Origin of the sequence: Fibrella arboris, assembly GCF_041321095.1 — a bacterium.
Classification (GTDB): Bacteria; Bacteroidota; Bacteroidia; order Cytophagales; family Spirosomataceae; genus Fibrella; species Fibrella arboris.
In genome coordinates this window covers 173,015-230,685 of record NZ_JBGGWE010000009.1, presented here as the reverse complement: position 1 = coordinate 230,685, position 57,671 = coordinate 173,015, and the positions used below count along the sequence as shown (strand labels likewise).

Here is a 57,671-nt window from a genome sequence, read left to right as displayed (position 1 = left end):
CGGAAACGTTTTCACCGATTATGCGATGGCAACCTCGGTTAGGGTAGTGTGCCGAATGGGGAGCCGGGCAAGCCCATTCATCATGACTAGTTTGCAGGCCAGCAGAAAGACGATGAGCTGAATGCAAACGCGCACAAGGCGGGGGTGTTTTTTCATACAACCATTTGGGTTAACGTGTGAGAACCAAGCAACAGAATCACGACCAGATGGGCCATGACCCCGATCAGAAAGTGGCTGCCGTGTTTCTTCAACGTAACCCAACGACCAAGCCCAGGCGTGGGCAAGACGGTCGTTTTGGTGGGTACGTTGCGGCGCGAGCCAGGTACGCGTGTGTGTTGACGAACGTCGACGCCAAGTGTGATGGACAGTGTTACTAAGGTTTTCATGTTGTTTATTATTAATTGTTTGAAACACTCCGCAGGTCCCTCCCACGGGAAACCAACGTTACTACAGAAAATTCGGCTTGTCAAGCGTCTGGCAAACTTTTTGTATGATAAAATAGAATTAGACATTATTTTATTACTGTCTTTGGAGAAAATATAATTGTCTGGCCAAAGATAATTTTGGGTACTGACAAGATCGGAACTGGCCGGGACGTTCCCTCTTTCTGTCCGGGACATTCTCTATTTTGTACTGGACAAAACTTAGAATAGCTTTACATCTGGTTCTAATCTGTCCTCACTGTGCCGATAAATGTCCAAGAAAAAAAGCTCCGCCGATCTCGACTTATCACACCAACAACTCGCCCAACTGACTGACCTACTCCTGCTGCTTCACGAGCGATACGGATCCGATAACCGGTTTGCCGACATGGTGCAGAAACTGGATGAATTGGGACCAGAATGGACAGCCACCGGCATCAAATGGAAGAATGTCAAGTCATTGCGCCGTGAGCTTGAAGCCTTGTTTACCTACCTTACCGAGCACAACATAACCCTGGTTACTCCCCTTGGGGCGAAGACATACCCCACCCAAGCCCAGATTGCGGAGCGGGTTCTGAAACGGCAGATAATTGCACAAGAAGGGGGCAAGCCAGAGTCATTTGCGTTTCAGAACCGGAAGAGCCTAAAGGATTTCCTAAATGCTCTTATCCGGCAGTTTGTAAAACACGACGTGCAGGGAAACCCAGTTGTCAAGGAGGGGCGCTATGAGTTGAAGCCGAAAGATGAAACGACCCTGAACGAAACCCGCCGGTACACCGCCTATTTCTGGCATCTCATCGACCACGATGAAGACACTAAAGACCTGACAGGGCGCGTAGTACAGGGGCACCTGGTGATCTTAGGCGACTGGCAGAAGGCTACGTTCAGCTATGTACAGCCGAGTCATAAACCGGGACCCGAACGGTGGAGATACTACCAGAGCAAAGTCCAGAAAAACGATAAATACAACGAGAAAATCACTAACCTGCCCACCAACTATTATCTGTATTTCACCGAGACAAATGCCAAAGGCGACCCCCACGACCATCCTAGCCGATTAATGGTTGTGTTGGCTGTTGACCCTGCTCACGACGACCGAAACGTACTGTACGGTACCTTTGCCGGAGCCGACCCCAAATATGGGCACCCTATTCATGGCCGGGCCTTTCTGATTGGCGACACATACCTACGTTCTGGCAGCGAAGCCACTAAAGGAGCCAACGCACTCAAGCAGCAACGGGCCGATCTGGAGAATTTCGCCCACACGCAGGTGGCCTACCAAACCCGAACGACCCTGGGGATTGGGAGCTCGTTTGCCGACCCCACGAAGATTCATGGTTTGGCGGCTTGGAAACGCCACAGCCACCTGTTCAGGAAACCACTGCATGGCTATTTCTTTCAGTCGGTTATCGATCAGGAACGAAATATAATCAAACGGAATCTGGTCCATTTTATCCTCACCGTCGATCTGTCGCAGCCAACCGGGGCCAAGGCCCCTGCCATTATTACTTACGACAATACCGCACTGAAGGCCGAAAAAACCACCGCCCGGCAGGTTGAAATTAATGAGGCGGTTGTCGTTGATGCGTTAGGGCAGGCAGGCGGCACCGTCTCCTTGGAGGATGACTGGCCACCTGCCAACGACAGCCTCCTTACTAGCGATGAAGAAGCCGATGTAGCGGCCGATGAAGGTCCCGTTGAGCAGGGCTATGTAGCGATCGAATCGTATACTAACCCTGACTTTATAGCCTATCGGGGTTTGTTCAATTTCAGTTCCGATACGCAACGGTTCAAACTCGATATGCAGTTCAAACGTAGTACGACTCCAGATTGCTCCTGGTACGTCGGTACGATATCTGGGTTAAACCGGAATCGTACCCAGCTGTTGTCGGGACGTTTCGCGTTACGGCATGACCCATTAGACCGTGAATGGTTAGCGGCAGACAAACTCGGTACGTTGTTGCTCCAGAAAGAACCCACTTTGGGGGCTTATCTGTTGGAAGTTGATCAGCAGGTGCCTTCCGAAACACTGCCGCTCTATACCGAACTGGGTTGGCCGCACCTGCCCAGGATAAATAAGGAGGCCAAGGAACTCCGTTTCGACGAAAAACTGGCTGGCCAGTATGGTTGCTATGCCGTTGTGCGCTTACCAACCAATCCCCTCCGAATTGAACTGGAGGAATACGCGATAGCCTGCTATCCGATTCGGATTTATGAAGATGGTCGGTTTACGATCAAATGTGCCGGTCAGATTGAGTTGAGGGGACGGGCGTTTAGCTACGTACCCAATCGGCTATACCTTTATGTCGATGCCCGCCCCGATGAGCCTCAACCCCTGCACCTCGACGCGGCCTTCCACGTACAATCCAAAACACCGATAATGCTGGCGTTTGGCATCTCGAACCGCTTTGCCGACCCAGACGTGAAGCCGGAAGCGCGTATGGAAGCACTGGTAAAACTGCAAGGCACTACCTACCACGAATGCCCCTACCGGGAATATGATCCGTTGAATAATGATGATTATCAATTGCTTGAAAATCAGGCTTCTAATCTTGGGAAGAGCCTGAGTGGACGTGTGAATCGACTGATTAGACCCAACTCAAATTTATTGCCTAACATGCCGATTCCGGCGAATACGCGGACGGAGCCTTTTCGAAGGCTGCATATTCGGGCCGCTCTTTATGAAATTAAGTACGGCGTAGTAAACGATAAGAATCTGCTGAATGTAAAAAGCCTGTTGACCGATGCTTATCTGCACGGTCTTGGGGCTGGTGAGGGCGACGTAACGTACCTGAAAGAGCAAGCAAAGAACGTAGGTGATTCCATGGAGCGTTGGAAAGCTGTGAAAGATGATGAGAGGGATGGGAGAGATAAACTAATTGAAGAGTTTCACCGCCTCTGGCCGACGCTCTCAGACGAGGCTCTGTTCAAGTCAGTCTGATAAGACATCGCTTATTACAGCAGGCGGGAGAGGTCAATCTCGAAATTGGTCCGGTTTATTACGCTGTGCTCCAGGTACGTCAGCAATGCCATTGATGCTCTTTACAAAGCGACCCGTCCCGAGAGGCAGCATATGACAAGGTAAGACACCAGCAGTTTATTAATACCGCTGCAACTCGTCTGACTGGAAGATGTGCTGGCCAGTGCGTTGCTGCTGCATGGCTGCCAGCATGGCGTTGGCTACTTTTTCGGCGTCGATGGCTTTATATTTGGCGGGGATCAGCGGGGCAACCAGACGCATGACACCGCTACCGATGCGTTCGCCCAATCGTTTCTCGCCCCGATCGCCCAAAAGCAGCGACGGCCGGAAGATCAGTAGGGTAGGGTAATTCAGGGCCGTGAGGTCGCGCTCTACATCGCCTTTTACCTGGTTGTAGAAAATTGACGAGGACGAACTGGCACCCATCGCCGTGACGATGGCGAACTGTGACGCACCGTTCTCCAGCCCTAGCCGGGCAATGTCGAGCGGGTACTGATAGTCAACTTTGCGAAAAGCGTCTTTCGAGCCCGCTTTTTTGATGGTGGTACCGAGGCAACAGAAAATATCATCGGCCCGGACCAGCAAGCCATTAGGATGATCGAAGTCGAATGGAACCTCCTGTAGTCGGGGATGCTGCCAGGTTAGTGGCTTACGGGTAAGGACCTGAACGCGGTCGTAGGCTGTTGACTCAACAAGGCGGTGCGTCAGGATGTCGCCGATCAGGCCAGTTGCTCCTACTACTAACGCCGTTTTTAGACCGAAACTATTCATTTGTGTTTGATGAAAGCATTTGTAGAATCATTCGGCGCATTTTCGCTAATTTCCCCTCCGGGCCAACCCAGCCATTGGCGTCACCGAAAACGAAAATATACCAGCAATCATGTCTCAGCAACCAATCTATAAAGGGCTTCTGTTTATCCTGTTACTGTTGTCGGTTACCATGCTGGCTGCCTGGCGCGGAACGGCAGACGATCCGTTGGAGTGGGTACTGACCCGGATCAGAGCCTACGAGCAGCAGTACCCGCACGAAAAAGTGTACCTGCACACTGACCGTACAACGTACCTGGCTGGCGAAACAATATGGTTGAAGAGCTATCTATTCTACGGGGCCAGCCGGGGAGCCGACTCCAGCAGTGGCACCATGCTGGTCGATCTGGTGAGCCCCAACGGGAAGAAGATTATGCTCGATACCCGTTTCCCGTCAACAGAAGGGTATGGCGAAGGCTACCTGACCCTGCCCGATTCCCTGCCGATGGGCCGATATATCCTGCGGGCCTACACCGGATGGATGCGTAATTTTTCGGAAGAATGGTACTTCAACAAAGCCATCAATGTTGTGCGTACCGTCGCGCCAAACGGTGCATCGGCAGACATGGGCGGTTTGTCTGTTGAGCAAACGCCACCCGATGTGCAGTTTCTGCCGGAAGGTGGTCAGCTCGTAGCGGGCATAGCCAGTCGGGTGGCGTTCAAAGCCGTTAACGCAGCAGGCGTAGGGGTCGATGTGACGGGCTTTGTGCTCAACAGCCGGAAAGATACGGTGGTGGGATTTCGGAGTCAGCACCTGGGCATGGGTACGTTCCCGCTGGTGCCTGAAGCGGGGGAAACGTACCTGGCTTTTGCGCAGATACCTGGCACATCGGGATACACATCCTACACGATGCCTGCTCCCATGAGCACAGGCTACACGCTTCAGGTCGACAACCTGAGCAACAAAGACAATATCCGGGTGTTTGTGGGGAATACGATGCCTGCCACGGCTGCGCCGGCATCGGGCACAGCCGTGGCCAGACTCACGGTCCTGACACAGGTAAACGGGCAACCTGTTCTGGCGCTGAGAGGGCCTGCCAGCCGGAAGCAGTTCATGGTATCGGTCCCCCGCGATAAGTGCCCGGAAGGAATTGTACAGATAACCCTGCTCGACCCGGCGGGTAAACCTGTTTGCGAACGACTGGTTTATTCAGACCGTCAGGACTTGCTCAATCTGTCGGTTACAGCGAATACACCGGTTAGCGGACCCCGAAAACGCGTTGACCTGACGGTGACGGCTACCGACGCGGGCGGCAAGCCTGTCGTGGCCGACCTGTCACTGGCTGTGACCGACCTGGCCCAGCAACCGCAACCGAAGCCATTCGCCCAGTCGCTGCCCTCGTATCTGCTGCTCACGTCCGATCTGACCGGGTACGTTGAACAGCCGGGTTATTATGTCGACCCGCAGCAAACTGACCGGCTGGCCAGGCTCGACTTGCTGCTGATGACCCAGGGTTGGCGGCGCATCAGCTGGGAGGCCGTACTGGTGGATTCACTGCCCCCTGCCCGCTACCTGTTCGACCCCGGCCTGACCCTGTCGGGAACCGTATTTCGGGGAACATCACGTGAGCCAGCCCCCAGTGTGCCATTAACGATTATGGTGCAGCGGAAAGACTCAACGCAGGATTTATATAGCCTGAGCTCGGATGAAAAGGGCCGATTCTTTCTGAATAATGCTAACCTGATCGATACCACTACGGTGCTGGTACAGGCCCTAAAGGCCAACGGTGGCCGCAACTTCTCGATCACGATCGATAAACTGTTTACCCCACAGATCCGGGTTGTGCGCCCCCCGTTGATGCCCACGGATTTGGCTTATGCTGCATTAGCCGAATTTTTGAAGCGACAAGGCGAATACGCGGCTATTGAGGCCCAGATCAGACGTAACCGGGAAGTTCAGTTGCAGACAGTAGTGGTGAAGGCCAGACGGGTCGACCCCTATGCTACGCAGCGGGGTATATTCAGCAATGCCGATGTAAGCCTTAAGGTAGATGAGATGAACGCGGCCGGTGCCCTGACGATATTCGATATTCTGCGCAGTCGGGTGGCCGGTGTGCAGGTATCGGGTGGAGGACTGAGCCCAACGGTACAAATTCGGGGGGCGGCCAATTTCTCGGGCGTCATTGAGCCTTTGTTTATGATTGATGGCATGCCCGTCGACAAATCGGCTATCTCCAGCATCATGCCCAGTGATGTAGCCTATATCGATGTCATCAAAGGGGCGAGTGCGGCGCTGCTTGGTTCGCGCGGCGCCGGGGGCGGCATCAACGTCATCATGAAACGGGGCGGTGAAACAAATGATTACGTCAATAAAGTGGTGCCGGGCGTGCGGGTTGAAAAAGTAGTTGGGTTTGCGCCGAAGCGGACTTTCTATGCCCCACGGTATGACAAGCCCACGCCCGAAGAGAAAGTACGTCCCGATTACCGGGCTACCCTGTTCTGGGCACCTCGCCTCCGAACCGATGCGGCGGGTAAGGCCACGGTGTCTTTCTACACGTCGGATGCCCAGTCGACCCTGCAACTGGTGCTGGAAGGTGCAACCGCCGCCGGGCAGCCAGGCCATGCAGCGTCTACGATAAAGGTAGAATAAGGTGTAAGCAGGACTTTCGTTTCTGCCCGCCCACAGATTAAAGTCTGGTTTATGACCAATGGCTCCATCGGTTCGATTGGTTGAATTGACGTATTTTTGTTGTGTATTGACCTTGCTAAAAAGTGCTCCACCGTATGCGTTCTGATTTTCGCCGTTACCTCCGTTCAAGCTATCCGATCGCTATCATGCTCGTTGCGCTCACGGCGCTTCGAGTTGCCGAGGATGACCCACTGAGTCGTATTCTGGAAAGTTTCAACCGGTACACCGGGCAGTTTCCTTACGAGAAAGTGTACCTGCATACAGACCGGGTGGCGTACCTGCCCGGCGAAACGATCTGGATGAAGAGCTACCTGTTCTACGGTGAGAATCACGGGGCCGATTCCACCAGCGGTTCTGTCTGGATTGATCTGGTTAGTTCCAACGGCCGGAAAATCCTGCTCGACACGCGCATCCGCTCAAAAGGGGGCTATGGGGATGGTTATCTGACGCTCCCCGACACCCTCTCGACGGGGCGATACACGCTGCGGGCCTACACTAGCTGGATGCGCAACTTTTCGGAGGAATGGTATTTTAACCAGGTGATTGAAGTGGTGAAACCCAGCGCCCCACCTGCGCCTCAGCTGGGAACCGCTTCAACGAAAACCGACGTGCAATTTTTGCCTGAAAGCGGCCACTGGGTGGTGGGGCTCCCCGGCCGGATGGCGTTCAAGGCCATTAATTCGGCTGGTATCGGTATCGATGTAGCGGGGTACGTGCTCAACGCCCGAAAAGACACCGTGGCGGGCTTTGCAAGTCAGCATCTGGGGATGGGGGCTTTCCCCCTGACCCCCGAGGCCGGGCAGACCTACACGGCCTATGTTCGTATGAAAGATGGCGACACCTATTCGGCCTTTCCGTTGCCAGCGCCGCAAAACACCGGCTACATTCTACAGGTCGATAACCTGACCAACAAAGAAAACATCCGGGTGTTCGTGATGCATAACTTACCCGTTTCGGGCGAGGCAACAGCCGCCGCTGGCGCAACCAGTCCCGGCGCGGCGGCAGGGCCGGCCACTGCACAACCCATGCTCTCTATTGTGGCCCAGGTAAACGGGGCCGTGGTATATGCTGCCAAAGCGCCTACGAACCGCCCCCGCTTCCTGGTGGCTATTCCCCGGAATAAATGCCCGCAGGGAATTGTGCAGATCACGCTGTTTGATGAGAAAGGAAAGCCCGTGAGCGAGCGGCTGGCCTATTCAGACCATAACGAAGTGCTTAAACTGACGGTGAAACCAACCCGCACCAGCGTGGGCGTTCGGCAGCGTGTAGACCTGACCGTGACGGCTACCAATGCCGAAGGGGCTCCCGTAGCGGCCAATTTGTCGCTGGCTGTAACAGATACGCGTCAGCAGCCTGCTTTTCGGCCAAATGGTCGGTCGCTGGTGTCGTTTTTGTTGCTTACGTCCGAGCTGGCGGGGTACGTTGAACAACCGGGCTATTACTTCGATCAGTCGAAAACCGACCGACTCGTCAAGCTCGACCTGTTGATGATGACCCAGGGCTGGCGTCGGTTTACGTGGGAAAAAATTCTGGCGAATACGTATCCGCCTACCCGCTTCCTGGTCGATACGAGCCTTACGCTCACGGGCACGGTGTATCAGGGCACGTCGAGGGTTCCGGCGCCCGGCACGGAACTGTTGGTGATGCGCAGCCGCAAAGATAGCAGCCGGGAAACAGGCATGGTCACGGCCGACCAGGAGGGGCGCTTCTTCCTGCACGGCATGACCCTGATCGACACCAACACCGTGTTTATTCAGGCCTCGCGCGGAACGAGCCACAATTTCAACGTGGTGCTCGACAAGCTATACTCGCCGCAGGTACGTCTGGTACGGCCGCCGTTGTCGCCCCTGGCTATCGATTACGAACAACTGGCCGAACTACTGAAACGACAAAAAGCCTACCTCGACATTGAACGGCAGATCAGCCTCAACAACGAGATTCAACTACAGACGGTGACGGTGAAGGGCAAGAAAGCCGACCCCTATGCCCAGCAGCGATCGATGTACGGTACGCCCGATAATACGCTGGTGGTTGACGATATGATGGCGGCGGGGCAAACGTCGGTGTTTGATTTGCTGCGGCGTATTGCGGGTGTGCAGGTGACTGGCGGCGGCCCTACGCCCTCGGTTACGGTTCGGAACAGTGCGCCCATGTTTATGCTCGACGGGATGCGCTCTGATATTCAGGCAATTGCCAATATTCCGCCCCAGACTGTTGCCAACATCGACGTGCTGAAAGGTGCAGGGGCGTCGGTACTTGGTGCCAGCAGTGTGATCAACGTCATTACCAAGCGGGGTGGCGCGGCCAAACAGGACTATTCCAAAATGCCGGCGGCTCCCGGTGTGCTGATCGAGAAGGTGGTGGGGTATGCCCCCCAACGCCAATTCTACGCTCCCCGCTTCGACGCTGCCACCCCCGATGAGCGCGTTCGCCCCGACTACCGGGCCACGCTGTTCTGGGCGCCTACCATTCGCACAGACGCCACCGGAAAAGCCACCACGTCGTTCTTCGCTTCCGACGCCAAAACCACCCTCCGTTTTGTCGTAGAAGGCGCCACCAAAACCGGCCAGCCCGGATACGTCGACGGTACGATGAAGGTAGAGTAGGGTAGTAATTTAGAGCGATCAGGAAAGACCTTATCGCTCTATTCATAAAAAGGGCGTATGCATCCCTACCGGTTGGCGTTCCAAACCAGAGTTGTGCAGCCACTGGGGCTGGTGGCATGGCGTTCGGTACCGAACCCTTACCTTTGCGGCCATACACCAACCCTGCCTGGCGGGGTAAACTCTCTGTACTGTTTTGCTGCTCGCTCTGCCTATCTGCCTTCTGCTTGCTACCGGTTTTGTGGTGGTGGGCGTGTATTCCGAACGGAAAGTGTCGGCCTTTATCCAGGACCGGCTTGGGCCAATGGAGGTGGGCAAATGGGGCCTGCTTCAGCTTTTCGCCGACTTGCTGAAACTACTTCAGAAAGAGGATATTGTGCCCCGCGCGGCCGACCGGCGGCTGTTTTTGCTGGCTCCGGCGGTCATCTTTGCGTCGGTATTTGCGGCCTATGCGGTGCTGCCGCTCACGCCCGATTTGCAGGGGTCCGGCGCGGCAGTAGGCGTGTTTTACCTCATGGCTGTGCTGTCGTTTGAGGTCGTCGGTATTCTGATGGCGGGTTGGGCGTCGAACAATAAATACTCGCTCTTCGGGGCTATCCGGTCGGTGGCGCAGATCGTTTCCTATGAAATTCCGCTGGGCCTCACCATCCTCTGCGCCGTCATGATCGGGCAAACGCTGAACCTGCAGGAACTTAGTTTTCAGCAGGGCATTTATACGGCGCAAACCAATTACCTGTTCGGCATTCGGGCGCTGGGGATCGACGTGACCGACTGGGGTGGGGTTTTTTCGTGGAACATCCTGCGCAATCCGTTCCTGCTCATCGCCTACGTTATTTTCTTCATCTGCACACTGGCCGAATCCAACCGCGCGCCGTTCGATTTGCCGGAAGGGGAGTCAGAGATCGTATCCGGTTTTCAGACAGAATACTCGGGCATGCGTTGGGCATTGCTGTTTCTGTCGGAATACGCCATGATGCTGCTGGTCTCCTTCCTGGGGGCTATTCTCTTTCTCGGCAGCTGGAACACCCCCCTGCCTAACCTTGGCCCCCTTCGCCTGGCCGACTGGACAAGCGGCGAACCCGGCACCGCCTGGGGCAACATCACCGGTGCGTTCTGGCTTATTAGCAAAGCATTACTGGCCGTTTTGGGCCAAATGTGGGTACGTTGGACGCTTCCCCGAATTCGCCTCGACCAGATGATGTACCTCTGCTGGAAAGTGCTAACCCCCATTAGCCTGGCCCTGTTCCTGATCTCCGCTATCTGGCGACTACTCATGATTTGAGTTTACTGTTTTCAGTCTTCTGTTTACCGTTTTCTGTTGCGCTGCTACATCACGGTACTTGCTGAGTAGCAGCGCAACAGAAAACGGTAAACAGTAAACAGAAGACTGAAAACAGTAAACAGTAAACTTAACCCCCCGTCCACATCTGGACGAGGCTTGTCCGATAGCGGACAGGAATTGGGGGTGAAAAGGCCAAAATTGGCTGATAATCAAGGTTTCATGTACTTTGGCACGTCAATTGGCTTAGGATAGGCAGTTAGCTAGTTTGACGGTTACCGACCGTCGCCAAGTACTTAACCGCATTGACTCATGGATCGCGCCTTACCCAAACGCTTCTGGACCCAACAACGCCTTATTTTATCGGCCGGAGGTATTCTGATCGTTGGCCTTATTGCTTACGTAACCTTCTTTGCCGACAAACGCTCGAAACTCAACGTAGAACGCGAAAAAATCACTGTCTCGCCTGTCTCGGTTGGTCCTTTTGAAGAGTTTATTGTGGTAACGGGCGTTGTTCAACCCCTGAAAACCATCCGATTAGATGCCATCGAAGGGGGGTACGTAACCCAGAAACTGGTCGATGGCGGAGTACAGGTGGCCAAAGGGCAGGTGCTGTTGAAACTGGAAAACCAGGGGCTGAAACTGAGCTTCCTGCAATCAGAAACGGAAGCGAACCGACTGGTGAATGACCTGCAAAATACCCGGCAACGGCTGCGCGTTGAACGCTTTGCCCTGCGGAAAAACCTGGCCGACATCGATGCGCAGCTCGACCAGGCGAAAGATACCTATGACCGGCAGGGCAAGCTGTTCAAAGATAAAGTGGTATCGGAAGAAGATTACCTGAAAGCCAAACGCGCTTATGACCGACTGGCGAAACAGCGCGAGATCGAAGCCGAATCGCAGAAATACCAGGAAGAGAACTCGAAACTACAGATCCAGCAACTGGAAGGCACCCTGGCACGTACCCAGCGCAACGTGGCGCTCTGGCAGGAGACGCTGAGCAACCTGGTGGTGAAAGCGCCGGTATCGGGCCAGCTGTCGAGCATCGATGTGGAAGTGGGGAGCAACATCAACCGGGGCCAGAACATTGGTCAGATCGACGACCTGAACGGGTTCAAGATGCGGGTGGGTGTTGATGAACATTACATCAGTCGGGTGTTTGCGGGCCTGAACGGATCGTTTGAATTCAACGGGCAGGAGTTTCCGCTAAGCATCAGCCGGGTATATCCTGAGGTTCGTAATGGTCGGTTCGAGGTGGACATGACCTTCCCGAAAGGGGCACCGGCCGGCATCAAACGCGGTCAGTCGTCGCCCATCCGGCTGGAACTGGGCAAAGCGGCCAAGGCTACGCTGCTCCCCGTTGGCGGGTTCTTCTCCGATACGGGTGGTAACTGGGTGTATGTACTCGATAATTCGGGTAAGCGTGCCACAAAACGGAACATCACGCTGGGCCGTAAAAACCCTGAGTTCTACGAAGTGCTCGAAGGCCTGCAACCCGGCGAGCAGGTCATCACATCGAGTTACGAGAATTTCGGGGACAACGAGGTGTTGGAATTTTAAAGAGGGGAGGAATGGAGTAAAGGAGGAAGGAGGAAAGGGGCTTTGCGATTAGCTATTGTTTTGAAGACCTAGGCTTGACTTTTTCTTTTCGCGTTTCTGGAATTGATCTTGATCGAACTTTTCAATTCTGACTTTTAATAAATTTTGCAGCATAGCAGATATTAACTGGCTCTTTTTAAGCAACTCTTGTCCTGTTTCTGCATCTATGACATTAATTGCAATGGCTAAATGAAGCTGAGTGCGCAGTTCACCATTCGACCCTTTTGCGATCCTGAGGTAACGAATAAATTCTCGATTAGTCTGTCGTTCATAGCCTTCAGCTATGTTCGATGGGACTGAAACAGAACAACGTCGTATCTGATCGCGCAGACCATAATCTGTACAATTCGCTAAAAGTTTGTACAATTTCACAGCTTGTGCGAGTCCTTCCTGCCAAACGAATAAATCTTCAAACTTTTCAATTTTAGCCATGAGAATAAGGTAGTTATGGTGAGCAAAAGGTGGCAAAATAAGGATGTTCTCCTTTCCTCCTTTCCTCCTTTCCTCCTTTTTCTCCCTCATTTTATGATCCAAACCATCAATTTACAAAAGCTCTTCGCTACGGAAGAGGTCGAAACCACCGCCCTGAACGGGATCAATATGGAGGTGAAAGACGGTGAGTTCGTAGCCATTATGGGGCCGTCGGGCTGCGGTAAATCCACGCTACTCAACATCCTGGGTCTGCTCGACAACCCCAGCGACGGCGAGTACAATTTCTACGGTACTGAAGTAGCCAAGATGACCGAACGGCAGCGGGCTCAGCTTCGGAAAGGCAGCATCGGCTTCGTGTTCCAGAGCTTCAACCTGATCGACGAGCTGACGGTATACGAGAACGTAGAGCTACCCCTGCTGTACCTGAAAACACCGCCCGACGAGCGCAAGGCCCGCGTAGAGGAGGCGCTGAACCGCATGAACATTATGCACCGGCGCAACCACTTCCCGCAACAACTATCGGGTGGGCAGCAGCAGCGCACGGCCATTGCCCGTGCGGTAGTAGCCAAACCCAAGCTGATCCTGGCCGATGAACCAACGGGGAACCTCGACTCGAAAAACGGCGAGGAAGTGATGAAGCTGCTGGGTGAACTGAACGACGAAGGCACCACGATCATCATGGTGACCCACTCGCCCTACGACGCCGGCTTTGCCCACCGCACCGTGAACCTGTTCGACGGAAAAGTAGTAACCGAAAACATCCGCGTCTGAGTTTTTGGTTGATTCCAGATGGTTGATATGTAGGGGCGGCCCATCGTGGCCGCCCGCTTTGCGTAAGCAATACGCGTAGGGGACGCCAACCGGATTTATCTGCTGTTGAGCTGGTAATCAGCATTATAAACCTATAAGGTCTTCGGAGACCTTATAGGTTTTTTTATACACAATTGTGGGTGTAATTTTTTATTCTACATTTGTGGAGAATAAACTATACATGTAGAATGAAGCTGTCTGCCGCCGAAGAAACGTTGATGCAGCACCTGTGGAGCCGCGAACAGGCGTATATGAAGGACCTGATCGATGCCTACGGAGACCCTAAACCCGCCGCGACTACCGTGGCTACGCTGCTCAAACGCATGACGGATAAAGGGTTCGTCGGCTACCGGGAGCGGGGCAATTCGCGGGAGTATTATCCGCTGGTAAGCAGCCAGGCTTATTTCGCCAGGCACGTCAACGGGTTGATTAAGCAGTTTTTTAATAATTCGGCGGCGCAGTTTGCCTCTTTTTTTGCGACGGAAACCAACCTATCGGCCGATGAGCTGGCTGAACTTAGAAAGATTATCGATGCGCAGATAGACCGGAAGAAGCCATGACCACGTTCCCACTCGAATCGATGATCGAATCGAGCCTGAGCCTGCTGGTGCTGCTTGGCGTCTACCGGCTCTGTCTGGAAAATCAGCCGATGCACCAGCTCAAACGAGCGTATCTGCTGGGTACGTTGCTGCTTTCGTTTGCGGGCCCGTTGGTGGCTATTCAACTACCTGCCGACCTGATATTGTTTTCCGAATCAAGGCAACTGATTGGTAGGCAATGGTCAGCAAAAGCCGAGGTTAAGGAGCCACCCATCGCAGTCGATAACAATATACCTGCGATCAATCGATCTGCCGCTGCGGTACCTGAACCGAACGTACCCGCACTGAATTGGCTATGGTTTTACGGTGCGGTTACTGCGCTGATGTTGGTCCGTTTTGCCCGAAATCTCTACGCGCTACTTCGCCAGATCTGGACCAATCCGACCGAGCCGTATTATGGGGCTACGCTGGTAAAGCTACCCGGCACCGGACTGCCCTACACCTTTCTGCACTACCTCTTCGTCTCGGCCGAAGCCTATGACCGGGACGCGATTGAGGATGAGTTATTCGCCCACGAACTGGCTCACATCCGGCAACGGCATTCGCTGGATGTGCTGCTGGTGGAAATCGTGCTGTGTTTTGGCTGGTTCAATCCGTTGGTGTTCTGGCTGAAACGAGCGATGCAACGCAACCACGAATTCCTGGCCGACGAGGCCGTGAACCAAACGTACCTGAATGTGCCTGGCTACCAGCACCTGTTGCTAAGCAAGTTAAGTAACCCATTCCCCAACCTGTTGCTGACCAGCTCCCTGACGTTTAACACAACCAAACAACGCCTGCTCATGATGACTAAACAGACTTCGCCTATCCGCACCTGGCTAACTGCCTGTAGCACTGCGCTTCTCTTCGGTTTGCTGACGGTATTATTGACCGGAGCCGCCCCTGCGCAACCGTCCATCTTTCCGCTGAAGTCAGAGACCACGCCCCGCGCCCCGCGTCCACTGCTCAGCGTAGCGGAAATCGACAGCCGGTTTGGCGATGTGGTGGTCAATGCGACCAGTCGCGAGTTAAGTTCCGGGCAAAAAATAACGTTTAAAGACCTCACGCCCGAACAGCAAACACGGGTGATTTACCTGGAAGGAAGACTGCCCGGTACCTTTAATGAGGAAGAGTTTAACGCGCTGAAAAACGCGAAGCAATACAGCATCTGGGTCGATGGAAAACGGGTACGCCATTTCGACCGAACCACTTTGCAAGCCACTGATATTGTGACTTATAACATCCGGCGTCTTTTCAAACATGTCCGGCGACCCGATGTCTTTCATTATGAAGTAGACCTGCTGACTGATAAAGCGGCGAACGCGTTTGCGCGGGAACTACAAGCCAGTCCAAGGTTGCTTCTATTAACGAAAGAGCAGATGGAAAGGCGGCGAGCTGAGGAGGCTAAGTAAATTGATTAAGTGCTGCGTGGCTCTCCGCTGTAGCTTGTATGGCTCCGCTAGTCGAAGGGCACGACTAGCGGAGCCGACCAGCCTCAAGCAACTACTTACGCAACCGTTGTTTTCTCCGACAAAAATGCCGTTTTATCGCGCAGGTACGTAGCGATCCAGACCAGTACGATAGGCGTCACCGCATTTAACGGCATCCCGTGCGATAGTTCGGTGGCGATGGCCCCCGCGAAATAGCAGGATAGCAGTACGAAGCCAAGCTTCATGGTTTTAGGATAGATGAACAGGAGCGCGAAGCCGACTTCCATAGCGCCCAACAGCAATACCTGCTTCTCAACGCCCACTTTGGCCAGCGTTTCCATCACCTGAGGCGACTGGGTGAACTTAAAAACACCACTCATAATGGCCATGCCAGCAGCCAGTACGGTGAAAATGATAGTGACGATACGATAAACTTTCGGATTCATATGTAGGTAGGTTTTATGCAGTAACAAACTGCGGTGAAAGAACAGGACAAACGTACTTAAACCTGCTATCTTTTTGTTAGCAGTATCCCAAAGGATACCAGTATCTTTTCAGATACCGCATGATCGGTTCAGGCTGACGAAGTACCTTTAAGCTATGAGCACGGGTAGTCAAGGACCTATTTCGGTCACGAATAGTACAAGAAACCACTCAGCCGTTGAGTGCACTGAAAGCCTGCGGGGCGTTCAGGATGCTCTGTACGTGCTGTCTGGCAAATGGAAGCTGCCCATCATCATTACGCTGACCGGCCAGCCCCGGCGGTTCAAAGAGCTGCAACGACAGATCGCCGGCATTACAGCGAAAGTGCTCAGCAAAGAGCTGAAAGAGCTCGAACTGAATGAGTTTGTGACGCGAAATGTATATGCCACCACACCCGTCACGATCGAATACGAGTTGACCGAATACAGTCAGTCGCTCAACAGCGTCATCGAATCACTGCGTAACTGGGGCATCCAGCACCGCGAGCGTATTATTGGGCAGCATAAGACGGTGTGAAACGCTGCGCTGTCATTAAATGGTCATTAGGCTACGCCGTCATTGATAGTCATTAGGTGGTCATTTCTGGTCATTCGTTGTCGCTTGCCTCGTTGTCGCTTGCCTGCGGCGAGTGACGACTATCAATAGGGCCTCCGGCCCGCTCGTGCACCTACGAATTACCGGATAAGAAAGTCTGATATAGGCCGACCAACGGGCCGGAGGCCCTATTGATAGTCATCACTCGCCGCAGGCAAGCGACAACGAATGACCAGAAATGACTATCTAATGACTATCAATGACGGCGTAGCCTAATGACCACTAGCGCGGCCATTGGCGAGGCTTAACAATTATTAACGGGCTGTCTGTTAGATCGATACGTACCTTGGCTGCTCAACTCAGGTACGTATACTGATGCTCCGGAATTACCTTAAAATCGCCTGGCGAAATCTGCTACGCCGTACATTTTATTCGCTGCTGAACATCGTCGGGCTGGCCGTCGGGATCACATTCGCCCTGCTGATCGGGGCGTATAGCTGGGGTGAATTTCAGGTAAATCGCACCCTGCGCAATGCCCGGCAGCAGTGCCTGGTGCAAAGCCGGTGGACTGAAGAGAACCGGGGAATGGACATTACTTCCTTTGCTCCGATTGGCCCGGCGCTGAAAGCGGAATACCCAACGCTGGTGGCCGATTATTACCGGTTCTATGGCGTCAGCGCCACGCTGTCGAAAGGCGAAAATCACTTTCGCGAATCGATCCAGATCGGGGATTCGACCATGCTGACGATGTTCGGTTTTCCGATGCTCCACGGCAACCCGCGAACCGCCCTGACCGGCCCCAACTCGGTGGTGCTCACGGCCGATAAAGCCGTAAAGCTCTTCGGTAAAACAAACGTGCTCAACGAGTCACTGACCATTGAAACGCCGCGTGGCGGCAAGCAGGCGTTTCTGGTAACGGGCGTCCTGCAATCACTGCCCAACAACTCCGTCTCGCATTTATTGACCGAGAACAACGAGGTGTTTATGTCGATGGGAGGCGTTGATTTCTTTGGCAATGATGTGTTCTCCTGGCAAAATCCGTACATCGTTACCTACGTGGAGCTTCAGCCGGGCGTAGCACCCCAGGCGCTGGAAAAACCACTTGCTCAGCTGATTGCCAGGAATACGCCGGCCGACGTGCAGAAAAGCCTGACCGCCTACGTCACGCCCTTGCCCGACTATTACCTGCAAAGCAATAACGGGCTGATCCGCAGGATGATGACCACCCTAGCCGTGGTGGGGTTGTTCATTCTGCTGATGGCCGTGGTCAACTTTGTGAACCTGTCGCTGGGTACGTCGGCTACGCGGCTGCGCGAGATTGGCGTTCGTAAGGTACTGGGCAGCCTCCGTAGTCAATTAACGGCCCAATTCCTGATCGAAGCGCTGGCGCTGACCACCCTGGCGACTGTTCTATCGATTGGCTTATACGCGCTGTTTCAGTCGGTGTTCAGCGACATCGTTGGCAAATCGCTGCCGTCGCTGGGGCAGTTGCTGATGACCTACGGCTGGGTGTTGCTGGTGCTTATTCTGGTGATTGGCGGGCTGGCCGGCATGTACCCGGCGCTGTATCTATCCGCTTACTCGTCGGTCGATTCGCTGAAAGGGAAAGCCCGATCGGTGCGGGAGGGACTGTGGTTTCGGCGGGGGCTGGTCACGGTGCAGTTTGCCATTGCTGTCTTCGTCTTCGTGGGTGCCGTGCTGATATCGCGGCAGATCGCCTGGTTCTTCACTAGCGATTTAGGTTTTAGCAAGGAAGCCGTGCTCACTGTGTCGTCGCTGCCACGCACCTGGTCGAAAGAAGGCGTAAACCGGATGGAGGCCGTTCGCGACCAGTTGGCCCGCTTACCCGGCGTGCAGTCGGCGAGCCTGTCGTACGAGATTCCCAATGGCAATGTGGGGAATAACGGGCAGCTCTATCGGCAGGGGCAGGACTCGACGCAGGCGGTGAACGTGAGCGTGATGACCACCGACGAGCAGTTTGCCCAAACCTACCGGATCAGGCTGCGAAGTGGTCGGTTTTTTCACGCCGGACAAGGCAGCTACGATTCCACCAGCCTGGTGATCAACGAAGCGGCGCTTCGGGCGCTGGGCTACCAAACGCCCGAAGCGGCTGTCAATCAACCGGTTCGTTTTCAGGGTGTTCCGCTTACCTATCAGATCCGGGGTGTGGTGCGTGATTTTCACGTGGGTACCATGCACAAGGCCATTCAGCCGATGGTGATCGGGCAGGTACAGGCGGCGAACATCTACCGGTTTTTCTCATTCCGGCTGGCTCCCGGCAATCCGCATCAGGCCATTACCCGTCTGGAACGTACCTGGCGGGCGCTGTTCCCCGATGCCCCGTTCAACTACGCCTTCATGGACGAAACGCTCCAGCAACTCTATCAGACCGAATTACAGCTGGAAAAGGCCGCCTACGTAGCCACCGGCCTGGCCCTGTTGATCGTGCTGCTGGGGGTAGTGGGGCTGGTATCGCTGAGCGTAGCGCGCCGCACGAAAGAGGTGGGCATTCGGAAGGTGCTGGGGGCGTCGGTGCCGGGTATTATTGGCCTGTTCCTGCGCGAATATGCCTGGACGATGGTACTGGCTAACCTGATCGCCTGGCCGTTGACGTATTGGCTGGTGTCGGACTGGCTGGCCGATTATGCGTACCACATGCCGGTTACCCTGTCGCCCTTCGTGCTGGTCGGGGCGGGGCTGGCGCTCATCACGGCGCTTGTGATCAGCCTGCAAGTCATCAAAGCAGCGTTGGTGAACCCCGTAACGAGCTTGCGGAGCGAATAGTATTCAGGCGAAAATGGCCGCTAAGGGAAGTTCAAATCCCGTATTAGGGTCGCGCAGTGTATCGTCTTCGTAAAAGAACGTGTAGTGCCCCGGCCGGTCGAATACCATAACGGCCCGCAGGCTGGGCAACACGACCCAGCAGGATTTTACGCCGAACTGAAAATAAATGTGAGTTTTGGCAACCATCTCTTCCGGTCCGGCGTCCCGGTTGGGCTGCGAAGGCGACTGAATCTCGATGCAGGTCAGTGGGGCGTCAGTGCGGCGAGCTGGCTCGTTCCCGTAATTCAGCTTGAAAGCGGGATAAATGACAACATCGGGTGTAGTGCCATCAGGCTGAGTAGCTAGCGAGACTTCACTGGCTATAAGGTAATCAGCCCGATAGCGCATTTTTAATTCAAATGACAGATTGGCCTGAATAATACCGTGAATCAGGTCAGGCATGGGCTTTCCTCTTTCGAGTTCGTAATCCGACACATCAATGATTGCTTCCCTATCCGTCATGCCGCAATTGCGGACGAGTTTTTTTCAAAAAAAATCAAAGTAGCGCCAAAATGCTTCGCGAAAACCTTAAAATGGCCCTGCGCCAGCTACGTACCCAACGTACCTATACGGCGTTGACAATCATTGGGTTGTCGGTTGGATTGGCGGGCGGTTTATTGCTTTTTCTGTTCGTTCAGCACCACCTGAGCACCGACCGGCACCACGCTAAATTCGACCGGACTTTTCGGGTCATGACCGATCTGTATCTCGACGATGGTACCGTTGAGCACAACGCTGAATCGGCCCTGCCGATGGCCCAGACGCTGCGCCGCGACTATCCGCAGGTAGAGCAGGCGGCGTTTCTGATGATGAACCGCGAACTGACCGTTAGCGTCAGGCGGCGAGGGCAGGCTACGCCCCTGCGGTTTCAGGAACATACCGGCACCGGACTGGTGGAACCCCAATGGTTCGACATCCTGTCGTATACCTGGTTGCAGGGAAACCCCCAAACAGCCCTTCGCGAACCGAACACCGTTGTCCTGACCGAATCCTGGGCAAAGCGCTATTTCGGCGACGAAAATCCGATCGGTAAAACGTTGACGCTCAACAATAAAACGGAAGCCATAGTCACCGGCCTGCTGGCCGAGCCCCCCACCACGACCGACACGAACCTGGGGCTGTTTATCTCGATAGCCACCCTGAAAACGCTTGACCCTGGCTACGAGGCAACCAGCTGGTATTTTCTGAATAGCACAAACCGCGTTTACGTCACGCTGAAAGATCCGGCGATGGTTACCAGCCTGTCGGCCACGTTTCCGGCGTTGTCGAAAAAGCAATACGGCGATCTGAGTAAGGTGTTCCGCTTCTCGATTCAGCCCCTGCGTGAGGTGCATTTCGACGTGGCGCGGGGCGGCGAGACCATTCGGGAGTCGCTGGTGTGGTCATTGGGCGCGGTGGGTATGCTGCTGATCGTGGCGGCGTGCATCAACTTCGTGAACCTGGCCACGGCGCAGGCCCTTCGACGGAGTAAGGAAGTAGGCATCCGCAAATCGCTGGGCAGCTCACGTGGGCAACTGATGAGTCAGTTCCTGCTCGAAACGGCACTGATTATGGTCGCCGCCACGACGATGGCCCTGCTGATCGTGGTTACGACACTGCCACTCTTCAACAACTGGACGCAGCTCAATCTGCTCCTCCGGTTCAACGGGCAAACCGGTGTGTGTATTGGTTTACTGCTGCTGGGCATGGTGCTGCTGGCGGGTGGCTATCCGGCGGTTGTGCTATCGGGCTTTTCACCGCTGGCGGTGTTGCGTGGTAAACTGGTCAGTTCGTCGGTGGGGCGGGGGATTACCGTCAGGCAGGCACTGGTGGTGACGCAGTTTGTGATCTGCCAGGCGTTGATCATCGGGGCGCTGGTGGTGGCCCGTCAGGTACGTTATGTGCAACAGGCCGATCTTGGTTTCCGGAAAGACAACGTCGTCGTGGTCAGGCTACCCGACAACAATCGGTCGACGCTGACGGCTTTTCGGCAGCAGCTTTCGCAGTATCCTGCTGTTCAGTCGGTCAGCTTCAATCATCGGTCGCCCGCGAATGACCAGCTGTTTGGCGGGTCCTTCAAATTCGACAACCGGCCCGACTGGGAGCCGTATCCCGTTCGCGAACGACTAGCCGACGCCGATTACCTACGTACCTACGGCCTGACGCTCGTGGCGGGTCGGAATGTCATGGTCAGCGACACCATCCGTGAATACCTCATCAACGAGACGTTACTGCATCAACTGGGTTTTCATGACCCGAAACAGGTGCTGGGCAAGACCATGCAGTACCACTTGTCGGCGGCTCCGATGCCGATCGTTGGGGTGGTGAAGGATTTTCATCTGAAATCGCTTCGCGAACCAATCGGCCCCTGCCTCATTGCCAGTAAAACAGACCGCTATGCCCAGGCCAGTATTCGGATTACGGGTCAGGACCCGGCGCAAACGCTTGACCGGATTCGGCAGGCGTGGCAGCAACTATACCCCAACGATGTGTTCGAGTACACGTACCTGGACGAGCAACTGGCGCGCTTTTACCAGACCGAAATGCTGATGGCCCGGCTTATCAACGTGTTTACGGGTATTGCCATTCTGATCTGTTGCCTGGGTCTGTACGGGTTGGTGTCGTTCGTCGTTGTACAGCGCACCAAAGAAATCGGCGTGCGTAAAGTGTTGGGTGCCAGCGTGGCCAGTATTGTAACGCTGCTTTCGTCCGACTTTCTGAAGCTGGTGTTTAGCGCACTGCTGATCGCGTCGCCGATTGCCGGGTACGTGATGAACGGCTGGCTACAGGATTTCGCCTACCGGGTCAGCCTCAGTTGGTGGATCTTCGCTCTGGCCGGTATGTTGGCCGTCATCATCGCGTTACTAACGGTCAGCTACCAGAGCCTCAAAGCGGCACTCGTGAACCCGGTCAAATCATTGCGGGCAGAGTAGGTGGGTTGGTTTGCGTGTATGGCTAACGCGTGGTTGCTTCACGAGCTAGGTTGCTGACGCCTAGTCGAAGGGCCTAGCGCGCGAAGCAACCCGCGTTAGCAATACATTAGAGCGCGAAGCATACGAAAGCAATCCTGCCATCATCGGGGTAGAATGACCCATCGGGGTGGAGAAAAAGCCGCCTATCAAACAGCTGATGTCAGCTCCCGAATTCACGCTGATCATTGGGGTGTAGAAAGGCCGTGACGAATTCGTACTCGCAAGGCATCAAGCTAGACAAGCAACGTAAGTCGACAATGAAAGCAGGGATCACGTCAGGTTGTATGCTACTGTGGCTTCTACTGACAAGCCCGGTCAGGGCGCAGCAGGGGCTGAAGGGCGAGTACTACAACGGGACCAACTTTGAGCGGAAAGTGCTGACGCGCATCGACCCGCAGTTGAAGTTTACCTGGCGAGAGCGTAGCCCCGGCGCTGGTCTAAACGAATCCTATTTCTCGGTGCGCTGGACGGGTCAACTATTGGCTCCGGTGTCGGGTAAATACACGTTCAACGCCAAAGTCGATGATGGGATTCGTATCTGGGTGGGTAACCGCAAGGTGATGGATGTCTGGAAGCTGAACGACTCAGGCAAATTCACCGGGAGTATCGAGCTGAAAGCAGGCCAATTGTACGACCTTCGGATCGATTACTTCAACGATATGCTGGGTGGGGTCATTGAACTATACTGGGTACGTCCCGATGCCGAAAACCCGCTAATTAGGTTCGGTCCGCCCATCGGGGAGTTGATCTCGCCGCGCTATTTCCGGCTACCGGCTCCGGCTGTTTCTACCTTGCCGAAGCCCGTTGCTACGCCACCAGCAGTGGCTTCTATCGCTACGCCCAAGCCCGTCATCAAGGCGCCTGGGCCGGCTAAACCCATCCGAAAACCGCCTTTGGTCGCTGCCGGTCTACTGGCCAAACCACCGGTCACTAAGCCGGTGACAAGCGCAAAACCGGTAGGAAATACCGTGGCGGCCGTTTTGCCGCCTACTGTCGTCCCTCCCCCGCCAGCGCTTGCTGAGGGTAGACCCACGGTACTTCAGCAGGTGCAGTTTGAGCAGAGCAGCTACATCCTGTTGCCCGAATCGATACCTGAACTGAACAAACTGGTTCAGACCTTACGGGCTAATCCGAACTGGCGAATTGAGCTGGTCGGCCATACCGATAACGTGGGTGACCAGCGCATTAATCAGACATTGTCGGAGTACCGGGCGCGGGTGGTGATGACGTACCTGACCCGCCACGGCATTGCCGACGACCGGATTACTACGACGGGCTACGGCGGCTCGCGGCCCATCGCCACAAACGACACAGAAGCCAACCGAGCCAGAAACCGCCGCGTCGAATTCGTAGTGAAGTAGCGAGAAACCGGTCGATATGCCCCCGCCCTCTGCCTATTTCGCTCCAGGCCGGACCGTGTACTGCTCGAACCGGAATACTTCCTGCCGAACAACCTCGAAGGTGCGGGTGAATTGCTTTTGGGCAGCGGCCAGTTTTGGGTCCGCAGGTTCGGCCAGTGCGTTCAGGTTCGATACGGGGCGGGTCATGGCGAAACCGTAGCCTTTCTCGGTACCGTTGGGCACCATCAGGGTCGAGAAGCTCCAGGCACCTAGCTTTTTATCGCCAATCTGCGTGGCGCGGGCTTGCTTTACCGATGCCAACGTACCTGACCAGTCGGCCAGCGGGTCGCGGAGTTTCAGGAAGTCGACAATGACGGTGTTGGTTTTGCCGGGGCCAAAGTCAGGACCGAACAGGGCATCGGTGTTCTCCCAGATCTCGATTTTTACCACGGGGGCAGTCAGGCGGTCGCGGCGGTTGAGGTCGGCCATACGTACCTGAACGCTGTCGCCGTAGATCCTGGCCATCGCCGCTGGCGACGCGCCGCCGATGCCCATGTTGGGCGACACAATGCAGGTGACGTAATCGTATTCGCTGGTGTTGGGGTTCGAGCTGAACTGCTTCACCATCATGTGCCAGCCGATGAGCTTTCCTTCATCGACGGCCGCCTGATTCACGGCTTTCCATTCGCGCTCAACGGGCAGCGCATCCTGAATGGTTTTGCCCGGCGCGAGTTTGTGGAAGATCAGGTAGGTGTAGGTTTTGGAAGCTGTCTGCGCTAAAACGGGAGTAATGGTGACAAGGCTAGTCAGGAGTAGGCAGGTACGTAGCAGGTGTTTCACAGTAAGGAAGGTTTGGCGATAAAACCCATCTCAGACTGCCTTTCTACTTGTTAGTGGTGGTGGTTTATGTTGGGAAATTACTTGGCTTGGCGAGGTAGTATGTATTGCTTTTGCTCCAGGTCCGCCGCTGCGGTCGAAGGGCCTAGAGCGCGAAGCCAGGCAGAGCGAAGCCCCCCCGCTGATTCATCCCATTTTTCGCCCGATTCAACCCATTTCCACCCGACGCCTGCCGGTTGCGCCTAGTTTTGGTCAACAAGCAGTTAAACATGATGCGTACTACTACACTTCTCAATCGGTTTGAACCCTGGTTTATCGTCGGCGCGGCTACGGTGTATGTGATCAGGCGGTTAATCGAAGAAATAAACCGCTACAACAACCTGATTGACAGCGCGCTGAACAACCGGGTGCCGTCGGCCACGATCTGGCGTAATCTGGCTACGTATAACCACACGCTGAACAACAATACGCCCCTTGTTGCGGGCATTTGCCTGTTCTTAGTAGCCTGGTATGTGTTCCATAACCTGGCCTTTCCGCGCCTTCAGGAACGGATCGACGATCGGCAGGGGTGGCTCTATGGCGGTGCGGCGGTGCTGCTGCTGCTGGCGAGTGCGCTTGTGTATCATTACCTGAAACTGCACATCCGTTATCAGGAAAATAACGCTGAAAAGATCATTGGCCTGAAAGTGTATTCGCTGTACCGAAAACGGACGGTATTGGCCGATGCCATCGGGTTGGGTATTGTGCTGGGTACGTACGAATTAGCGTACCAGTATTATCAGTTTCTCTACCGCCGAATAGCCCAGGAAACAACCATTCATTTCCAGCTGGTCAGTTACCTGCTGTTGGGCGGCGTAGGCCTGTTTGTGATCACCTTTGCGCTTAACGGGTATGTTCCACCAACCCTTTGGCGGGGCGGTTTTCGTGACGTTTTGCTGGTGCTAGGACTGGTAATTCAGATCATGCTCCTTCAGGGCTATATGTATAGGCATATACTCCCCATGCTGAAAACGCCCCGTCCCTCGGAGAAAGCCTTTTGGAATGCTGTTGTCGACTACCTGCTATTGGCCTGCCTGCCAACGATGCTGCTGTGGGCGGCGGCTAGTAACTTTCAACATACCAACCGTGATCCGATTATTACGTTTACAGGTATTGTCCTTGTTGCTTCGACCTCTATTGCGTGCCTGCGATGGCTGTTGACCAAAGAGAAAACGGTACTGCAAACGCAGGTATCAGTTGGGGCGGCGGAATTGGCCAGTCTGCGGGCGCAGATCAACCCGCATTTTCTGTTCAATGCATTGAACAGCCTCTATGCGACAGCCCTGAAAGAAAAGGGCGAAAAAACGGCCGACGGTATTCAGAAGCTGGGCGACATGATGCGGTTCATGTTGCAGGACAACAACCGTGACCGCATTCCGCTCGACAAGGAGATCGAATACCTGCACAACTACATCGAGCTACAGCGCATGCGGATCGACGAGTCGCACGACATCGAGATTCGGGTGAACATTCAGGAGCCGGGCCGGGCCATTTACCTGGCACCGATGATGCTGACGCCTTTCGTGGAAAATGCCTTCAAGCACGGCATCAGCCTGCGCCATAAATCGTGGATCTACATTACCCTTACGCTCGACGATACCCGGCTCTATTTCAAAGTGCACAACTCCCGCCACACGAAGCCAGTTGAGGGCACAGACCGCCACGACCCCGAAGAAGACCAGTCGGGCGTGGGGCTCGCCAACGTGCGTAAACGGCTGGAGCTAATCTACCCCGGTCGCCACCAACTCGACAGTCAGCAGTCGGAACAGGATTACTTCGTTTCGCTGACGCTGGTGTACTGGTAGGTTTTAAGTACGCTTGGTTGTTAAAGGCGAATACGTATAGATAGGCAGATGAAGCAAAAAGGGACTGATTGGTTTTGCCTGTCTATACAACTCATATAAGTCTAACATCCGTTTTTCGCCGGGTAATGGCTCGTAAACCATTGTGTGATGGACGCGCTTGTTGATAGCCAACTCATCGAGAACGTCGACTATATTTTTAACTGTCGATTGGGCCGTAGGCGTGATAATCACGACGGGTCGAGTGGCCGATTTTGCTACTTCTGCTAAACTGGCTCTCAACCCATTTACTGAATAATCAGTCTCTTTGAACTCAGCTGCCGTGCTGTCGGGTAGGTAGGTTAAGAGACCAACTCTATCATGCGGAAGCAAAAAAAGTGTGGCCTGTACGGGCGCATAGGATTCATATTTGGCCTTAACAAACGGTTGAATCAGGGTAGTAACCGGCCGCTGTACCTGCTTCACCCACACAAAAAAGACAATAAGCAGCAGGGCAATATTCACCAATGGCGTCATGTCGGCGCGGGGGAGTTGGCGGGTATGGTTGGTTCTTCTCATCTTGTCGGCCGGTTTACCTCAAGATGCCATAAACCTCTTAATTCCACATCATGCCTTTGACTGCTATTGCCATCGACGATGAACCCCAGGCGCTGGAAGTGATCAAACTCCATGCGGCCAAAGTACCGTTTCTGGACCTGAAAGCCACGTTTACCGATGCGTTTGAGGCGATTGCCTGGCTGCAAACCAATCGCGTCGATCTGCTTTTTCTCGACATCAAAATGCCCGATATTTCGGGGGTCGACGTGGTGAAGTGCCTGCCCGGACGCGGGACCGCGAAAGCACCGATGGTGATCTTTACGACGGCTTATTCCGACTATGCCGTGGAAGGCTTTGAACTCGATGCCGTTGATTACCTGCTGAAACCCTTTTCGCTGGCCCGCTTCCTGAAAGCCTGCACTAAAGCCCTTGATATACAGGCGCTACGGACGGGAAGCAACGTACCTGATTCCATTTTTGTGAAGACGGGCTATGAAGACGAAAAGGTGATGCTCAGTGAACTGCTCTACGTCGAAGCCGACGGGAATTACCTCTCGCTGGTGCTACCCACCCGCAAGCTGCTCACCCGCCAAACCATGACCGACCTGCTCCAGCAGCTACCACCCGATCAATTCGTTCGGGTGCATCGGTCGTACTGCGTGGCGGTGAACAAGATCACCAAATTAGCCAGGCAGGATATCACCGTGGCTGGGTACGTTATCCCCATCGGCGCGTCGTATGAAGAAGCCGTAGCTGGCATCAGGGCTAAACTTCACTAGTACGATGGTGCTTGATGCCGTTGACCATGCGTAATAGAAGGTGGGAAAGCCTCCCCACTCGATGACCTGCTGAAGAAACCGTAACGATTCAGTGCGTAGCCATACCAAATCGTTACCCCGTTGTCGCTTGCCTGTGGCGAGTGACCACTATCAGTAGGGCCTCTGGCCCGGTGGTTATACGCTATGATTGTTAGCTAAGCATCCGTTTCTCAGCTACGTCCGGGCCAGAGCGGTGCCCCGTTGCGACCCTACTGATAGTGGTCACTCGCCACAGGCAAGCGACAACGGGGAAACGATTTGGTGCGTAGGGCGTTTGTTGGCTGTTTGATGCTGTGTATGGCTACACACCAGCGCGTACATTACACAGAACACATCTACTCGTTTCGTAAGCTCTTGATCGGGTTGGTCAGGGCGGTGGTGATTGACTGGAAGCTGACGGTGAGGAAAGCGACCAGGATGGCGAGCGTTGAAGCCGCCACAAACGTCCAGATGCTGATGTCGACGCGGTAGGGGTAGTTTTGCAGCCACTCGCGCATGGCATACCAGGCCGCCGGGAAGGCCACCACAAACGAGAGCGCTACCAACGTCAGGAAATCGGCCGACAGGAGCTGAATAATGCTCGACACTGATGCACCCAGTACCTTCCGAATCCCGATTTCCTTCGTGCGCCGTTCGGCCGATAGCGTAGCCAGCCCGAACAGGCCGATGCAGGAGATGAAAATGGTCAGCACAGCGCCGAACAGCATGATCTGCTTCCATTTTGCTTCCGATTCATAGCGCTTCAGGTTCTCCTCGTCCATGAACTGATACGCATAAGGCGTGAGCGGAAACAGGCGTTTAAAGACCCGTTCAATGTGGCGCAGGCTGGCTGTTGCGGTGTTGGGTTTGATCTTGATAAGCACCCGACCGTACATATTGCCCGGCTTCATGGTGAATAGCTGCGGCGTGATTGTCTTGTTCAGGTCGTTGAAATGATGGTCTTTCACCACGCCGACCACGGTGTACTTTTCGTCGTTACTATACCAGAAATTAACGACCTGCCCAATCGGGTTTTTCCAGCCCGCTTCCTTCACGAAGGCCTCATTGACCAGGACTGATCGGGTTGAATCGGTAGGGAGATCGACCGAGAAATTACGGCCCTGCACTACCGGAATGTTGAGCATTGGCAGGTACGACGGGTTGACCGTTTCGTAGGTGAAATTGATCTCGGTTCCGCCATTCACCTTCGCAATGGTGCCCCACTGTCCGCCGTTTTTCGGGGCTACATCAACAAGGGTTGGGCTTTTGCGCAATTCGTTTGTCAACAGGTTCGCTTCGGCATGCGTTAGTCTTGGCTTACCAACCGAAATCAGCCCTTTGTCGTCGTAGCCCAGGTCTTTGGTGGTCAGGTAATCGAACTGCGCGTAGCTGATGAGCGTGGCAATGATCAGGAAAGAAGCCAGCGCAAACTGCAACACCACCAGCGATTTCTGGAGATAGTTCTTCCCGGCAAGGTTGAATCGGTTGTAGAGCGTCTGCACAGGGCTATAGGTCGACAGCACCAGCGCCGGGTAAAAGCCAGCCAGAAAGGCCGTTGCCAGAAACAGCGCCACGTACCCAAGCACCAGTTTGGCATCGAACAGATAGGCGAGCGCCAGCTGCTTGTTGGCCAGCTGATTGAAGGTAGGCAACGAAACCAGCACCAGCAGCAGGGCCAGCACAAACGCGCCGAAACACAGCAGAAACGACTCGCCCAGAAACTGGATCACGAGCTGGGTACGTCCCCCGCCAACTACTTTCCGCACGCCGATCTCTTTAGCGCGTTTCAGCGACCGCGCCACGGTCAGGTTCACGAAATTGATGCAGGCAATCAGCAGAATGAACAGCGCAATGCCCGTCAGGATGTACGAAAAGTTCGGATTACTCTTGTCGACAAGCCCATTGGTAGCGGGCAGCTCAGTACTCAGGTGCATGGCTGTGAAGGGTTGCAGGGCGTATTCCGTCCTGGTTTTCACGCCAAACTTATCGGCCATCATCTTGATGGAGGCCTGGGCGTCGGCGAGGTAAATCCGGTTCATCTTGGCTTCTACCGCCTTCAGATTGGCGTTGGGACTAAGCACCACAAACGTGTTCTGGAATATGTTGAACCAGTTCTCCAGATCAGCCATCTCTTCCCGACTCACCACCATCGGAATCAGCATATCGAACTTGATAGACGAGTTCTGCGGGCTGTTCTGCGCCACACCCGTCACGGTATACGGCTCGAACACCTCTTTGTCGTCGATCGTGTTTTTAACCAAAATCGTTTTGCCCAGCGCCTCGGTCGTGCCGAACTGTTTCTCGGCCATATCCGCCGAAAGCACCACCGAATGGGGTTGCTGCAGCGCGGTTTTGGGGTTGCCGCTCAACAGCGGGAACGAGAACACCGAAAAGAAACTGGTATCAGCCGCGTGCATAGGCTGGCTAACCACCTCCGTGCCGCGCTTGATATCGTGGCGATCTTCCCGGTAGCGGACAAACGATTGGATCTCGGGAACGCCGGCGCTGAACTTCGGCCCCTGTAAATTGCCCGTGTTCCCTTCCACACCTTCCTGCTTTCCAGCTGGCGTTAGCTGCCGACTGGTGATGCGGTAGAGGTGGGGCGTATTGGCGTGGAATCGGTCGTAGCTGACCTCATCTTTGGTGTATAGCATGATCAGCATGGCTACGGCGAGGCCAATGCTCAGGCCAACCACATTGATGACCGAATAGGCTTTGTTGTGCGCCAGCGTTCGGAGGGCGATGGTGAGGTAGTTGCGGAACATACTGATTGACAGGAGTGAAAGAGCCGGGTACTCATCGGGGCGACGTACCGGTGGTTTACGTTTGAGAAAAAACGGTGTGATGTAATGAAAGACGGCCAGCGTGAACTCGCGGCGGGCTCTGGCGGGCCCGGCCTGCGCCAGTCGTTTATAATACACTTCGTATAAATCGCCCTGCACGTCTTCGAGCAGGTGCGGCGCACAGCACCACTCGAGCAGGCGGTCGGGCAGGCGGGGCGGACGGGGTTGGTTCGTTGCGTTTGCCATTGGATAGGTGGCCGGGTCAGCCGACAATGAGTTGAAACTTGTCGTGCGGAATAGCCTGCCAGAGTCGGCTACGTACCTCCTGAATGTCCTGTAAGGCCCGAACGCTCAGGGGCGTCAATGCAAAAAAGCGTTTCCGGCGACCACCCCGTTCGGCGGTGGCCCCACCCAGCACCGATGATAGGTAGCCTTTCTCCTCCAACCGATACAGCGTAGTATGCACGGCGCTCATGGTGATCGACCGGCCCGTTTGCTGCTGCACCTCTTCCCAGATCGTGACCCCATAGGCGTCGGTAGGGCAGGCGGCCACTACCAGCAGTACAATCTCTTCAAACTCTCCTAAAAAGGCCCTTCGCATCGGATGTTCAGTCAGGAATGATTAGTTATAATTTTGCTAAACAAATGGAATGCCAACAGGCTAAACGGCCGTTCCTGCGTTACTGAGGCTCTTTTTGTCGAACGTACCTGTACGATTTCGGACAATCGCCGTCCAGAAATGGGCGGGGGGGCACCATACGCCTCCCCGCAAAAAAAATTCACTTTCTCCTGTAACCTTACCGAACTTCGACGGTTTCCACGTCAAATTCCTCCACCTCACTCGGCAAACGCTTGAACTCGCTGACGGACAATGCACTGATGCTCAAGGTTAAATCGGGCGATCTGAACAGGATGGGCCTGCTCTTCGAGCGGTACCATCGTGAACTCTTCGGTTTCCTGTACCACATGAGCAGCAACGCCGACGCCAGCGAAGACATGGTGCAGACGGTGTTTTACCGGATGCTGAAATACCGCCACACGTTTACCGGCGAGGGGGAGTTCCGAACCTGGATGTACCACCTGGCCCGCAACGTACTGATCGATTCGGCGAAGCAGAACAAACGGTCGGCGCAGCAGTATGATGTGCAGGCCTATGCCGAGCGACTCGGCGGTGGACCGCTGGCCGACGAGTCGCTGCACAAGGAACAGGAACTGGCCCTGTTGCAGGAAGCCCTGGGGCGGCTGAGTGCCGACCACCGGGAGGTACTGGTGATGAGCCGGTATCAGGAATTGACATACGATAAAATTGCCCGGATTCTGGATACGACAGAAGGGGCCATCAAGGTCCGCGTGCACCGGGCGATGAATGAGTTAAAGAAGATCTATCTGAACAGTGAATACGAACGATAAACCCATCTCCTGCGACGTGCTGATCAGCCACCTGCCCGGCTGGCTGACCGACGACCTGTCGACAGCCGAACGGGCGGCCATTGAGGGGCATTTGGCCAAATGCCCCGCCTGTCAGCAGGAACTGGCAACCAGTCGGCAACTCTGGCAACAGATGGGCACCGTGCCTACGCCCCAACCCGGCCCCCAGGTACGTCCCCGGTTCTACGCTATGCTCGACGAATTTGAGGCTGAAGAAAAAGAGCGCAGTTCAACTACGTTGTTGGGTCAATCGGGCGCATTGCGGTGGATCAGGGAGCGTTTTGCTCCGACACTGCTCATGCGCCTTGCCTACAGTGCGCTTTTGCTGGGTGTGGGGGTATTGGTGGGCTATTGGGCGCAACGCCAGCGAACGCCGGCAGTCGCCTATCAGCAGCGGGTCGACACGCTGACGGCGCAGGTGCAGGAAATGCGCCAGATGATGATGCTTTCACTGCTCGAAAACCCGTCGGCCACGGAGCGGCTGCGGGCGGTGAGCTACACGAAAGACATTGAGGATGCCGACTCGAAGGTGATCGATGCACTGTTGATGACGCTGAACAACGACCCAAACGTGAATGTACGGTTGGTGACGCTCGAAGCCCTGGCCGACAAGGCGCAGGACGCCCGGGTACGCGAAGGGCTGGTGCAGGCGCTGACCCGGCAGGAGTCGCCGCTGGTGCAGGTAGCCCTGGCCGATGTGATGGTGAAGCTCCAGGAAAAGCGCTCACTAAAGCCGCTCCGACAATTATTGAAGCAACCGGGCACCAATGAACTGGTGAAAACCAAGCTGGAAAAAACGATCCGGCAACTGTCGTGAAGTGGGGGGCTTGGGGCGAGGGGTAACTCCGGTATGTTGTCGCTTGCCTGTGGCGAGTGACCCTTATCAGTAGGGCCTCTGGCCCGGTCATTGGCCTAAACCAGGCTTTCTTATCTGGCAATTCGTAAGTGCACGACCGGGCCGGAGGCCCTACTGATAAGGGTCACTCGCCACAGGCAAGCGACAACGTACCTGAGCACCCCCTTGCCCCAAGCCCTAAGCCCCCGCCCCTTGCCCCAAGTAATACATTCTTTCACTCTTTTCCCCTTTCACTTATGATCAACTTATTCTTCCCCATGCTGATGGGGCTCGTGATTTCCTGTGCCCAATCGGTGGCGCAGTCGACCGAAGACAGGGAGCATATCCGCAAGGAATTTTCTCTGCCGAACAGCGCCAACGCCAGCGTACTGGTCATTTATAACATCAACGGCTTCATCAAAGTCGAAGGAACGTCGGGCAGCAACGTGGCTTTCGACATAGACAAACAGATCACGGCGAAAACGGCTGATGCGCTGGAAACAGGTAAGAAGGAGTTCAAACTTCAGTTCGAGCAAAAAGGCGATACCGTGTTTGCTTACATCATCGAACCGTTCGATTCGCGGCCAAACCGGGGAAACTGGAAGGGCCGGGATGACCGGAAGATCGAGTATGACTTTACGCTCGATTTCACGGTGACAATCCCGAAGGAGATGAACATCGTGGTCTCGACCATCAACCGGGGCGACGTCACGGTGACCGATGTGGCGGGTTCGCTGAAGGTCAATAACATCAACGGTGCCATTAAGATGACCAACGCCCGGGGCAAGACCGAAGCGCGGACGATCAACGGAAACGTGGACGCCAACTACCCGGCTACCCCGCCCGATCAATCGTCGTACTACACGCTGAACGGGAACATCAACGTAACGTACCCAGCGAATCTGTCGGCGGATCTGCGCTTTAAAACGTTCCAGGGCGAGTTCTACACCGATTACCCCGAGGCAACCATGCTGCCCGTTGAGGTGACGAAAAATAAGGAGCAGAAAGGCGATAAGACCGTCTACAAGCTCGACAAATCTACAGCCATTCGGATCGGTAACGGAGGCAAAATCCTGCGTTTCGAGACGTTTAACGGAAATGTATACATCAAAAAACAATCGTGAATCCAAATGACTAAGCCATTCATACTCAATGCCCTGTTGCTGGGCCTAACGGCAACGCCCTTGCTCGCCCAGAATGACGTGAAGGAGCAACTCGTTGTTCCGCTTACAGACCCCGGTAAAACCGGCTCGCTGAGCGTCGATCTGATTAACGGCTTCATCCACGTGGTCGGCTATTCGGGGAAAGACATCGTTATCGACGCCTCGTCGTCGGGCCGGAATCGAAACCAGAACAACGACCAGACTACCGGAGGAATGCGCCGTATCTCGGGCGGTAGTTCTTTCGACATAACCGCCGAGGAAAAGAACAATGCCGTGAAGGTGCATTCGGGAAGCCACCAGAAAGCGGTGAACCTGACCATCAAGGTGCCGCAACGGTTTTCGTTGAAACTGCACACGATCAACAACGGCGACATCACGGTGGAAAACGTGACGGGCGAGCTGGAAATCAACAACATCAACGGCGCTATCGAGCTGACGAACATCAACGGATCGGCGGTGGCGCAGACGGTGAATGGCGATCTGAAAGCCACGTTCCGGGATGTCGACAACAAAACGCCGATGGCCTTTTCGACGCTGAACGGTAAGGTAGACGTGACCTTCCCCGCTTCGGTGAAGGCCAACGTGAAGCTCAAGTCAGACATGGGCGACGTATACAGCGACTTCGACATCGATATTGACAAAAGCCAGCCCAGAGCCTCCCGCTCAAGCCAGTCGGGTATGTACCGCGTCACGGTCGACGACTGGGTGTATGGCAAGATCAACAGCGGCGGCCCCGAGGTGATGATGAAGACCATGCAGGGCAGCATCTATGTCCGCAAGGCGAAGTGATGTGGTTGCTCGTTGTCGCTTGCCTGTGGCGAGTGACGATTATCAATAGGGCCTCCGGCCCGGTCATGCACGTACGAATTGCCAGATAAGAAAGCCTGGTTTAGGCCAATAATCGGGCCAGAGGCCCTGTCGATAATCGTCACTCGCCACAGGCAAGCGACAACGAGTTGTATGGCTTTCGCGCTGTAGTGTATGGCTCCCCTACGCAACGCCCAACCGAATTCCTGCATCCTTGTAATGAATTGCCTGCTCAATCGTCTTGGCAAAAAAAGGGTTCAACACAGAGGCACAGAGGAAACACAGAGAACACAGAGTTGCTATTCTGAAAATCATCTATTTATCTCCGTGTTCTCTGTGTGTCCGCTGTGGCTCTGTGTTGAAACCCCCTCTTCCCTAACTCCTTACGTTATGTTCCGCAACTATATCAAGATTGCCTGGCGTAACATTGCCAAAAGCAAGACGTTCTCGTTCATCAATGTGCTGGGGCTGGCCCTGGGCATGACCTGTAGCCTGCTGATCCTGCTGTGGGTGAACGACGAACGGAGTATCAACAAGTTCCACGTCAACGGGCCGCGCCTCTACCAGGTGTTTGAGAATCAGAAGTGGACGGGCAACGAAGTCAGCACCACGACGGCCACGCCGGGGCCGCTGGCTCCTGCCCTGAAAGCCGAGATCCCGGAGATCGACAAAACCGTGAAGATCACCTGGGAAGAAGAGCACCTGCTGACGGTGGGCTCAACAGCGTACAAAGAAAAAGGCCGCTATGCCAGTCCCGATCTGTTCCAGCTATTCACCTTTCCGCTTAGCGCCGGCAACCCGAAAACGGCCATTACCGGGGCGACGTCCATCGTTATTTCAGAAAAGGCCGCGTTGAAATTCTTCGGCACCACCAGCGTGCTGGGGCGCGTGATCAAGCTCGACAATAAGGAGAATCGGCAGATCACGGGCGTCATGCGCGACATCCCCGAAACGTCGACCCTTAAGTTTGATTTTGTGTTGCCGCTGGGACCGTACGAAACGAAAAACGAATGGCTGAACAAGTGGGACAACAACGGTATCCGCACGTTTGCCCTGCTGCATTCAACCGCCAATCTGGACCGGGTGAACGCCAAGATCCTGAACATGGTGCAGCAACACAAGAAGGAGGTGACCACGATCACCACCTTCCTGTTCCCGTTTGAAGACACGTACCTGTACTCGAAATTCACCAACGGCCAGCGCGATGGTGGACGCATCGAGTACGTGCGACTGTTTACGATCGTCGCCATTTTTATCCTGGTCATCGCCTGCATCAACTTCATGAACCTGGCCACGGCCCGGTCGGCCAAACGCGCTAAAGAAGTAGGTATTCGGAAAGTAGTGGGTGCCGAGCGCATGTACCTGATCGGGCAATTTGTGGGCGAAGCGGCACTCACGGCGGGCATGGCGCTGGTGTTTGCCGTAGTGCTTGTGCAACTGTTGCTGCCCGCTTTTAACCGGCTGACCGAGAAGCAGATCACGATCCACTACGCTGACCCGCTCTACTGGCTGACGTTGCTGGGGCTGGCGCTGGTTACGGGTATTGTCTCGGGCAGTTACCCGGCCTTGTTCCTGTCGTCGTTGCAACCGGTGCATATTCTGAAAGGTACCGGTCCGTCGTCACGGTTGCGGTTCAACGCCGGGGCCGTGCTCTTCCGGCAGGGGCTGGTGGTTTTCCAGTTTGCGCTGTCGCTGCTGCTCATCATCGGTACATTGATTGCCGGTCGGCAGGTCGATTTTATCCGCACCAAAAACCTGGGCCTCGACCGCGAGAATGTGGTCTATATGCCGCTGGAAGGGGATTTGCCGAAGCAGTATGAGTCGTTCAAACAGGCGTTGCTACAGTCGCCCGGTATCCAGGACGTGAGCGCGTCGGGCTCCGATCCGATGGACATTGGGAACTCGACCATCGCTGTGGAATGGACGGGCAAAGACCCGGCCGATAAAACGCTGTTTACACAAATGCCGGTCAGTTACGATTTTGTGAACACTATGAAGATAAAGCTGCTCGACGGGCGCGACTTCTCGAAAAGCATCGTCACCGACAGCACCAATTATCTGATAAACGAAGAAGCAGCCCGGCGGATGGGCATGAAAAGCCCGGTTGGCCAGTACCTGAAATTCTGGGCCAAGCCCGGCAAGATCATTGGCCTCATCAAAAACTTTCACCTCAACTCGCTGCGCGTGGCCATTGAGCCGCTCATCCTCCGGCTCGACACGACCTACAACAATACGCTGCTGGTACGTACCCGGCCCGGCCAAACCGATAAGGCGCTGGCCAGTATGCGGCAACTAACGAAGAAGTACAATCCTGCCTACCCGTTCGATTACCAGTTTGCCGATGATAGTTTCGAGAAGCAGTACAAGAGCGAAACCCTGATTGGCAAGCTGGCCAATTATTTCGCCATTCTGGCCATCTTCATCGCCTGCCTCGGCCTGTTCGGACTGGCCATGTTCACCGCAGAGCAGCGAACGAAAGAGATCGGGGTGCGGAAAGTGCTGGGCGCGAGTGTGCCGAACATTGTGGCGTTGCTCAGTAAAGATTTCCTGCGGTTGGTACTGATCGCTATTCTGCTGGCCTCGCCCGTGGCCTGGTACGCCATGAGCCAGTGGCTACTCGACTTCAAGTACCGCATCGAGATTGACTGGCGGGTGTTCGCCCTGGCAGGTACGTTAGCCATCGCCATCGCGCTCCTGACCGTCAGCTTTCAAAGCATCAAAGCCGCCCTGATGGATCCCGTGAAGAGCTTACGAAGTGAGTAATGATTTGTATTGCTGTTCAAAGTCCTCGTAGGTGAGAACCGAGATAGGTGGAAACTCATTGGTAACCAATTTTCGTAGGTGACGGTCGTTGCTGATAATATGGTCAGACTGACTGGCAAAATAGCAGTCAACGAACTTATTGCGGTCCGACGCTTCGGGCGTCTTTGTCATTTTCTACGAGCTGCCAACGGAAAGAGGGGTTGATCAGCGTGACGTTAGGAAGCAAAAGCAGGTAATCGAGTGATGCTTCTGTGCGTTCAAGACCGTAGCGAAAAACAACTTGTTCATGATATTCGGTCAGGATTTCGTTTGATAAAGCCAGGTCAAATTTACCTTGAATCAGGCACTCGTATACCCAGTGATACTTGTATTGTGGAGCCAGTGAAACCATAAATACGTTGGTGTCCAGAATCAACCGTAGCTTATTCATTTAGCCAGCGATCGAGGTCTGCCTCCGTAATGGCCTGCTCATCAATAGCTTGATGAACCTTGCCAACAAGCTTATCAGAGAAGAAAGTGGCTAATAGCTTACGCACTGCTAATAGGTCTTCATCGCTGGGTTGAAATGAGTAAACCTTAAGCAGTTCAAGTTGGAGCGAACTCAATTTGGGGGTTTGCATACTTGTCGAACGTTTATCAAAAAAAACCAAAATGTGAGTTCGAATGAACGCTAAACCCTTTCCACAATGCTCCAGAACTATGTAAAAATCGCGTGGCGGAACCTGCTGCGCCACAAGGCGTTTTCGGCCATTAACCTCGTTGGGCTGGCTATTGGTATGGCGGCTTGTCTGCTCATTCTGCAATACGTCGCGTTTGAGTTGAGCTTCGACAATTTCCACGAGAAAGGCGACCGTATTTACCGCGTTCGGCAGGATCGGTATGATGCCGGGAAGCTGAGCACCGAATGGGTATCGGGGGCGTATGCGGTGGGCAATTCGTTCAAAGACGCCTTCAACGAAATCGAGGCCTATGTTAAAGTCGTAGGCAGTGGCTCGGTGGTGGCCGAAGTGCAGGGCGGTGAGCAATTAAAGATCGAGAAAGTGTATTTCGCCAGTCAGGCGTTCTTTACCGTGTTTTCGTATCCGTTGATTGCCGGTGATGCACGCACCGCCCTGACGGAGCCGAACACCGTGGTGCTGTCTGAAACTGTGGCCAACAAGCTGTTTGGGCAGACCAATCCGCTGGGAAAAACCGTACAGGTAAATGGCAAACAGGCGGTGAAAGTAACCGGTATCTACAAAGATTTTCCGGTCAATTCACACATAAAACCTGATCTGCTGCGCTCATACGCCACCTTTGTGAAAGACATGGGGCCCGACAATAACCCCGAGCAGGCCTGGATGTGGGACGGCTGCCTGACGTACCTGCTATTGCGCCCTGGCACCGATCCGCAGACGCTGGCCACTAAATTCCCGAGGGTCGTCGACAAGCTGGTTGGGGCCGAGCTGAAGAAATACAACTCGGCGGCTATCTACACCCTGCAACCCTTGCGCGACATTCATCTGTATTCGCACTACATCGGCGAGACCGAACCGAATGGCGATGGCAAAACGGCCTATCTGCTACTGGGGATCGCTTTTTTTATCGTCATCATCGCCTGGGTGAACTACGTGAACATTGCCACGGCGCGGGCTATTAACCGGGCTAAAGAGGTGGGTGTTCGTAAGGCCGTCGGGTCGCAGCGAAGCCAGTTGGTGAAGCAGTTTATGGTCGAATCGCTGCTGCTCAATGGGCTGGCCGTGGTGCTTGCCTTAGTGTTGGTGCTGGTCACTATTCCCGCGTTCAATAGCCTGTCGGGGCAGCATCTGACGTTTTCCCTGCTGGCCAGTGCCCGCTTCTGGCTGGCGTTGCTGGGTCTGTTTGTGGTGGGTACGTTCCTTTCGGGGGTGTACCCCGCTTTCGTGCTGTCGGGTTTCCGCCCGGTGGTGGTGCTCAAAGGGCGGATGGTCAATACGCGGCAGGGAATTCTATTGCGGAAAGGGCTGGTCGTGTTCCAGTTTGGGGCGTCGCTTTTTCTGCTGGTGGGCACTATGGCCGTTTTCCGGCAAATCCAGTTCATGCGGGAGCAGAAACTGGGGCTCAACATCGACCAGACGCTGGTGATTCGCCCGCCTATTGTTCGCAATGATTCGACCTATATGAGCCAGATGAAATCGTTTAAAGAAGAGCTGTTGCGGCAGTCGGCTATTCGGAGCATTACGGCCTCTACGTCGATTCCCGGCGAGCCCGTGGGCTGGAACGCGGGCGGTATTCGCCTGAAAGGGCAGGACGAAAGCAAGGCCAAACAATACCGTGTCATCGGCGTCGATTATGATTACATGAATGCGTATGGCCTGAAACTGATTGCTGGCCGCAACTTCGCCAAGAGTTTTGGCACCGATCCGGCGGCGGTTATTTTCAACAAGATGGCCATTGCTCAACTGGGTTTTCCCAATCCGGCCGAGGCCATCGGCAAAGAGATCGAGTTTTGGGGCAAGACCTACACCGTCGTGGGCGTGGTCGATAATTTTCACCAGCAATCATTGCGTGAAGCCTTCGAGCCACTTATTCTCCGCCTGATTCCCGACGTGCAGGGCTTTTTCTCCGTGAAAATGGCGCCGGGCGAATCGGCCAAAACGCTGGGTACGTTGCAGGCCGCCTGGAATCAGTTTTTCCCCGGCAACCCGTTCGAGTATTTCTTCCTCGATGCACATTTCGCCGATCAGTACCGCGCCGATCAGCGGTTTGGCCAGGTGTTTGGCTTCTTCACGGGGCTGGCCATTCTGGTGGCGTGTCTGGGTTTGTTCGGCTTGGCGTCGTTTACCACCGTACAGCGCACCAAAGAGATTGGCATCCGCAAAGCGCTGGGCGCGTCGGTAAGGGAGATCCTGCAACTGCTCTATCAGGAGTTCGCCGTACTGGTCGCTCTCTCTTTCGTAATCGCTGCTCCACTCGCCTGGTTCGCCATTGTCACCTGGCGAACGAGCTACGCCTTCCGGGCCAATTTGAACGGCTGGCTATTTGTTTTGCCATTTGTAGCCGTGCTGGTCATTGCCCTGCTAACGGTCAGTTTCCAAACCATCAAAGCCGCGTTGATGAATCCCGTCAAATCACTTCGGGCGGAATAAGCGAGCTGAAGCATCAACCGGGCTCATCCCGTCAGGCCCCCAATATCGGCAGCACCCCCGTCCCGTCAGGGACCCAACATCGGTAGAAAATGGGGGTCCGGTTCATGTAAACCCGTCCCGTTAGGGACCCAACATCGGTAGAAAATGGGTGACAGGGCCGTACAAACCCGTCCCGTCAGGGACCCAACATCGGTAGAGAAGCTAGGGCCGTGTAAATACGTCCCGGTAGGGACATAACATCGGTAGAAAAGCCAGACCCGTATAAATCCGTCCCGTCAGGGACATAACATCGGTAGAGAAGCCAGACCCGTACAAACCCGTCCCGTCAGGGACACAATGTTGGTAGAAAATGGGTGGCAGGGCCGTGTAAATACGTCCCGGTAGGGACATAACATCGGTAGAAAAGCCCGACCCGTGTAAACCCGTCCCGTCAGGGACATAACATCGGTAGAGAAGCCCGACCCGTGTAAACCCGTCCCGTCAGGGACACAATATCGGTTTAGGGTTACCGATGTTATGTCCCTGCCGGGACGGGTTTTCATGAACCGGACCCCCATTTTCTACCAATGTTATGTCCCTAACGGGACGGGTTTACACGGCCCTGTCACCCATTTTTCTACCAATTTTATGTCCCTGACGGGACGGGGATGCTACCAATGTTATGTCCCTGACGGGACGTGAAAACGTACATCGACTGTCTACAAACGGACAGTGCCGATGGGCGCTTTGGGGCTATAAAGCGCCTTTTGTGGCTCTGTGGACCTCTGGCTGGATGTGGCACTGCATTTGATCAGCAAAAGTGGAGCTAATCACTGGGGCATGAAACGGACCTGTCTGGGGGAATTTGAAGAGGTGGTACTCCTGACGGCGGCTGTGCTGGCGCGGCAGGATCAGGCCTACGAGGTGGCCATCACCCACGCGATCAACGAACAGAGTGGCCGGTCCGTCCGGCTGAATCAGATCCATGCCGCCCTGCAGCGGCTGGAAGCCAAAGGCATGGTTAGCTCACAGCTGGGCGACCCCACGGCCGAGCGCGGTGGGCGGCGCAAGCGGCTGTTCAGTGTGACGGCCTACGGGCAGGGCACCTTGCAGGAGATCCAGACCGTGCGGACCACTTTATGGGACCGGTTACAGGCGCCGCTTACCCCCGTTCTGAGTATATAAACCCCAACCTGACCCCGCCGCGCGCTGCCGATCAACTGGTGTCGTGGTTTGTAGCACCGCACCGACGCGAAGAAGTGCTGGGCGATCTGCACGAGGAGTTTGGCTACCAGGTCGAGCGTATCGGCGAAAGTCGGGCTCGCTGGCGCTACTGGTGGGATGTGCTGGGTTTTTTCAAGCCCCGTTTCGTTCGCCGCCCTAAACCAACCTATTCATTTTCCAACACGACCGACATGCTGCGTAATTATCTGAAAATCGCCTTCCGAAATCTGGTCAAGTACAGACTTTTCTCCCTGATAAATATGTTGGGGTTAAGCCTCGCTATTCCTTCAGCGTTAATGGCCTTGATTCAGATTGTAAACTATTATGAGTACGCTAATTTTCACCATGATAGTGATAGGTATTGCGCTGGGGGCTGTGGGCTATTTTTCCTGGAGAGCCGCCCAAACTAACCCTGCGCGAACACTGAAGGCAGAGTAAAAGCCAGGTTACAATCGACTGGGGGATTGGCCTCCGGTTGGCAAGGTGCCGTTTGGTCCATCGTAGACGCCACAGGCATGGGCGCTAACGTATAAGGACCCTGCACAGCATTCATCAAATCAGCTTATTGGTCATAGCCAGTTTGATCAGTTGGGCGGTGTTCTGCACATCGTACTTGGCCAGCATGTTTTTCCGGTGACTGCTGACCGTGCTGACATCGACAAAGAGCTGGTCGGCAATCTGCTGGTTGGTCAGACCGTCGGCGATCTTTACCAGGATCTCGCGCTCCCGCCGGGTTAGCACCGGCAGGTTCAGCGCGTCTGGTTTCGTGAGGGTCATGGAGGCCGACAGACTGAAATACGTCTTATGCTGCATGACCGCTTTGATGGCGTCGACGATCTCATACTGGGCCGCGTCTTTCAGAATATAGCCGCTGGCCCCGTTGTCGATCATTTTTCTAATGATGCCCTTTTCGTTGTTGATGCTGAGGGCCAGGATGTGAACGGCTGGGTACGTTGCCTTCACCTGTTTGCACAGGTCCAGCCCATTGCTGTCGGGCAGGTTAATATCCAGTACGATCACGTCCGGGTGCTGACGCTGAAGCGTCGTCAGCAGGTCGCGGCCGGTGTCAACAACGCCCAGGCAGTTGATGTCTTTCTCACGGGCAAAGATGGCTTTCAGGCCTTCCGAAACGAGGGGGTGATCCTCGACAACGAGTAGGTTAATCATGGCTCAGCGGAATTTCGATGTAATACGAACACCCCTTACCCGGTTCGGTCTGGAGATCAACGGTGCCTTTAAGGTAATTGATCCGGTGATATACATTCTGAATGCCCATGCTACGACGCTCATTCACCTGGTTGGGATCAAATCCCAGACCGTTGTCTTCCACGGTCAGGTTGATCTGACCCGCCTTGGCCATGATCTGCACCAGCACGTCGGTCGCCTGCGCATGCCGGACAATGTTGGTTGTCAATTCCTGCACCACGCGGTAGATACTGGTTTTGTAGAGGTTGTCGAGCTCGACCGTATCAAGCCCGAAGGTCTGGTATGTAAACGCGATGGCCGAGTTTTCGGTCAGGGTCTGAATGTAATCCCGAAGGGCGTCTGCGAGACTCAGCCTGGCCAGACTCTCAGGCATCATGTTGTGCGACACCCGACGTAGCTCCGCGAGCGATGCATCCAGCAGGGTCATGCTTCGTTCGAACGCCAGCGCGTTGTCTTCCGACAGGATAAAGGTCTGTTTCATGGCTTGAAATGAATATTTAACGCTGGACAAAATGCCGCCGAGGCCATCGTGCAGGTCTTTGGCCAGTCGGCTCCGTTCGTCTTCCTGCCCTTTCAGAATGGCATGGCTGGCCAGCAACTGCTTTTCACTTTCCAGCTGCCGAACAGTTTGTTCGTGTAACGCCTTCTCCTGCCGACGAACTTTCGCCCGGTTACGCATCCAGAGCGCAAAGAACAGCAGCGCACCAGCCAGCACCACGACCGAAAAGACCAGTAGGCTCACCTGCCGTTTTCGGGCCTGGTTTTCGAGCGAAAGCTGTTGGAGGGCGGCCTCTTTCTTTTCGGTTTCGTATTGGGTAGCCAGCTCCCGGGTGGTTTTCACGATGGTACTGTTCAGACTGAGCTCGCGTAGTGAATCGGCCAGTTGAAAATAGCGGCTGGCCTGTTGCGGGTTGCGCCTGTCGGCCAGCAGGAGCCGGCCATAGTGGGCGTAATACGTTTGGAGATGCTCGTTGCCGACCGACGGGCGAGCGTCGGCCAGCGCCTTGTCGATGTGCATGAGCGCGTCAGCAAACTGTTTTTGGTAATAATAGCCCACCGAAAGCCAGTAGTGGGCACGCGCCGTCCGGTCGGGCGATTGCAGGTTTGGGCTCAACTGGTTCAGCGCCTGTGCGTGGGGAAGAATCGCCTGATAGCGGGCCATGTCCAGATCATGCCGACAGTTGTTTTCCAGGGCATCGGCCAGGGCAACCGTGTCGTTTAGCTTTTTGGCCAGGGCCACAACTTGTCGACTGGTCGCATTGGCTTCATCGCGCCGGTGCAGTTTCCAGAGAATCGCCTCTTTATTAATCAGATGGCTCAGGTAAAACCCGTCTTCATACGCCCGGCTGATGGCGATGGCCTGATTGATGTACGTCAGCGCCGTTTCGGGCTTGTCTGTCTTCATGAAGATCGAACTCAGGTTGTTGTACACGTTCGCGACCTTGACGCTGTCCTGGAACAGCTCGAAAAGACGCAGTGATTTGAAATAATAGATCGTTGCGGAGTCGAGTCGCTGCATAAACCCGAAGGTGTTGCCCATGTTCTCATACATGATCCCTTCGCGCAGGGGGTCTTTCCGGGCCCGGCTCAGCGCAACCCCCTGCCGGAGCAGGGCCAGGCAGCGGTCGTACTGCCCTTCCAGATTCAGCAGTTCACCTTCGCTCGAATAGTACCGGACAATGCCCCGCACAAAGCCCAGCTTCTGGCTCAGGACATAGCCATCGTGGTAGTAGCGCCGGGCCGTTTTGATGTCGTTGTAGGCATACTCGTCGCCAAGTTTATTCAGCAGCTTCACGCGGTTGGTGTCGGGGCGGGAAGTGGCCAGCTTTTGTAATAAGGCGGCTACATCACCGGTCTGCGCCCGTACACCCGCGCAACACCCACCAAAAATCAGTATGGAGCAAGTGAAAACCAGGCGACGGGCAGTCAACGTCATGAGCTGTGGATGAGGGGTGAAATGATGAGTCAAAAAAAGGACTTTTACCGCAATAAAAATTCCCCCTTTTGGGGGAAATAAAATGGCTGCCGGCGCTATACTTTTGACCCGTTACCCAATCATCCACAATCGATTATGAAAACAGCAGTTATCAGTTGGCTCCTGCTTTTTGGGGTTTGCTCAGGCACCTACGGGCAGTTAACGACCCTGTTCCCGACCGCCACGGCAGGCTACAAACCGGTGGGTAAACCTGACTGCACGTCGATGAACATGGCCGGCGTGCCTCCCATGAACACCTGTTCACAAACGTACACCAACGGCAAACTCACCATCACGGTGTCCATCACGGAGTACCCCAAAGGCAACCCAGCCATGGTTGATTACGGCGCACTCGGCAATAAGCAGGGCGATGACCCGTCGGCAGGCGCGTATACCTACGAAAAACTGGCGGTTGGGCGGGCAACAGGCAGCGTCACGTTCATGAAGCAGTCGAAAATGGCCACGGCCTCGCTCACTGTGGGCAACACTCTGCTACTGGATGTAAGCGGCGCTAACCAGCCTGGTGGTGAAGCCGTGAAAGCGCTTGCCAAAGCACTGAAGTTATGAAAACGCTGCTTGTGCTGGCCATCGGTTGCCTGGCGTCGACTGCCGGTTATGGGCAGGAGGGACGCCCGGCATTAGCCGCCGAAACTGCCGAAGACGAACGGGTCAAAACGATCATTCAAAAAGCGCTGCCACACGACCTGCCCGACTGGCGGGTCGATGACGAATCGAAGCTGGCTGGTGTGACCTGGTTTCATGATGGCGGTGCGGCGGTGAAATACCCCTTTTCGCACGGCTTTTCTATTCGGTATGTCCGCCAGAATGTGAGCGAAGCCGAGAAAGAGAAATGGCGCAAGATCGCCGTCGATGTGGCGGGCATTCAGCAGATGCAGGATGAGACGGAATGCGACATCAAGGTCTATGTGAACAGTTTCGGAAGCCGCCTGGAGACCGATGGTGTGGCCAAACATAGCCTGGTTCCGCCTTTCGAGCTGGCATTGGTAGGCTTACACGAAAGCCGGCTGGCGATGGGCGCTGGCTGGAAACTGACCAAGACGGACCTTGGCGACCAGCAGACCGCCTATTCGCTGGCAGCCCCTCTGAGTCGCGCCGTACCGATGACCCAGATTCAGACGGTACTCCTGGCGGTTAAAGGATCGCCCGCCGTACTCGATTATTTTCTGAAGCATATTGACCTGACGGCGCTGGGTACGTTGGTCGGTCAGCAGAAAATGAATCGGTCAGCAGCAACCACTTCGGTGGACAAAGTGGCCGAAAAGCCATTGAGTCAACCAACAGCGGGTGTCAACGAAATAGCGTTTACCCTCGACGGGGGCGATTTCCAGCATCGGCTCATCCGGCTGAAGCATTCGGCCTTCGGTGAGTTCGGGTACCTGCGCAATAATCATCCCGATCCAACTGTCACCGACAATGCCGTGACGCGCATTCTGATGCAGGAAGACGACGATTTTAAAACGAAAAACAAGAGCGGCTTTCTGGATATTACCATCCCGTTTATCCGAAAAACGGGTGATTTTCAGGTGTTTCCAGGTGCCGGGAAAGCGTCGTTTACAGGTGGTATCAATTGCTGGGAGGGGTGCGAATACAGTTTCACCGCCGATGGCCTGACGGTCAGCATAACCCGATACGACCCCGTTGGCGGGTTCATCGAAGGTACGTTCACGGGCGCGGTCAACGTGGTCTACAAGGCCAATCAGCCACTCGACAACGACCAGAAAAAACGACCCGATGCCCAGATCCAGGGGCATTTTAAAGTGCGCCGCCAGGCCGACCGACAGTAGATTTTATCCGTTCACCAATACGAAAAACGAACTATGAAAAAGTACATTATTCTCGGCCTCGCCCTGTTGGCCGGCCAAGGCCTCACTGCTCAGGACATGAAAGCCTACCAGAACTACGACTTTGTGGCGGGTAGCAAAACCATCTTCAGCGATGACTTTCAGGATAGCCAGAACGGCGAGTTCAGCAGCCACTGGAAGCTGAAAGAGGGGCAGGCGGTGGTGACTAAATCGGGCGACGAGAAAGCCTTTTTTATCACCAAATATTACACCAGTCTGGCCCCGAGAGTAAAAACACCCGCCTACTTGCCCAAAGACTTTACCATCGAATTCGACACGTACCTGGACGCCGCCTACGACTCCAATCCGGGTATCCGCATCAAACTGATGAACGGGGAGGATGCACCCGTATCGATCGAGACGAATCGGGACTATACGATGTTCGTTGGCCCCGAGGGAAAACTGAATGGCGACAATCCAGAGGAAGTCCGGGCTGAAAACTATTTCAATAAATGGATTCACTATGCCATTGCCGTGAAAGGCGGACAGGTGAAAATCTATGTCAATCAGCACCGGGTGCTGACCGTTCCCGAAGTCATGTTCAAGGCCACTTCGCTGGTGGTGCAGGGCGATGCCAGCGAGGGGAAGCCAATGGCCTTCAAGAATTTTAAGCTGGCCGCCGGTGGTGATCAAAACATGATCGGCAAAGCCTTTACCGACGGCAAATACATTTCGCATGGCATCAACTTCGATGTGAACAAGGCGGTGATCAAACCGGCGTCGATGGGCGAAATCAATGCCATTGTCACGATTCTGAAGCAAAACCCGGCGCTCAAATTTGAAGTGGGTGGCCATACGGATGCCGATGGCGACGATGCCAGCAACCTGAAACTGTCGGAAGCCAGGGCCGGGGCCGTGAAAGCGCAACTGGTATCGATGGGTATTGATGCCGGGCGACTGATGACCAAAGGCTACGGCGAAACCAAACCCATCGGCGATAACAAAACGGTGGAAGGCAAAACTGAAAACCGCCGGGTTGAATTCGTGAAAATCTAGGCCGTATGGGGTGAAACAGGTGGTTTATATCCCAAATTTCCGCAGATTATACACAACGCTCACAAGCAGGTACCGACGTAATACCCGGCTTTGTACGTCTTCGATATACGTATCGGTCGTGTTACGGACCAGGCTTCTATTCTGGTTCAGTACGTCGAAAACCTGTAGCCGCAATTCGCCCGTGTCACCTTTGAAGAACTGCTTGGCCAGTGCTAGGTTCCAGAGAGCAAACTGCTGATTGTAGCCCGCAGCCCGGCCGGTTGTGACCGTGTAGGTTAAGTCGCTGGTGAGAACGAAGCGACAGGGAAGCTTCCAGAATAAGTCGGCCGTAGCGTATTGCACCCAGAAAGCGGTGTTCTGCTTCGGGTCGGACCGGCGATCCGGCAACGAATAGGTAGCCTTCTGATACGTCATGTTGAGGCCGATGCCGTATTCCAGCTTATTGCTGAAATTGGCTTGCAGCCGAACACCCTGCCCCACACTGGCATTGTCTGTTTCATTACGTTGATCATTGATGAGACTAACCGCCCGGCTCAGGCCCACATTGGTGGAGAAGGTAAGGCCCAGATTCGCCGGTTGCAGTGTTCGCCCGATAGCCATGGACCCGTTGGCCGACCAAAAGCCGCCCACGTTGATGGGTTGCGTTAGCTGCACACCCGACGGGCTGATCGTCGTGGCGGTAGCCACCCGGTTGCCGCTCTGATTCAGGCTGGTAAAAGCCGAAAAGCTTTTCGTACCCTGGTCTTTAGAAACCGTGTAGCCCAGGATCACGGTATTGTAAAACTCGGGCGCGAGCTGTGGATTTCCGACCCGGACATTGAGCGGATTTGTGTTGTCGACAACGGGCTGCAATTGAGAAAGCGACGGCGCACTCAGGCGGGTTCTGTATTGCAGGCGCAGGTTTCGATTGCCGGAAAAGGTGTACGTGAACAGGGCATTTGGCAACAGATTGAGGTACTGACGGTGCTGACTGGTGTCTGCCGAACGATTATCGAGTTGCAGCTGCGATTGCTGCACGTCGAGGCCAAGGGCAAATTTGTAGCGCAGTCGCTGGTTCTGGTAGGTAGTACCCGCCCGGTGGTAGTCGAATGAGCTACTGAATTGATTGGATAGCGGACGGTTGACGCGATCATAAAGCCCCGTCGTTTCATTCCGGTCGGTAACCAGTCGGTCGGCGCGCTGGCTATTGACCGAATAAGCATACCGAAACTCCAGTTTTTGCGTGAACGACAACGGTTCGGTATACGACAGGGTCAGTGTGTTTTGCCGGTTGTACCCCGTTTGCCGGTTGCGTTGATCCAGCCGGTTCAAAACGGGGGTACTACCCGTGGAATCGTAAAACGTGTTGACCGACTGGTTCAAGGCCTTGGTCTCATCATCTCCCAGCACCGTGTTTAGGTTGACCGACAGGGTACGGCCTTCCCGTCGGAATTTACGCATAAGCAAAAAGTTGTTGTACCCGGCCAGACCATTACCCGCCGACCCGTAGTTGGTTTCGCCGGTATTGACCGGTTGATTTGGTTGACCTGCCAGGCCGGGTAGCGTAGAGCGGCTGGAAAGTCGGCTGGTGTACATCGTCGTTTGCCACGACAGGCTGGGGGTTAGCCGAAGGCTGGTCATGGAATCGAGCTGCCAGTCGAGACGGGCATTGAACCGGTGCGTTACCTGCTGGTGCTGCGCGTCATTCTGCTGATCGGTCGTCAATGAATTACCGGGCAGGATGCTGGCGCGGCGACTCTGCTGATCGGTAGTGGTGATGCCCTGATTCAAGAAATAGCTCGTTGCCATTTCGGCCCGCTGACCCCATTTGTCGCGGTAGTTTACGCCGCCGGCACGTACCTCGATGATGTTGATTGGGGTTTGGCTACCCGGAGCCCCACCACCTTCCAGACCACCCACAAGGGTCGGCCCTTGTGCCCCGCCAGTGCCCAGCGTGAAGTTTTGCTGGTTGAGGTTGTTGGCCTGGCCAATCAGCGAGATCTGGCGCCCCCTGTCAAAGCGGTTCAGGTTTAATTTACCCTGATACCGATTGGCTTCTCCCTCGCGGGACGTACCCAGCCCCACCGAATTCTGGCCGAAATAGCCTCTCCGTTTGTCGCGCTTGAGGGTCAGGTTGATGGTTCGTTCCCGATTGCCATCGTCGATCCCCGAAAACTGCGACTGATCGGACGACTGGTCATACAACTGAACTTTATCGACAATGTCGGCGGGGAGATTACGGGTAGCCATCCGGGGATCATTGCCGAAAAACGGTTTTCCATCGACCAGTATCCGATTGACCGTTTGCCCCTGCGCTTTGATCGTACCGTCGCGACTGACCTCCAGTCCCGGCAGTTTGCGGAGCAGTTCTTCAACAGCGGCATTCTGCTGCGTTTTGAACGACCCCGCGTTGAACTCCAGCGTATCGTGCTTCACGGTGACCGGCGGCCTTTCCTGCCGAACCACCACTTCCTGGAGCTCCTTACGCTGTTCGACCAGCTGAAGAATACCTACGTCGATCACGGGAACGCCTGGCCTGACCACAACCGAGCGGGCGTTGTTTCGATAGCTCAGGAACGTAACCAGCAGCCGATAGGCCCCCGGCGCGATGGTACGCAGCTGAAACTGCCCTTCGCCATCGGTGATGGTCCCCGTTACATAGCTCGAATCGTGGGCCATCATCAGGGAGATTGACGCCTGTGGCAGGGGTTTGCCGGTGGCTGAGTCAACCACCATCCCCTGAATGCTGGATCTGCTGGTACTTCGTTGAGCCAGCAAAGGCCCTGTCGGGCAAACAGCTAGCAGCAGGGAAAGAAGAAAAGAGGAGCGCATAGGGACATACAGCGTATAGGTAGGGGGCGTGGGGATGGGCGATGATCTCCCACGCCCCCTGGGCTCAATTCCGTTCGTTCAGTTGTTGTTGAAACGCAGCGATGGCCTGCTGACGTAGCTCCGCTAATTGGGCAGGCGTTACAACCTGCGCTTTGCCGCTGGGCGTAACCACCGCCGCACCAGGGGTGGTCGTGTCGACTTTCGTCGCTTTGAACTGCTCCCGACTTCCTTCGATAAGCAACACCGTGCCGGTGTCGGGCGTCAACTCATGAATAGGTGAGTAGGTGAGGGGCAATTCGGTGGTTATCCAGACCGTGTAGGTTTCTTTGTTATACGGCACGGTGGCTTTCCGGCAGGTGTAGCCGGCAATCTTTTTGGTCTGGTCGGTTAATTGCCAGCCGCTTACGCGCTGAATGGGCGCTTCGGCCTGGTATAGCCTGGCATCCGCCTTGTTGCCAACGGTTAGCAGCGTGACCTTTTTCTGCCCGACCAGATCCACGAATACCTGCTCCGTAAATGGGCGTTGCACGTTTCTGACCTGCGGAGGGCCGTCGCCTTCCCGAACCCGGATGATAGCCCCCTGCTCATCGCGGCTTTCTGTCGCGTACTGCCCATCGACGCGTACTTGCTGACCAAACATCCGCGTATCGGGAATATCCGTAGGAAAACGGGGGTCGCCCGGCTTAATATCCTCGCCGTTAATATTGATCCGCATACTGGAGGGGTCAATTTTGCGAACTCCTTCATACGTAATCTGACCGGCCCAGGCCGAAGCGGGCGCTGGCTGAGCAAAGGTGGTGTGAACTGGCAGCGTGACTGCTAGATAGCTGACAGCCAGGTAGGTGAGCGCTCTCATAGAGAAGATTATTGGTTTGATTTGATGGCGGTACGTTTATACTATGCTGACACATACGGTGAAGCCTATCAGCCTCCATGCCCCGGACGTCCGTTTCCGTGCTTTTGCATAAAATTGGTGATGGCTTGCTGACGCAGCGTGGGTAACTGGTCCGGGGAAACGGTCTGCGCCTGAACACGGGGCTTGACCACTGATGAATCGAGCGCGGTTTTAGCCACTCTGGTCGCTTTGAATTGCTCCTTGCTTCCTTCAATCAGTAAGACCGTGCCGGTGTCGGGGGTAAGTTCCTGGATGGGCGAGTAGGTGAGGGGCAGTTCAGTGGTTATCCAGACCGTGTAGGTTTCCTTTTTGTACGGCACGGTGGCTTTTCGGCAGGTATAGCCAGCTATTTTCCTGGTCTGATCCGTAAACTGCCAGCCACTTACCCGCGGAATCGGTACTTCGGCCTGGTACACTTTCGCATCTGCCTCGTTGCCGACCGTAAGTATCGTTACTTTTTTCAGTGCCTTCAGGTCCACAAAAAACTGCTCTGTAAACGGACGTCGATTGCCGACGGTCGGCATCACCTGGTAATTGTTGCCGGTGACTTTCGCATACGACCCATGAACCAGTACCCTTTGCTCCGACATGCGGTTTTCGGGCAGGTCTTTAGGCCAGTCCGGGTCGCCGGGGGTCAACAGCTCGCCATTATCACCTTTGATTCGGATCAGCGTCGGGTCGATTTTGTGAACACCTTCGTACATGATCTGGCCAGACCATGTTGCCGTGTCTGTTTGAGCGACGGTAGGCTGCGTTGCCAGAACGACTGGTAAGCAATAGGCCACTACGTGCAGGATTGTTTTCATAAAAATGCCGGTTTGGATTTGCCGTGATGACGGACCACCGTAATGACGGACCACCGTGATGACGGACCACCGTGATGACGGACCACCGTAATGACGGACCATCCAAAGGTCAGGCGGAGTTTTGTAACGCACTGTTACACAGTGTTAAACAGTGTTAACGCTTAATCCAAGACCGCCCGGACGATATAGCTTTGTGTATGAACCGACGCATTCGTTCCATATTTTGGCTGATGACTCTCTGCATCATTGGCATCAATGCGTTTCAGGGTTACTGGCTCTGGGTAACGTATAGGGCTAACAGTCAGCAGTTTAATGGAACAATGCGCGATGCCTTGTTTTCGGTGGTACAACAGCGGCAGCTAGTCGAAGCCAGCCGGTTGTTTGCCAGGCAGGGCAGTAAGGAGCCGCAGCAGCAGGCACGGATGATTATTCGCCAGTTCGATGGCACCACAAACCGGGAACAGATCCGGGTGTTAGTGCGGCGGCCAGCGGGTGCAGTAAACCGAATGCAGAAGCAGCCTCCCCCGGTTCGGGCAATAACCGTAGAAAAAACATATATGGGTGCGCCAGGGACTGATGTATTTGTCTCGCCTGACACGCTTGCCCGCCAAATATCGACTATGCTCCTGCTCGACTGGGCCGAAGGCACCCGGATCAGTCTGCCGAAACTGGGAGCGGCCTACCGCGCCGAGCTGCTTCAGCGGGGGGTAAGCGCTGATTTCGTACTCGATACGGTGAGCGTTCGCCCGGAGAAGCCATCCAGTAAGGCACTGGTTCATCAAGCCACGACGCGCCCTGACCGGAAGGAGCGGCCGCCCGTCATGAACAAGCTGGTAGTGCCCATCAATCCGGTTCGGAACCTGTTTGTGCAGGTTACCTTCGACACCCCGACCTACTATTTGCTGCGTCGAATGGGCTGGTTGCTGGGTAGTTCGGTTATTTTGGTGCTGCTGACCACAGGTAGCTTCCTGTTTATGCTGAGTACGATTCTGCGCCAGAAGAAGCTGTCGGACGTGAAAAATGACTTCATCAACAACATGACGCATGAGCTGAAAACGCCTATTGCTACCGTCGCGGCAGCCGTAGAAGCGTTGCAGCATTTTGGCGCTTTACAGGACCCGAAGAAAACACAGACGTACCTGGCCATCTCGCAAAACAACCTGCAACGATTGTCGGACCTGGTGGAGAAAGTGCTGAACCTGGCCGTCGAAGAAAAGCATGAGCTCGTTCTCCAGCCCGAGCCGGCCAACTTGCTGGCTATCGTGCAGGAGCTCATGGCGGGGCACCAGGTGAAAACGACTAAACCTGTTACGTTCCAGGTCACCATTCCCGCCGATACCGTGGTGACGGTTGATCGTATCCATTTCGCCAATGCCCTGAACAACCTCATCGACAACGCCATCAATTACTCGCGCGAGCAGGTCACTATCCGGCTAACCTTTCAGAAAAACGAGCCGGGCTGGCAGCTGACCGTTGCTGACGATGGGATCGGGATTGCCAAGATCTACCAGTCGGCCATTTTCGACCGGTTCTTCCGTGTGCCAACCGGTAACCTGCACCCGGTCAAAGGCTTTGGGCTGGGACTGGCGTATGTTCGGGAGGTGGTGAAGCGGCATGGTGGGTACGTTACGTTACAGAGCGAACCCGGAAAAGGAAGTGAGTTTGTACTTAACTTTTAACGGGCTGACAGGCGCTTAACCGCGTTGGCGATACGCCTGACATAGGAAACGAAAGGGATGGCTACTGTTTTACTGATCGACGATGAATTGGCCCTGGGGATGATCGTGAAAGACAGCCTTGAGGTGCGTGGCTTTACGGTGTGTTACGCAGCGGATGGCGACGTGGGCCTGACGCTGTTTCGGCAGGCACCCCCCGACATTGTCGTAACCGACGTCATGATGCCGAATGTAGACGGTTTTTCGGTGGCTCACCAGATTCGTCAGACGGATGCGGATATCCCGATTCTGTTTCTGACAGCCCGTTCACAAACGGCCGACGTGGTGCGTGGTTTTGAACTGGGTGGGAATGATTACCTGAAAAAACCCTTTAGCCTGGATGAACTGATTGTTCGGATCAACGCGTTGCTGCGTCGTGCTGTCGGGCCGCGTGCGCATACGCCTGAATCAGCCGAGTGGGTACGTATTGGCCGGTATCAGTTCGATCCGCCCAAGCAGAAACTCTCGCTCGATGGACACGAGACGCTGCTGTCGCACCGTGAAGCCGAATTGCTGCGTCATTTATACGAGCAACGGAATCAGGTACTGGAACGTAACGCCGTCTTGCTGGATCTGTGGGGCGATGACAGTTTTTTCAACGGCCGCAGCCTGGATGTGTTTATCACCAAACTGCGCCGCCACCTCAGTGCCGACCCGAACGTGCAGATTGTCAACGTAAGAGGGGTCGGCTATAAGCTGATTGTGTAGGGGTTTATCAGGCAGTCAGTACTGGGTATCCATTGTAAAAACTGGCGGGGATTCGTTAACCGCCAATGACTGGCAAGGAGAATGGGTCTATTCATTATGGCTTGATTGTCAGTCCGCTTTGGTCGGCGATTATGCCTTGAATACCCCAGCCGCCGAAGTTCTCAGAAACGGCCATCCAGAGTTCATTTCGCCCTTTTTTCAGGTTCAGGTACAGCGCGTCGTAATAGCCCACGGTGCCCAGAAACCGGTAATCGCGGGAAAGAAACTCATCATTCCCCTGATACAGTAACTGCCCGTTGAGGTACATCCGTACCCGGTCGCTGAAGCCGAAATCCAGCTTTTTGACCTGCGGCTTATCCGACAGCAACGTCAGTTTCACGAAGACCGTGTTGTTGCCATCGCCGCGTTTACGGATCCGTGACACCAGAAGTTTTCCTGATTGTTCAGCGGTCAGGCTGTTCCAGGCCAGGCGGCTGGCAAGAGCTTGCGGAATCGTGTAGCCTTTTTCCAGGAGCGCTTCGTCGAACGTACCTGAGACCTGCCAGTTCAGCAACGTACCTGGTTTTACGGGTGCCTCCGGGTTGAATGGCCCCACCATCGGCGGATTGTCCGTTTTGGTGTACCGGAAATTGGCAAAGCGCACGGCCACCGGCGCGACGTTATCCAGCGAAATGGCCCCCGATTGCGGCTGTCGCTTTAGCTGGTGAATGACCAGCGCCGGTTTCGACTGATCGCCCACATAGACTTCGCCCTGCGTGTCCCGGACAACCAGTTTAAGGTGTACCCAGTCGTTCAGTGGGTACGTTACCGTAGTCGAATAGCCGTCGCCGTAATAGAATTGCCAGGAATCCAGGTTATTGGTAATGGGAATGTACTGGAGCGCATCGGGATTGCCGACCCGGTGCGGCCGCAGATAAACATGCTCAAAGTTGCCCACGTCCTGCACCCGGAAAGTCAGGCCGGGAAAGTGCCGTTCCGCAGCCAGGGCGATGTCGAACTCGATAATGCCGTTTCTAAAGGTACTGTCTTTCAGGACAAGCCGACCGCCGCTCAGCCGGATACAGGCTTTACCCTGAAAGGTTTCGGGCGTGACTCTACCGGCAAACGTCCAGTGCGTTGAATCGAAAGGAACAGCGGTCTGCGCAAGGGCAATATGGCTGAAAAGGAGCAACAGTAAAAGCAATGCTGTTTTCATACAACAGATTTGGTCAGGGTTGAATTCTGAGGCAGGATTTAACTCAGCGGTTGCCTACTTCCGCGATAAACCCCCAGTTCTGATGCTGAAGACGCCCCATGGCGTCGAAGCCTTTGCCGAAAATCGTAGCGTCGCCCTCCGTAATAAAGAGGAGTTCGTTCTGCCCTTTTCGCAGGGGCAAGGCAATCTTGTTGGTACCGCTGAATACCCGGTCCAGCTTCTGTTTTTCGTAATGAAACAACTCCTGGCCGTTCAGGACAATTTTCAGTTTCCCGGCGAAATCAACGTACAGGAATTTGTCGACATCAGTGGCCGACTCGATGTGGTGACGGGCAATGGCCACCCCATTTGGATGCGTGAAATACCGGCATAAGTTGATCGCATCCGCTTCGTCAGCGTGAATAGCTGTCCAGGTTCTACTGGCTGTTTTGTAATCTAAATCCAACCGTTTAGTTCGGGGAAACTGTTCGGAAATCTCCCAGTTAGTCAGTACGTCTGGCAACTCCCGTATGGTGACATTGGCGAAATAAGACGTGCCAAACAGCGTTCTGAGCAAAAGGCCTCCTTCCCGAAACGGAGTGCTCACCAGGCTGCTCTCCAGTTGTGGTGTAGGGCTGTTGTTGACAAATACCTTCAGGTTGTTATTTTTCACTTCCATGGTCACATGAAACCATTCCAGCCGTTTGATGTCGGCAGCCGCTTCGTAGGCAGGGGCATGGTAAAGCACCCAACTTAGCGCCCCATTGTAAATAGGAACGTATTGAATGGCTTCTCGGGTGCCCCCATAGCCCGGCCTGAAATACAGAAACTGGTAATTCTGAGCATCGGCAACCCTGAAGCCAATTCCCGACATGACCTCACCAGCGATGTCGAGGTCGATTCGGACGTTTTTCACCAGGGCACCCTTTTTGACGGCAATGGCCTGTTCTTTAGCGTTTAGCTGCATGCACGGCCTGTTCTGAAAAACCGTGTCTTTTAAAGCGGCGGGCTGGTTGGCTGCCGAGAAAACATCCCAATCGGATTTGACAATCTGACCAAAGCCATGGGCACTCGTCAGCAGCGCAAGTAGCGTGTAAAGAGTAGGCAGGCGCCTGTTTTGTTGTTTCATTGGTTAGCTTGTCTGGTTGTTGTGCATGTACGTTGTCAGCGCCGGGCCGTTGCGTGGATAAGCAGTGGATAAACCGCCCTTGCTGCATGGCGCTGGTAGCACAAACGTCTGAAAACAGCCTTTTTAAGCCCATTCAAGCATGTTCAAGTTGGGGACAAGTTTGTGCAACTCATGTCCCGTTCCTAAACTGATATGATTTCGCAACAGGATGATTCTGTATTGATTGCGTGCCGTCAACTCATCGGGCAAAAAATAGGGTGGGGCAAAAGCGATGGCTGGTCGACTCAGGATTTTGAACAACTGAGTGAGCAGATTGCCAGCCAGACGGGTGTTACGCTGAGCGTGACCACGCTTAAGCGGGTATGGGGCCGGGTACGTTATGACTCGGCACCCACGGCCACTACCCTTAATACGCTGGTTCAATTTATTGGCTACACCAACTGGCACCAGTTTCGGGAGCAGCATACCGTCCCCGGTCTGTCAGAAGTAATGCCCTCATCGGTTCTTGCCGAGCCAACTCCCGATCAGTCATTAGCCGCCTTGCCTAAGCCGGTTTCGGTGTCGGGTCATAAACGGTGGTGGCTTGCGGGCGG

The 57,671-nt window shown here is 54.8% G+C and carries 47 protein-coding genes (1 of these 47 cut by a window edge); 28 read left to right on the top strand and 19 right to left on the bottom strand.

Features of this window, described 5'->3' with window-relative positions:
• Positions 1 to 18: 18 nt before the first annotated feature.
• A complete protein-coding gene (locus ACAW75_RS17080) occupies positions 19 to 156 on the bottom strand; it encodes a hypothetical protein (protein WP_370729956.1) in 138 nt (45 codons plus the stop codon).
• Positions 153 to 386: a hypothetical protein gene (locus tag ACAW75_RS17075; RefSeq protein ID WP_370729955.1), complete on the bottom strand. Its 234-nt coding sequence runs from the start codon at positions 384 to 386 to the stop codon at positions 153 to 155. The genes ACAW75_RS17080 and ACAW75_RS17075 overlap by 4 nt, the downstream gene beginning before the upstream one ends.
• Positions 387 to 693: 307 nt before the next feature.
• Here ACAW75_RS17075 and ACAW75_RS17070 point away from each other — a divergent pair, with 307 nt between their 5' ends.
• A complete protein-coding gene (locus tag ACAW75_RS17070) occupies positions 694 to 3,363 on the top strand; it encodes a hypothetical protein (protein WP_370729954.1) in 2,670 nt (889 codons plus the stop codon).
• Between the two features lie 159 nt (positions 3,364 to 3,522).
• Here the strand turns inward: ACAW75_RS17070 and ACAW75_RS17065 are convergent, their stop codons facing one another.
• Positions 3,523 to 4,173, bottom strand: coding sequence for an oxidoreductase (locus ACAW75_RS17065; RefSeq protein WP_370729953.1), 651 nt, complete (start codon positions 4,171 to 4,173; stop codon positions 3,523 to 3,525).
• A gap of 109 nt (positions 4,174 to 4,282) precedes the next feature.
• Between ACAW75_RS17065 and ACAW75_RS17060 the strand changes: the two genes are divergently transcribed.
• The 4 genes from ACAW75_RS17060 to ACAW75_RS17045 all read left to right on the top strand — a co-directional run bounded on the left by ACAW75_RS17060 (position 4,283) and on the right by ACAW75_RS17045 (position 12,280).
• Positions 4,283 to 6,799, top strand: coding sequence for a TonB-dependent receptor plug domain-containing protein (locus tag ACAW75_RS17060; protein ID WP_370729952.1), 2,517 nt, complete (start codon positions 4,283 to 4,285; stop codon positions 6,797 to 6,799).
• A gap of 185 nt (positions 6,800 to 6,984) precedes the next feature.
• Positions 6,985 to 9,444 (top strand): MG2 domain-containing protein, encoded by a 2,460-nt coding sequence (locus ACAW75_RS17055; RefSeq protein ID WP_370729951.1) that lies wholly within the window; start codon positions 6,985 to 6,987, stop codon positions 9,442 to 9,444.
• Positions 9,445 to 9,640: 196 nt separating this feature from the next.
• The gene (locus tag ACAW75_RS17050; protein ID WP_370729999.1) at positions 9,641 to 10,723 is read left to right on the top strand and encodes a complex I subunit 1/NuoH family protein; all 1,083 of its coding nucleotides are present in this window, start codon (positions 9,641 to 9,643) and stop codon (positions 10,721 to 10,723) included.
• Between the two features lie 309 nt (positions 10,724 to 11,032).
• On the top strand, positions 11,033 to 12,280 hold the full coding sequence (locus ACAW75_RS17045) for an efflux RND transporter periplasmic adaptor subunit (protein WP_370729950.1): 1,248 nt from the start codon (positions 11,033 to 11,035) through the stop codon (positions 12,278 to 12,280).
• A 48-nt stretch (positions 12,281 to 12,328) separates the two neighbouring features.
• Here the strand turns inward: ACAW75_RS17045 and ACAW75_RS17040 are convergent, their stop codons facing one another.
• On the bottom strand, positions 12,329 to 12,751 hold the full coding sequence (locus tag ACAW75_RS17040) for a four helix bundle protein (RefSeq protein WP_370729949.1): 423 nt from the start codon (positions 12,749 to 12,751) through the stop codon (positions 12,329 to 12,331).
• Positions 12,752 to 12,844: 93 nt separating this feature from the next.
• Here ACAW75_RS17040 and ACAW75_RS17035 point away from each other — a divergent pair, with 93 nt between their 5' ends.
• The 3 genes from ACAW75_RS17035 to ACAW75_RS17025 all read left to right on the top strand — a co-directional run bounded on the left by ACAW75_RS17035 (position 12,845) and on the right by ACAW75_RS17025 (position 15,551).
• Positions 12,845 to 13,522 carry an ABC transporter ATP-binding protein gene (locus tag ACAW75_RS17035; protein WP_370729948.1) on the top strand — a complete coding sequence of 226 codons (678 nt, stop codon included), beginning with the start codon at positions 12,845 to 12,847 and terminating at the stop codon, positions 13,520 to 13,522.
• Positions 13,523 to 13,749: 227 nt separating this feature from the next.
• Positions 13,750 to 14,121 carry a BlaI/MecI/CopY family transcriptional regulator gene (locus tag ACAW75_RS17030; protein WP_370729947.1) on the top strand — a complete coding sequence of 124 codons (372 nt, stop codon included), beginning with the start codon at positions 13,750 to 13,752 and terminating at the stop codon, positions 14,119 to 14,121.
• The gene (locus tag ACAW75_RS17025) at positions 14,118 to 15,551 is read left to right on the top strand and encodes a M56 family metallopeptidase (protein ID WP_370729946.1); all 1,434 of its coding nucleotides are present in this window, start codon (positions 14,118 to 14,120) and stop codon (positions 15,549 to 15,551) included. Before ACAW75_RS17030 ends, ACAW75_RS17025 begins: the two co-directional genes overlap by 4 nt.
• A 95-nt stretch (positions 15,552 to 15,646) precedes the next feature.
• On the opposite strand, the gene ACAW75_RS17020 is transcribed toward ACAW75_RS17025, so the two are convergent.
• Complete coding sequence (locus tag ACAW75_RS17020; RefSeq protein ID WP_370729945.1) at positions 15,647 to 16,015, bottom strand: DoxX family protein; 369 nt, start codon at positions 16,013 to 16,015, stop codon at positions 15,647 to 15,649.
• A 154-nt stretch (positions 16,016 to 16,169) separates the two neighbouring features.
• Between ACAW75_RS17020 and ACAW75_RS17015 the strand changes: the two genes are divergently transcribed.
• Positions 16,170 to 16,568: a winged helix-turn-helix transcriptional regulator gene (locus ACAW75_RS17015; protein WP_370729944.1), complete on the top strand. Its 399-nt coding sequence runs from the start codon at positions 16,170 to 16,172 to the stop codon at positions 16,566 to 16,568.
• A 393-nt stretch (positions 16,569 to 16,961) separates the two neighbouring features.
• The gene (locus ACAW75_RS17010; RefSeq protein WP_370729943.1) at positions 16,962 to 19,370 is read left to right on the top strand and encodes an ABC transporter permease; all 2,409 of its coding nucleotides are present in this window, start codon (positions 16,962 to 16,964) and stop codon (positions 19,368 to 19,370) included.
• Between the two features lie 3 nt (positions 19,371 to 19,373).
• On the opposite strand, the gene ACAW75_RS17005 is transcribed toward ACAW75_RS17010, so the two are convergent.
• Positions 19,374 to 19,871 carry a Uma2 family endonuclease gene (locus ACAW75_RS17005; protein WP_370729942.1) on the bottom strand — a complete coding sequence of 166 codons (498 nt, stop codon included), beginning with the start codon at positions 19,869 to 19,871 and terminating at the stop codon, positions 19,374 to 19,376.
• Between the two features lie 50 nt (positions 19,872 to 19,921).
• On the opposite strand from ACAW75_RS17005, the gene ACAW75_RS17000 reads away from it, so the two are divergent.
• Together ACAW75_RS17000 and ACAW75_RS16995 are read left to right on the top strand one after the other, a co-directional pair.
• A complete protein-coding gene (locus ACAW75_RS17000; RefSeq protein WP_370729941.1) occupies positions 19,922 to 22,321 on the top strand; it encodes an ABC transporter permease in 2,400 nt (799 codons plus the stop codon).
• Positions 22,322 to 22,644: 323 nt separating this feature from the next.
• Complete coding sequence (locus ACAW75_RS16995; RefSeq protein WP_370729940.1) at positions 22,645 to 23,721, top strand: OmpA family protein; 1,077 nt, start codon at positions 22,645 to 22,647, stop codon at positions 23,719 to 23,721.
• A 33-nt stretch (positions 23,722 to 23,754) separates the two neighbouring features.
• On the opposite strand, the gene ACAW75_RS16990 is transcribed toward ACAW75_RS16995, so the two are convergent.
• On the bottom strand, positions 23,755 to 24,540 hold the full coding sequence (locus ACAW75_RS16990) for a hypothetical protein (protein ID WP_370729939.1): 786 nt from the start codon (positions 24,538 to 24,540) through the stop codon (positions 23,755 to 23,757).
• 266 nt (positions 24,541 to 24,806) lie between these two features.
• On the opposite strand from ACAW75_RS16990, the gene ACAW75_RS16985 reads away from it, so the two are divergent.
• A complete protein-coding gene (locus ACAW75_RS16985) occupies positions 24,807 to 26,381 on the top strand; it encodes a sensor histidine kinase (RefSeq protein WP_370729938.1) in 1,575 nt (524 codons plus the stop codon).
• Between the two features lie 3 nt (positions 26,382 to 26,384).
• On the opposite strand, the gene ACAW75_RS16980 is transcribed toward ACAW75_RS16985, so the two are convergent.
• Positions 26,385 to 26,936, bottom strand: coding sequence for a biopolymer transporter ExbD (locus ACAW75_RS16980; protein ID WP_370729937.1), 552 nt, complete (start codon positions 26,934 to 26,936; stop codon positions 26,385 to 26,387).
• A gap of 50 nt (positions 26,937 to 26,986) precedes the next feature.
• Here ACAW75_RS16980 and ACAW75_RS16975 point away from each other — a divergent pair, with 50 nt between their 5' ends.
• Positions 26,987 to 27,694, top strand: a complete 708-nt coding sequence (locus ACAW75_RS16975; protein ID WP_370729936.1) for a LytR/AlgR family response regulator transcription factor — start codon at positions 26,987 to 26,989, stop codon at positions 27,692 to 27,694.
• Positions 27,695 to 28,068: 374 nt separating this feature from the next.
• On the opposite strand, the gene ACAW75_RS16970 is transcribed toward ACAW75_RS16975, so the two are convergent.
• On the bottom strand, positions 28,069 to 30,741 hold the full coding sequence (locus tag ACAW75_RS16970) for an ABC transporter permease (protein WP_370729935.1): 2,673 nt from the start codon (positions 30,739 to 30,741) through the stop codon (positions 28,069 to 28,071).
• 16 nt (positions 30,742 to 30,757) lie between these two features.
• Positions 30,758 to 31,096, bottom strand: coding sequence for a PadR family transcriptional regulator (locus ACAW75_RS16965; protein ID WP_370729934.1), 339 nt, complete (start codon positions 31,094 to 31,096; stop codon positions 30,758 to 30,760).
• A gap of 278 nt (positions 31,097 to 31,374) precedes the next feature.
• Here ACAW75_RS16965 and ACAW75_RS16960 point away from each other — a divergent pair, with 278 nt between their 5' ends.
• The 5 genes from ACAW75_RS16960 to ACAW75_RS16940 all read left to right on the top strand — a co-directional run bounded on the left by ACAW75_RS16960 (position 31,375) and on the right by ACAW75_RS16940 (position 37,491).
• Entirely contained in the window at positions 31,375 to 31,905 is a 531-nt protein-coding gene (locus tag ACAW75_RS16960; RefSeq protein ID WP_370729998.1) for an RNA polymerase sigma factor, read from the top strand.
• Entirely contained in the window at positions 31,889 to 32,740 is an 852-nt protein-coding gene (locus ACAW75_RS16955; protein ID WP_370729933.1) for a HEAT repeat domain-containing protein, read from the top strand. The genes ACAW75_RS16960 and ACAW75_RS16955 overlap by 17 nt, the downstream gene beginning before the upstream one ends.
• A gap of 275 nt (positions 32,741 to 33,015) precedes the next feature.
• On the top strand, positions 33,016 to 33,882 hold the full coding sequence (locus ACAW75_RS16950) for a DUF4097 family beta strand repeat-containing protein (RefSeq protein WP_370729932.1): 867 nt from the start codon (positions 33,016 to 33,018) through the stop codon (positions 33,880 to 33,882).
• Between the two features lie 6 nt (positions 33,883 to 33,888).
• Positions 33,889 to 34,710, top strand: coding sequence for a DUF4097 family beta strand repeat-containing protein (locus ACAW75_RS16945; protein WP_370729931.1), 822 nt, complete (start codon positions 33,889 to 33,891; stop codon positions 34,708 to 34,710).
• Between the two features lie 408 nt (positions 34,711 to 35,118).
• Complete coding sequence (locus ACAW75_RS16940; RefSeq protein WP_370729930.1) at positions 35,119 to 37,491, top strand: ABC transporter permease; 2,373 nt, start codon at positions 35,119 to 35,121, stop codon at positions 37,489 to 37,491.
• Between the two features lie 136 nt (positions 37,492 to 37,627).
• Here the strand turns inward: ACAW75_RS16940 and ACAW75_RS16935 are convergent, their stop codons facing one another.
• Together ACAW75_RS16935 and ACAW75_RS16930 are read right to left on the bottom strand one after the other, a co-directional pair.
• The gene (locus ACAW75_RS16935) at positions 37,628 to 37,921 is read right to left on the bottom strand and encodes a PIN domain-containing protein (protein ID WP_370729929.1); all 294 of its coding nucleotides are present in this window, start codon (positions 37,919 to 37,921) and stop codon (positions 37,628 to 37,630) included.
• Positions 37,914 to 38,111, bottom strand: coding sequence for a DUF8507 family protein (locus ACAW75_RS16930; RefSeq protein WP_370729928.1), 198 nt, complete (start codon positions 38,109 to 38,111; stop codon positions 37,914 to 37,916). Before ACAW75_RS16930 ends, ACAW75_RS16935 begins: the two co-directional genes overlap by 8 nt.
• Positions 38,112 to 38,177: 66 nt before the next feature.
• On the opposite strand from ACAW75_RS16930, the gene ACAW75_RS16925 reads away from it, so the two are divergent.
• From ACAW75_RS16925 to ACAW75_RS16915, 3 genes are all read left to right on the top strand, one after another.
• On the top strand, positions 38,178 to 40,598 hold the full coding sequence (locus tag ACAW75_RS16925) for an ABC transporter permease (RefSeq protein WP_370729927.1): 2,421 nt from the start codon (positions 38,178 to 38,180) through the stop codon (positions 40,596 to 40,598).
• A gap of 819 nt (positions 40,599 to 41,417) precedes the next feature.
• Positions 41,418 to 41,762 (top strand): PadR family transcriptional regulator, encoded by a 345-nt coding sequence (locus tag ACAW75_RS16920; protein WP_370729926.1) that lies wholly within the window; start codon positions 41,418 to 41,420, stop codon positions 41,760 to 41,762.
• Positions 41,717 to 42,211: a permease prefix domain 2-containing transporter gene (locus ACAW75_RS16915; protein ID WP_370729925.1), complete on the top strand. Its 495-nt coding sequence runs from the start codon at positions 41,717 to 41,719 to the stop codon at positions 42,209 to 42,211. The genes ACAW75_RS16920 and ACAW75_RS16915 overlap by 46 nt, the downstream gene beginning before the upstream one ends.
• Before the next feature lie 142 nt (positions 42,212 to 42,353).
• Here the strand turns inward: ACAW75_RS16915 and ACAW75_RS16910 are convergent, their stop codons facing one another.
• Both ACAW75_RS16910 and ACAW75_RS16905 read right to left on the bottom strand, forming a co-directional pair.
• A complete protein-coding gene (locus ACAW75_RS16910) occupies positions 42,354 to 42,968 on the bottom strand; it encodes a response regulator (RefSeq protein ID WP_370729924.1) in 615 nt (204 codons plus the stop codon).
• Positions 42,961 to 44,943 (bottom strand): ATP-binding protein, encoded by a 1,983-nt coding sequence (locus ACAW75_RS16905; RefSeq protein ID WP_370729923.1) that lies wholly within the window; start codon positions 44,941 to 44,943, stop codon positions 42,961 to 42,963. The genes ACAW75_RS16910 and ACAW75_RS16905 overlap by 8 nt, the downstream gene beginning before the upstream one ends.
• 135 nt (positions 44,944 to 45,078) lie before the next feature.
• On the opposite strand from ACAW75_RS16905, the gene ACAW75_RS16900 reads away from it, so the two are divergent.
• The 3 genes from ACAW75_RS16900 to ACAW75_RS16890 are packed head-to-tail and all read left to right on the top strand — an operon-like array spanning position 45,079 to position 47,840.
• Entirely contained in the window at positions 45,079 to 45,549 is a 471-nt protein-coding gene (locus ACAW75_RS16900; RefSeq protein WP_370729922.1) for a hypothetical protein, read from the top strand.
• Positions 45,546 to 46,787, top strand: coding sequence for a hypothetical protein (locus tag ACAW75_RS16895; RefSeq protein ID WP_370729921.1), 1,242 nt, complete (start codon positions 45,546 to 45,548; stop codon positions 46,785 to 46,787). The genes ACAW75_RS16900 and ACAW75_RS16895 overlap by 4 nt, the downstream gene beginning before the upstream one ends.
• Before the next feature lie 33 nt (positions 46,788 to 46,820).
• Entirely contained in the window at positions 46,821 to 47,840 is a 1,020-nt protein-coding gene (locus tag ACAW75_RS16890) for an OmpA family protein (protein ID WP_370729920.1), read from the top strand.
• A 24-nt stretch (positions 47,841 to 47,864) separates the two neighbouring features.
• Here ACAW75_RS16890 and ACAW75_RS16885 read toward each other — a convergent pair whose 3' ends face one another.
• From ACAW75_RS16885 to ACAW75_RS16875, 3 genes are all read right to left on the bottom strand, one after another.
• Positions 47,865 to 50,651 carry an outer membrane beta-barrel protein gene (locus ACAW75_RS16885; protein ID WP_370729919.1) on the bottom strand — a complete coding sequence of 929 codons (2,787 nt, stop codon included), beginning with the start codon at positions 50,649 to 50,651 and terminating at the stop codon, positions 47,865 to 47,867.
• Positions 50,652 to 50,715: 64 nt separating this feature from the next.
• A complete protein-coding gene (locus ACAW75_RS16880; protein ID WP_370729918.1) occupies positions 50,716 to 51,507 on the bottom strand; it encodes a hypothetical protein in 792 nt (263 codons plus the stop codon).
• Between the two features lie 68 nt (positions 51,508 to 51,575).
• Complete coding sequence (locus ACAW75_RS16875; RefSeq protein ID WP_370729917.1) at positions 51,576 to 52,352, bottom strand: hypothetical protein; 777 nt, start codon at positions 52,350 to 52,352, stop codon at positions 51,576 to 51,578.
• A gap of 230 nt (positions 52,353 to 52,582) precedes the next feature.
• On the opposite strand from ACAW75_RS16875, the gene ACAW75_RS16870 reads away from it, so the two are divergent.
• Both ACAW75_RS16870 and ACAW75_RS16865 read left to right on the top strand, forming a co-directional pair.
• A complete protein-coding gene (locus tag ACAW75_RS16870) occupies positions 52,583 to 54,031 on the top strand; it encodes a sensor histidine kinase (RefSeq protein ID WP_370729916.1) in 1,449 nt (482 codons plus the stop codon).
• 57 nt (positions 54,032 to 54,088) lie between these two features.
• Positions 54,089 to 54,775: a response regulator transcription factor gene (locus tag ACAW75_RS16865; RefSeq protein WP_370729915.1), complete on the top strand. Its 687-nt coding sequence runs from the start codon at positions 54,089 to 54,091 to the stop codon at positions 54,773 to 54,775.
• Between the two features lie 94 nt (positions 54,776 to 54,869).
• Here the strand turns inward: ACAW75_RS16865 and ACAW75_RS16860 are convergent, their stop codons facing one another.
• Together ACAW75_RS16860 and ACAW75_RS16855 are read right to left on the bottom strand one after the other, a co-directional pair.
• The gene (locus ACAW75_RS16860) at positions 54,870 to 55,970 is read right to left on the bottom strand and encodes a hypothetical protein (protein WP_370729914.1); all 1,101 of its coding nucleotides are present in this window, start codon (positions 55,968 to 55,970) and stop codon (positions 54,870 to 54,872) included.
• 43 nt (positions 55,971 to 56,013) lie between these two features.
• Positions 56,014 to 57,078 (bottom strand): LamG domain-containing protein, encoded by a 1,065-nt coding sequence (locus tag ACAW75_RS16855; protein WP_370729913.1) that lies wholly within the window; start codon positions 57,076 to 57,078, stop codon positions 56,014 to 56,016.
• A 192-nt stretch (positions 57,079 to 57,270) separates the two neighbouring features.
• On the opposite strand from ACAW75_RS16855, the gene ACAW75_RS16850 reads away from it, so the two are divergent.
• Positions 57,271 to 57,671: the 5' end (the start) of a hypothetical protein gene (locus ACAW75_RS16850; protein ID WP_370729912.1), read on the top strand. It continues 994 nt past the right edge of the window; the window shows 401 of its 1,395 coding nt (coding positions 1–401); the start codon lies at positions 57,271 to 57,273; the stop codon falls past the right edge of the window.

Coding starts and splice junctions, on each gene's coding strand:
- ACAW75_RS17045 (WP_370729950.1), top strand. CDS start 11,033: ATGGATCGCGCCTTACCCAAACGCTTCTGGACCCAACAACGCCTTATT.
- ACAW75_RS16855 (WP_370729913.1), bottom strand. CDS start 57,078: ATGAAACAACAAAACAGGCGCCTGCCTACTCTTTACACGCTACTTGCG.
- ACAW75_RS16960 (WP_370729998.1), top strand. CDS start 31,375: ATGCTCAAGGTTAAATCGGGCGATCTGAACAGGATGGGCCTGCTCTTC.
- ACAW75_RS16965 (WP_370729934.1), bottom strand. CDS start 31,096: ATGCGAAGGGCCTTTTTAGGAGAGTTTGAAGAGATTGTACTGCTGGTA.
- ACAW75_RS16940 (WP_370729930.1), top strand. CDS start 35,119: ATGTTCCGCAACTATATCAAGATTGCCTGGCGTAACATTGCCAAAAGC.
- ACAW75_RS16910 (WP_370729924.1), bottom strand. CDS start 42,968: ATGATTAACCTACTCGTTGTCGAGGATCACCCCCTCGTTTCGGAAGGC.
- ACAW75_RS17075 (WP_370729955.1), bottom strand. CDS start 386: ATGAAAACCTTAGTAACACTGTCCATCACACTTGGCGTCGACGTTCGT.
- ACAW75_RS16950 (WP_370729932.1), top strand. CDS start 33,016: ATGATCAACTTATTCTTCCCCATGCTGATGGGGCTCGTGATTTCCTGT.
- ACAW75_RS16890 (WP_370729920.1), top strand. CDS start 46,821: ATGAAAAAGTACATTATTCTCGGCCTCGCCCTGTTGGCCGGCCAAGGC.
- ACAW75_RS16920 (WP_370729926.1), top strand. CDS start 41,418: ATGAAACGGACCTGTCTGGGGGAATTTGAAGAGGTGGTACTCCTGACG.
- ACAW75_RS16895 (WP_370729921.1), top strand. CDS start 45,546: ATGAAAACGCTGCTTGTGCTGGCCATCGGTTGCCTGGCGTCGACTGCC.
- ACAW75_RS16925 (WP_370729927.1), top strand. CDS start 38,178: ATGCTCCAGAACTATGTAAAAATCGCGTGGCGGAACCTGCTGCGCCAC.
- ACAW75_RS16870 (WP_370729916.1), top strand. CDS start 52,583: ATGACTCTCTGCATCATTGGCATCAATGCGTTTCAGGGTTACTGGCTC.
- ACAW75_RS16915 (WP_370729925.1), top strand. CDS start 41,717: ATGGGACCGGTTACAGGCGCCGCTTACCCCCGTTCTGAGTATATAAAC.
- ACAW75_RS17020 (WP_370729945.1), bottom strand. CDS start 16,015: ATGAATCCGAAAGTTTATCGTATCGTCACTATCATTTTCACCGTACTG.
- ACAW75_RS16930 (WP_370729928.1), bottom strand. CDS start 38,111: ATGCAAACCCCCAAATTGAGTTCGCTCCAACTTGAACTGCTTAAGGTT.
- ACAW75_RS16875 (WP_370729917.1), bottom strand. CDS start 52,352: ATGAAAACAATCCTGCACGTAGTGGCCTATTGCTTACCAGTCGTTCTG.
- ACAW75_RS16970 (WP_370729935.1), bottom strand. CDS start 30,741: ATGGCAAACGCAACGAACCAACCCCGTCCGCCCCGCCTGCCCGACCGC.
- ACAW75_RS16860 (WP_370729914.1), bottom strand. CDS start 55,970: ATGAAAACAGCATTGCTTTTACTGTTGCTCCTTTTCAGCCATATTGCC.
- ACAW75_RS16900 (WP_370729922.1), top strand. CDS start 45,079: ATGAAAACAGCAGTTATCAGTTGGCTCCTGCTTTTTGGGGTTTGCTCA.
- ACAW75_RS17015 (WP_370729944.1), top strand. CDS start 16,170: ATGAGCACGGGTAGTCAAGGACCTATTTCGGTCACGAATAGTACAAGA.
- ACAW75_RS16980 (WP_370729937.1), bottom strand. CDS start 26,936: ATGAGAAGAACCAACCATACCCGCCAACTCCCCCGCGCCGACATGACG.
- ACAW75_RS16880 (WP_370729918.1), bottom strand. CDS start 51,507: ATGAGAGCGCTCACCTACCTGGCTGTCAGCTATCTAGCAGTCACGCTG.
- ACAW75_RS16945 (WP_370729931.1), top strand. CDS start 33,889: ATGACTAAGCCATTCATACTCAATGCCCTGTTGCTGGGCCTAACGGCA.
- ACAW75_RS17000 (WP_370729941.1), top strand. CDS start 19,922: ATGCTTCGCGAAAACCTTAAAATGGCCCTGCGCCAGCTACGTACCCAA.
- ACAW75_RS17070 (WP_370729954.1), top strand. CDS start 694: ATGTCCAAGAAAAAAAGCTCCGCCGATCTCGACTTATCACACCAACAA.
- ACAW75_RS17025 (WP_370729946.1), top strand. CDS start 14,118: ATGACCACGTTCCCACTCGAATCGATGATCGAATCGAGCCTGAGCCTG.
- ACAW75_RS17080 (WP_370729956.1), bottom strand. CDS start 156: ATGAAAAAACACCCCCGCCTTGTGCGCGTTTGCATTCAGCTCATCGTC.
- ACAW75_RS16975 (WP_370729936.1), top strand. CDS start 26,987: ATGCCTTTGACTGCTATTGCCATCGACGATGAACCCCAGGCGCTGGAA.
- ACAW75_RS16935 (WP_370729929.1), bottom strand. CDS start 37,921: ATGAATAAGCTACGGTTGATTCTGGACACCAACGTATTTATGGTTTCA.
- ACAW75_RS17030 (WP_370729947.1), top strand. CDS start 13,750: ATGAAGCTGTCTGCCGCCGAAGAAACGTTGATGCAGCACCTGTGGAGC.
- ACAW75_RS16885 (WP_370729919.1), bottom strand. CDS start 50,651: ATGCGCTCCTCTTTTCTTCTTTCCCTGCTGCTAGCTGTTTGCCCGACA.
- ACAW75_RS16865 (WP_370729915.1), top strand. CDS start 54,089: ATGGCTACTGTTTTACTGATCGACGATGAATTGGCCCTGGGGATGATC.
- ACAW75_RS17040 (WP_370729949.1), bottom strand. CDS start 12,751: ATGGCTAAAATTGAAAAGTTTGAAGATTTATTCGTTTGGCAGGAAGGA.
- ACAW75_RS17065 (WP_370729953.1), bottom strand. CDS start 4,173: ATGAATAGTTTCGGTCTAAAAACGGCGTTAGTAGTAGGAGCAACTGGC.
- ACAW75_RS17010 (WP_370729943.1), top strand. CDS start 16,962: ATGCTCCGGAATTACCTTAAAATCGCCTGGCGAAATCTGCTACGCCGT.
- ACAW75_RS17005 (WP_370729942.1), bottom strand. CDS start 19,871: ATGACGGATAGGGAAGCAATCATTGATGTGTCGGATTACGAACTCGAA.
- ACAW75_RS17055 (WP_370729951.1), top strand. CDS start 6,985: ATGCTCGTTGCGCTCACGGCGCTTCGAGTTGCCGAGGATGACCCACTG.
- ACAW75_RS17035 (WP_370729948.1), top strand. CDS start 12,845: ATGATCCAAACCATCAATTTACAAAAGCTCTTCGCTACGGAAGAGGTC.
- ACAW75_RS16905 (WP_370729923.1), bottom strand. CDS start 44,943: ATGACGTTGACTGCCCGTCGCCTGGTTTTCACTTGCTCCATACTGATT.
- ACAW75_RS17060 (WP_370729952.1), top strand. CDS start 4,283: ATGTCTCAGCAACCAATCTATAAAGGGCTTCTGTTTATCCTGTTACTG.
- ACAW75_RS16985 (WP_370729938.1), top strand. CDS start 24,807: ATGATGCGTACTACTACACTTCTCAATCGGTTTGAACCCTGGTTTATC.
- ACAW75_RS16995 (WP_370729940.1), top strand. CDS start 22,645: ATGCTACTGTGGCTTCTACTGACAAGCCCGGTCAGGGCGCAGCAGGGG.